Here is a 56,240-nt window from a genome sequence, read left to right as displayed (position 1 = left end):
CTATAAATACACGCTTTTCAGTTCAATGGACTCATTGAACCTTATGTTTAATTTTTAGTTTCGGAGGAAAAAATGAAAAAATGCTTTAATTTTTTTATACTGAGTTTTGCGGTGCCACTGCTTGTTGTTTCTTGCGCAAAAAAGCCGCTTACCCTTGATGATACCACTTCAATGAAAACTTTGCTCAAGGCAAGCGACAAAGAAATAACAGAACTTGTCATAAAAGAAGCAGCAGAAAAAGGAAATATAGACGCGGAAGATCTAAATATTGAGTATATTTTGCGTAATAAAGAAAGTCAGACTATTGTTGTAAAGAGCAAGATAAATGAAAAGTAAATAGTGTCTCTCCCTTTGGGCAAAAATCAGGCCGACAAGCTGTTACGCTAGTTCCCAGCCCCCATACAGTCCGGCAGCAAGTGCAATCGCTTTCCCTGCCGCCGAACCGTCGTTTATACTACCGCACTCTTACTTTGCCGCGTTCTTTCCCGCGATGCGTCCGAATACGATGATGTCGGCGATCGCGTCGCTGCCCAAGCGGTTTTTGCCGTGTACGCCTCCGGTCACTTCTCCTGCAGCATACAAACCGGGGATCACGCTCCCGTCGGTCTTTATGACTTGCGCTTGGCTGTTGATTTTGACGCCGCCCATCGTGTGGTGTACGGCGGGCACGGCTTTCAAAATATAAAACGGCGCTTTTTCGATCGGGAAGGTCAAGCTGCGTTTATTGAATTCGGGATCTTTGCCCGCTGCGACGTAGCTGTTGTAGCGGTCGACGGTCGCGATCATCTCGTTCGCATCGATGCCGAAAAATGCTGCCGCTTTTTCAAGCGTATCGGCTTTTACCAACAATTTGTTTTTGTACAGATAGGCGATTTCGGCCGCGTGGTTTTGTTCCAGATGGCTTTCGTCGTATCCTTTTTGATCGATGATTTCATAGCAGCAGTGTCCCGTCTGCGCTTTGATCGCCATGGACATAACGTCGCGACGTCCGAGTTCTTCGACAAAGCGCTTGCCTTCTTTGTTTACGATAACGCTGTGTCCGTAGAGGCGCGCGTCGTCGAAATACAAAAGCGTGCCCGTAAGCGGATCGCATATCGGGTAGGTTTGGATATACTGCATATCGACGAGAGCCGCTCCGATTTTTTCGGACATGACGATGCCGTCGCCCGTGCTGCCGACCGTATTCGTCGAAAGGATGTTTTCATCGACGGCGGGATTGTATTTTTTGCGCATGTCGAGGTTCGAACCGAAGCCGCCGGTTGCGAGTACAACGCCTTTTTTTGCATAAAACGTGTAGTTCATCGTCTTGCTTTCAGCCGAAACTCCGGTAACGCGTCCCTTCGCATCCTGCACGAACGCGACTGCGGGTGTGCTGTATACGATGGGAATGCCGAGCTTTTCCGCTTTGGCGAGCATCTTGGTGATGAGTTCTTTGCCGCTTGCACCGGCCGGAATCAAACTGCGCTTTACCGAATGTCCGCCGAAAAACATCAACGAGTTTTCCCATACGACGCCGCATTTGTCCCTGAGCCATTCCGCGCCGGCAAGCGCGTTGGATGCAACCACGTGTACGAGTTCGGGGTTATTGATATTGTCGCCGCCTTTCATCATATCCTGTTCGAAGCGAGAGACGCTGTCTTCGATGCCGTCTCTTTTTTGAAGCCAGTTGCCCGGAGCCGCCATTTCAGCTCCCGAGATAAGCGTATTGCCTCCGGCCATCGGCATCTTTTCCAAAACGATAACGTCCGCGCCCGCTTCTTTCGCTTCGATTGCAGCCGCAAGCCCAGCGCCGCCCGCACCGATGATGACGACGTCGTGCGTTTCGGTTTTACTCTGCTTTGCCTGAGGAGCTGCGGCAGCTTTTTTATTCGCTTTCAGTTCTCCGCCCGCCTGTGCGACCGCTGCGTTCACGGCTGCAAGAAAGCCTTTCGACGTGAGCGTGCAGCCCGAAACCGTATCGACTGCCGTGCTGTTCGATTTTATTACCGCCGCTTTTAGCGTATCCATCGCTTTATCGAAGCCCGGCGTTTCTTTATGCGAAAGCACTTTGATGTCGGCGATCGCGTTCTTTTTAACGGTTACCTGTACCGTTATCTTTCCGCCTTTGCCGTCTCCCGTTCCGGTATATGTTCCGTTTTTCATAGAATCGCTTTGCGCCGCGGCCGTAAACAAAACCGTCGAAGCGAAAAACGCCGCGAACAGTCCCTTTAAAATCTTCTTCATATTTTTTCCTCCATCGTATGTATACATTCGGAAATCGAACGTATGTTATGCAGTATAAGCGTATCATAATATTCCGCCGTTTTATTGTCAAACGGACGGATATACAACCGGTATTTTTTTATTAATTAATAATATCCGTTCCTCGATATATCGGATACTGCCGCGCCTTACAGGAGCGATTTCGCTTTTGAGACGATGTTGTCGGCGGTGATGCCGTATTCGGCAAGGAGTTCAGCCGTTTGCCCCGACTGTCCGAATCGATCGTCGACCGCAACGTGCGCCATCTTTACGCCGCCCTTACCGAGGAGCGCATAAGCTGCCGCTTCGCCGATGCCGCCGAAACGGTTCGCTTCTTCACACACGAGGATCCGTCCGCCGCAGCCGAGCGTTTCACTTACAATCGCATCGGTGTCGAGCGGTTTAATCGTGTGAATGTTCAGCACGGAAGCTTCGATACCGTCGGACGCAAGCTGCTCGGCCGCTTCGAGGGCGAGCGGCGTCATAATACCGGTTGCGACGATGCAGAGGTCTTTGCCGGAACGCAGGCTCTGCGCTTTTCCGATTTCGAGCGGCGTGTCGCAAGAAGTGACGATCGGCATGGGTTCGCGCGACGTGCGGATATACACGGGGCCTTTAAAATGATAGGCCGCTTCGACGATCAGCTTTGCCTGATTGTAATCGCAGGGGCTCAGCACCGTCATATTCGGAACTGCGCGAAGCGCGGCGATGTCCTCTATGCACTGGTGCGTGCCTCCGTCGCCCGCAGGCGTGATGCCCGAATGACTTCCGGCGATTTTTACGTTCGCTTTGCTGTATGCCGCCGCATTTCGGATAATTTCAAACGCTCTTCCGGCAGTAAACATTGCAAACGAAGATGCGAAGGGCACGTAGCCGACTTTCGACAAGCCGACGGCCATACCGATCAAATTCTGTTCGGCGATACCGGTTTCGATGTAGCGGTCGGGAAACTCTTTTTGAAAAGCCAAAGAACCGGTCGCATGTCCCAAATCCGCGTCGAGGACAATCACATCGGAATATTTTTTGCCGAGCTCGACGAGGCCGTCGCCGTAGCCCTGCCGTGTTGCTTTTTTTTCACTCATATCAGTTGTCCTCCAATTCTTTAAGCGCCTTTTCAAGCTCGTCGCCCGAAGGAGCTTTTCCGTGCCAGCCGAGTCCGTTTTCCATAAACGAAACGCCCTTGCCTTTGACCGTATCGCAGATAACGGCGAGCGGCTTTCCGTCTTCACGGTGATCAAGCGCGGAAAGCAGTGCCTCATAATCGTGTCCGTTCGCCTCGCACACGGCAAAACCGAATGCGCGGAATTTTGCCGCAAGATCGCCGAGCGACATAACCGTATCGACCGGGCCGTCAAGCTGCAGGTGATTGTTGTCTACGAGCACGGTGAGATTGTCGAGGTGATAATGAGAAGCGGCCATAAACGCTTCCCACGCAAGACCTTCCTGCAATTCTCCGTCGCCGGTGAGCACGTATACGCGGTTCGGCTTTTTTGCCAAACGGAAACCGAGCGCCATACCCGCTGCAACCGATATGCCTTGTCCGAGGGAACCGGTACTGCAGTCTACGCCGGGGCATTTATTGCAATCGGGATGTCCCTGCAGCATACTGTGCAGTCGGCGGATATTTTTGAGTTCCGCTTTCGGAAAATAACCCTTATCCGCAAGTATCGCATAGTACGGCGGATTCGCGTGCCCCTTGCTCAGCACAAAACGATCGCGCGCTTCGTCGTTCGGATCGTCCGACAGTTTCATCTTAGAATAATAGAGGGCAACCATGATATCCGTCGCCGAAAGGGAACCGCCGGGATGACCGGAACCCGCTTCTCCTATCATCCAAACAGTATCGCGTCGGATCTGCTTGGCTTTCTTTTTCAACTCTTCTATCGTCATACTAACCTCTCGATCGTATTCCATTATAGCATATCGATTTACGCTTTTCCGATACTTCCGAACAGCGTCATCTTTTCAATACATACGCGTTTGGTCGCTTCAAGACCGGGCGCAAGCACGGCGCGCGGCGTAAAGCCTTTGCTCTCTTCGTCTTTGCCGTCGGCAAAATACTTTTTCGTCGCTTCGGTAAATGCGATTTGACATTCGGTATTGACGTTGACTTTCGATACGCCGAGCGTGATCGCTTTTTTTACCATGTCGGCGGGAATGCCCGATCCTCCGTGCAGCACGAGCGGCAGATCGTCCGTCTTCGCCTGAATGGCTGCAAGTACGTCGAAATCCAAGCCTTTCCATCCGGCCGGATATTTTCCGTGAATGTTGCCGATACCCGCAGCGAGAAAATCGACGCCTAAAGATGCGATACGAGCGCATTCGGCAGGGTCGGCGCATTCGCCGGAATTGATAACGCCGTCTTCTTCGCCGCCGATCGCGCCGACTTCGGCTTCGACGGAAATGCCCTTCGCGTGCGCCTTTTCGACGACTTCGCGCGTTTTTGCGATGTTTTCATCGATCGAATATTTCGAACCGTCGAACATGACGGACGAAAAACCGTTGTCTATCGCATCGAGCGCTTCTTCATAGGTTCCGTGATCGACGTGCAGCGCTACGGGAACGGAGATTTTCAAAAAATTAATAAAACCGCTCACCATGTCGGCGATCGTCCGATAGCCGCCCATGTATTTCGCCGTTCCGCCGGAAACGCCGAGTATGATCGGCGACTTACCTTCCTCCGCCGCGAGCAAAAAAGCGCGGACGCTTTCCATGTTGTTAAGATTGAAGTGCCCGACCGCATAACGGCCTTTTTTCGCATCGACGAGCATTTCTTTTGCAGATACCAAAACCATACCAACTCCTATAAAAATAATTTTAATAATTTTTTGATTCGATTATATCGAAATATCTCCGTCTTTCGAAACTTTCGTAAACAGCAAAAGTGAAATAACCGTAAAGACCATCAAAATGGTCGATACGGCGCAGGCTTTGCCGTCCGTTCCCCGCGAGACCATCACGTACACTCCGAGGTTCAACGTTATCGTCTTCGACGAATATAAAATGATCGAAGACGAAAGCTCGGTAATAAGCGTAACCCAACTCATAATTGCACCGGAAACGATACCGCTGAACATCATCGGAACGGTAATGCGCACGAGCGTTTTCGTTTTGCCGGCTCCGAGACTGATCGCCGCTTCTTCGACGGAAATCGGAATCTGTCCGAGAACGGCGACGGAGCTTCGAATCGTATACGGAATACGGCGGATACACATTGCGATCACCATGATCATCGCGGTTCCCGTGAGTACCAGCGGCCCCTTGTTGAACGCCATAACCATCGCAATGCCGACGACCGAACCGGGTATGATATACGGCACCATCGACAGCGTATCGATAATATTGTTGATAATATTATAGCGCCGCACGACGAGGTATGAAATCAAAATCGCGAGCACGACGACGATGACGAGCGCGCCGCCGCATATCTTTACGGTATTCCATATCGCGCCTCCCATCGTACCGAACACTTGGCGATAGCTCATGAGCGAATAGCCTGAGCGGAACATATTGCCTGTCTTCGTCGTATTTCTAAACGACAGGAAGACGAGATAGACCTGCGGTAAAAGCGAAACGATGACGAGTCCGTAGGCATAGACATGGATCGCGATGCTTGCTAAAAGGCGCGGCTTTTTGCGCTCGATGCGGTGCATCGCGTTCATCGAAAAGCTCATACGGTTCGACAGATATTTTTGAAATAAAAATACGATGAGCGTAATTAAAATGGCGATGACGCTTATGGCGGCGGCAAAGCTGTGGTTGATGCTCGTTTCGCCGACGTATTGGTTGTATATTTCAACCGGAAAGGTGCGGTAGCCTTCTCCGATCAAAAGCGGGGTACCGAAATCGGCAAGCGAGCGCATAAACACCATGAGGGCGGCGGCGAGTATGGACGGCATACACAGCGGCAATACGATCGTCAAAAATCTCCGCCAGCCGGTGCGTCCCATATTTGCGGACGCTTCGAGCAGCGAATTGTCGACGTTTTTCAGCGCGCCTGAAACATAGAGGAACACGAGGGAAAAGAGCTTTGTCGACAATACGAGCAGGATCCCCTTAAATCCGTAGATGTTCGGCATCGCAATATTAAAAGCTGACTTCAAAAATTTCGTGATAAGCCCCGAACGGCCGAGCAGCAAAATCCACGAATACGCGCCGATAAAAGGCGCGGACATGGAAGTGAGCACGATCAAAATCTGCAGCAGCTGCCGGCCTTTGATTTCGTAGATATTGTACAAGTATGCAAGCGGCACGCCGATGACGAGACAAATGACCGTAACGCATATCGAAATTTTAAAACTGTTGAACAGTGTAATAAAATAATACGGATCGCTGAAAAACTGTTTAAAATATCCGAGCGTGAACGAGCCGGTCGCATTGTCGCGTACGGACTGCGTTATAACTTTTAAAATCGGATAGAGCATAAACAGCACGTACAGCGCGAGGATACCCAAACTGACGAGTATCCAAAGATCCGTTTTCTTTGTCTTCAGCATATCGATCTCCGCTAACGTACGACGGAACGCATACCGTCATCGCATTTTTTCAGCGCGTGTGGAATTTTGATTCCGCCATTCATACGAAGTTCTCCACAGCTGCGCGGAGCCGTATGTCGAAAATCGGCCCCGCAGCAAATCTTAATAAAGTTTATCAATCAGTGCTTGATCCGCAAGGCGTTCCAACGCGCAAAAATCGCGCTTTGATTTTCCGCCAAAGCGTTCGTATCGGCTTCGCGATAATTGATCGATGCGAGATCGACGATATATTTATTCGTCGCCGAAAGTTTGGAAGCCGTCGAGGGGCGTGCACCGCTTTCAAGATAGATCGCCTGACATTCATCGCTTTCAAGGAAATCCATAAAGAGCTTTGCGTTGTCGAGATTCGCGCAGCCTTTGATGATCGCCGAACCGAACGCGATCGACGTAACGCCTTCGGCAGGATATACGATGTGAACGCCTTCCGCCCCTTCCGAGAGCATCTGTACGCACGCCGGTTCATAAGTGAGACCGACGGCATATTCGCCGTTGTAAACGCCGCGGTATACGGCAGACGATCCGCTCGTGATGACGACATTGTTCATCAGCTTATCGATATAATCCCATGCCGCATCGTTGTCCCATCCGCCGAAATCGGTGAGTATGCACTGCAGCGAATTCCATGCGCTGGAACTTCCCGTAGGATCTGCGGAAACGACGATTCCCTTCAAACGAGGATCGAGGAGATCGGCAAAGCCTTTGATCGAAACGCCTTTTTCTTTTTCAAGCGCATCGTTTACCCAAAGGCACGGTATCTGGGCGTCGTGATACGTCAAAACGCCTGTCGTATTTTTAAATTCGGGCGGCATAAGCTTGTCGTTTGCGCACACGTAATTTTCAAAATACTGACCGTACGTCAGCGTATCGGCATAGACAAGTCCGCCGAACATAACGTCCGCCTGCGGATTGCCGGCCTCCGCTTGAATACGGGTTTTGCACTCGCCCGCACCGGCCTGCGTGTAGTTGATTTTGATATCGGGGTACTTTGCCTGAAACGCGTCCATGATCGCGTTGTACTGCAGATCGCTCACCGTCGTGTATACGTTCAATACGCCGGAAGCTTTACCGCCCTTTGCAGCACCATCCTGTTTTTTACAGGAACTCAACGACAGCGCCCAAGCTGCAGTTGTCAGCATCACCATAACCTTTTTCATCATTTCCTCCTATAAAATGACATAAGCGATATATGATCGCTGCGATTCCGCAGAAATCAACAGTATTCAAAGCACTTGTATTTTATTAATTGTCCGGCTGTTCATAAACGAGAGCGTATCTTCATACGACGGGATCCCGTCTCTGCCGCCGACTTTCGTACACTTGAGTGCCGAAACCGCGCTTGCAAATTTGATATTCGCTTCCAAATCCATGCCTTTAAAATAGCCTGCGAGAAAAGCGCCGTGAAACACGTCACCCGCTCCCGTCGTATCGACTGCCGCAACCGTGTATGCGGGAAATCGAAACACGACACCGTCGATGACCGCCATACAGCCGGATGCCCCTTGCGTACCGATGACGATCTTCGGCCCCCAGTGCGACATTTCAAGGAGCGCACGGGCATAATCTCCCATACCCGACACAATGAAGGGGTACCGCGCGTTCATGATGAGGATGTCGGCGAGGGATGCGAGCGCTTTATTTTTTTCATTGTCGCGCTGCATCGAACAACCGTCAAGGGACACCGTAACCCCCGCCTCTTTTGCGATTCGGACAGCGGAAAGCGCGTTGTCGTATTTCGTTCCGTCGATGTGGAGCGCATCCGCTCGGCCGACAAGCTTTGCGAGGCGCTCATCCCAGTCGATGGGCGCGAGTTCATCGGGATACGGAAACTTCGTGCGGGAGGCATTGGCAGGGTTGACCATGAGATACGATACGGAACTGCGGCCGCCGGGCACGATATCGATATATGAAGTATCGACGTTGTCTTTTTGCAAGAGAGCAAGTATTTTCTTGCCTGTGTCATCGTCTCCGAGCCTTCCGATAAAAACCGAACGGCAGCCGAGCCGGGAAGCCGCAACGACGGCTGTAGCTGCAGCTCCTCCGCCCTGCTCTGCGATCGAAGTGATATGCGTGGAACCGTCTTCGGGAGGATAGGCTTCGACGGTACACAGATAATCGAGGCAATTATGACCGACGCCGACGATTTGCGGAAAATCACTCATCTGCTGAATGCTCCTTTTGCGTACCTTTGCGTATCGCTACCCCCGCATACAGCGCGTGGATGACGGCGATTCCCGCCATCCGTTCATATATCGAATCGCCGGAAAACATACGGGCGCGGCTCGTTGCAACGAGGCGGCAATCGGCAAGCTTCGACAGCGAAGATTCTCCGATATCGCTTATAGCGATGACGACGGCACCCTTTTGTTTGGCGATTTTAACGGATTCTACGACATCCCGTGTTTCACCGGAACGAGAGATGGCTATGACCGCATCTCCCGCATCGAAATGCGCCGGCTGCATATATTCAAAGTTAAAAGAAGCCGTGTAATTGACGCGGATGCCGATTTTGCGAAAATTGTGCAGGGCGTTCCGCGCAGCCGCAGCCGCTCCTCCGATACCGAAAATTTCTATGTATGACGCACGCGCGAGCACGTCGACTGCTTTTTCAAACTCGGCGTCATCGAGCAGAGCGAGCGTATCGCCGAGTGCTTCCATGCAGCCGGAAAAAACTTTGCACTTAATATCGTGCATCGTATCGTTCGGACGCAGTGCAAAATCGTCCGGAATTCGTCCCCTATCCAAAACCCTTTCTTCGGAAATCGCGATTTTGAAATCTTTTAAGCCCGCATAGCCGATATGATGAAGGAAACGGACAACCGTCGCTTCGCTGACGCCGTTATTCTGCGCAAGCTCGCGGACGCTGCCGCTTAAAACGGATTCGGGAGCATTTAAAACATAATCCGCTATACGGTTTTCCGACGCGCTGAGTTTATTCAAAGATCTGCGGACTTGTACTTCCCAAAGCGGAATCGCTGCGATATTGACCTTTTCCACGTGCTGCGGCATCGGCATAAATCGTAACACGACTTTCAAAAGCTGTCAACAAAAATGTAACAAAAATATCATTTTACTATCGGTATGACCCGCACGAGCGTCAATTCGGGGTTATTAAAGATCCGAACGACTTTCGGCTGCTGATACGAAAGCCCGCGGCTCACGACCATTACCGTGCCGTTTTTCAAAGTGTACTTGCCGCCCGCATATTTCGGAAACATACCCTGCCCCGGTGCATAAAGACCGTTTATAAAGGGAGGAAAACGCCACTGCCCGCCGTGCGCGTGTCCCGCCAAAATCACATCGAAATCATACTGCACGTAATCTTTTACGTATTCGGGGCGGTGAGCGAGGAGCAGCGTAAACAAAACCGTCCGCTCGCCCGAAACGGAACGGACGAGCGCATCCGTTTTTTGTGCGACTGCGGCAAGGCGCCTACGGTAAGAAGCCCTGTCGTCTCCGACTCTGAGCGCCGCCCGATCCCCCAAACCGAAATACGGATCTTCGACCCCTGCGATAACGACGGTACCCTGCGAAAAATCGAGGGCGACCGCTTCATCGTGCAGCACTTTAAAACCGTACAGCTCGACCATAGCGTATTTTTTTTCGATATGCAGATCGGAAAAATCGTGATTTCCCGTCACGAAAAATCCGGGACAAAGATCGCGAATGCCTGAAAGGAGCGCTTCGACGTTTTTGAACGGCTTATCGCCTTTCATCTTTTCGTCGAAAAGATCTCCCGTGATCGCGATGATGTCGGGACGCGCTTTTTTTATCTTTTCAATGATTTTATTTTCGTCTTTGCCGAAATCGTTCGAATGAAAATCGGAAATCTGCACGATCCTGATTTCACTCGAAACGCGCGCCTCTTCGATGTCGTAAGCGGCCGTTCGAATCGTGCGGCACGAAACGAAGACGAGTACCGAAAACAAAATAAATAATTTATTAATTTTCCGTTTCATACCTGATTGCTCCGACATATCACATACAATCTATATTTTTATCAATTCGTAATCGCGCACTCCCATGCCGACTTTTTCCGCGTGTTCGAGCTGCACTTTCCAATTCGTCGCCGGATGCACGTCGCAAAACCAATCGTTATGAGTGTGCTTCCGTTCGTCCATAATGGTGCCGTGCAGATAGGGCTGGCGGTTCGTCATGTCGGCGCACGCGGCGTCGAGAGCTACGGCATCGAACGATGCGAACATTCCGACGTCGGGAATGATCGGCGCATCGTTTTCGGCGTGGCAATCGCAAAACGGAGAAACGTCGACGATGAGCGATATGTGAAACTGTGGCCGCCCTTTGACGACGGCGGCGGCGTATTCGGCCATCTTTTTACACAGCACTTCATTCGTATTTTTTCCGACAGGATGCGTCGCATCTTTCGGACAGGCACCGATGCATCTCCCGCAGCCGACGCAGATTTCTTCATCGATGCGCGCTTTCCGTTTGCCGTCTTCGGTTTTAATAAATTCGATCGCGTCCTGTCCGCATTCGCGCGCACACGCGCCGCAGCCTATGCACAGATCTTCGTCAACTTCGGGTTTTCCGTCGTTGTGCTGTTCCATTTTCCCCGCCCTGCTCGCGCACCCCATACCGATATTTTTGATCGCTCCTCCGAAGCCCGTGCTTTCGTGCAGTTTAAAATGCGTCAGGGAAATGAACACGTCGGCGTCCATCACCGCATGCCCGATCTTTGCCCGCGTTACGTATTCGCCTTCGGGAAAATCGACATAGGTTTCGTCCGTCCCTTTTAATCCGTCGCCGATGATCACGTGACAGCCGCACGCAAGCGGATCGAAGCCGTCCATAAACGCCGCATCGAGGTGGTCGAGCGCGTTTTTACGCAAGCCGGGATAGAGCGTATTACAGTCGGTCAAAAAAGGTCTGCCGCCGATACTTTTAATAAATTCCGAAAGCGCTCTTGCATAATTCGGCCGCAAGTACGCAAGGTTACCCGGTTCTCCGAAGTGCAGTTTTATCGCCGTAAATTTGCCGTCGAAATCGAGCGTCTCGATTCCCGCTCTTTTAACAAGGCGGACGAGCTTTTGCATAAGGCTTTCGGTTTTTGTCGTTCGAAAATCCGCCCAATACACGTTCGCTTTTTCCATAACCGCTCCTTTCGAAGTATCTATATTACAGATCAGTCCCTGACAAGCATCAAAGAATGCGATTGATATTCGGGCATAAAGCGTTTTTTTGCACCGTTTTCGAACTGTACTGCGATAACGAATTCTCCGTCGTCGCTCGTATCCGACGAAACGATTTGCCCGTATCCCCAGTCGTCGTGATAAACTCGGCTGCCTCGCTTCCATTTTTCCGAAAGCTCGCTTGCAGCTTCAGAGCGACCGCTTTGCAAGGCGGATTTTTGCGGTCTTTCCCCGAGCACGCAAAAGGCGCTTTCAGCCTCTTCGATAAAAACGCTCTGCTGCATATACTCCGTTCGCCCGTACAGGCGGCGGCGAGCGCAGGATGTGACATAGAGTTCGTTTTGCGCCCGCGTTATGCCGACATAAAAAAGGCGGCGCTCTTCTTCGAGTTCGCTTCCCGTTTTGTCGCCCCGCGGAAAGATGCCGTTTTCCAATCCCGTGATGACCACTCGCGGAAACTCGAGCCCCTTCGTGTTGTGCAGCGTGATGAGCGTTACCGCATCTCCTTCTCCATCATCGCCCGTTTCGAGCGAACGGTCAAGGGTGATCGAATCGAGAAACTGCAAGAGTCCGTCTTTCGTACACGCGTACAGCGACGCGCTGTTCATAAGTTCCTGCATATTCGCCGCGCGCTGCGTACCCGATATTTCGTCCTGAGTACGGTGGTATTCGAGCAGGCCCGACGCGTCGAGTATTTTTCCGACAAAGTGCGAAAGCCGCTCGTCTTCCGAAAACGATTTAATAATGCCGTCGTACGCACCGCAAAATTCGCGGATGCCCTCTTTTGCTTTTTTCCCCGCATCATCCGCGCACGCTTTTGCCGCTTCTATAAAACCGATCGATTTTTCACGGGCGTATGAAACGATCGCCTCCTGCGTTTTTTCTCCCACTCCGCGCGAAGGTTTATTGACGATTCTGCGAAATGCGATTTCGTCGCGCTCGTTCGCAGCAAGCGATAAAAATGCAAGCGCGTCTTTAATTTCTTCCCGTTCGTAGAATTTCAAAGAGCCGACGACGGCGTAGGGTATCCGCCGGTGCAAAAATTCGTTTTCAAATCCGAGCGACTGCGCGTTCGTGCGGTATAAAATCGCCCAATCGCCGTAAGCCGTCTTTTTTTCCGCGTGCGCTTTTTCGATGAGCTCTGCACAAAATCTCGCTTCCGCATCCTGATCGGGTAAATACACGAGCACGGGTGCTTTTCCCGCCCCTCGCTCGGCTTTGAGCGTTTTTCCGATGCGGTCTTCGTTGTTTTTTACGACGGCGTCCGCGGCGGCAAGAATTTTTCCCGTCGAGCGGTAATTGCGCACGAGTTTAATAATTTTCGTGCCGGGGAATTTTTTGCGGAACGTCAATATGTTTTGTACTTCGGCGCCGCGGAATCGGTAAATCGACTGGTCGTCGTCTCCTACGACGCACACGTACGTACCGCTTCCTTCTGCCGTACCCGAAAGCGTCTGCAAAAGCTTAAACTGTGCGACGTTCGAATCCTGATATTCGTCGACCATGATGACGCGGAAACGGAAACGCATCCGCTCGCGCACGGCGAGGTTTTCTTCCATCACTTGCACCGGCTTCATTATTAAATCACCGAAATCGGCGTTTCCCGTTTCGGAAAGCCTTTGTTCATACGCGCGGTAGATAGCCGACAGATCTCCTGTCGAATCGACGACAGACAGATCGTCGTCCGGCGTAAGACAGTAATCCTTTGCAAGCGAAATTTTATGCGCGGCGAGTTCTGCCTGCTGGCGCCTGAGCGACGGAACGGCTTTCATCACGAGAGTGGCCGCATCATCGTCGTCGTACACGGTAAACGACGGGACAAGATTCGCTTCGGCGGCATAGCGGCGCAAAAACCACGCGCCGAATGAGTGAAACGTGCGTATTTCCGCAAAGCACGCTCTATCGTCGAGGGCGATCGCGCGCGAGCGCATTTCGTTCGCGGCTTTTTTCGTAAAGGTTACCGCGAGTATGGATTCGGGCGGGATTTTTTTTTCGGCGATGAGATAGGCGATCTTTGTCGTGATAACGCGAGTCTTTCCGCTTCCGGCTCCTGCAAGAATCAAAAGCGGACCGGCCGAATGTTCGACCGCATCTCTCTGTTCGGGGTTGAGCGTTTCCATATACGGGAGATTTATCCGCGCATCGGTCATCGAGCATCTCCCGCATCGTAAAAATCGCTCGCATATAAAAGCGGCGGAGAGACTGCCGTTCCGCCTGATATGCGAGACCGCTTTTTGTTGATTATTAAATTCGAGGCGAGATGAGAATCGATATCGACGCCGCTCACGCTGTCGGCAAAAACGCGCACGACGTTTCCGCATTGCACGGCGCTCCGTTCGGCCTCATCGTCCCTGTCGTAGCGGACGACGAACGAACCGTCGACGTCGGGCGCCTGAAACCACGCGCGCCCTATCGCAAGACCTTCTTCGCCTGCAACGACTTCTTCTATGAGCACGTCGTATTCTTTTCCGCACCGCAATTTCAGGCGGCTTTCGGTGATTTCGCTTTGGAGCGCTTCAAGCGCCCGCTTTCGCTCAAGCGCCGTCTTTTGAGGCACCCTGCCCTTCATCCCGTAGGAGGCCGTATCTTCTTCGCGGCTGTACGTAAAGCAGCCCGACCAATCGCTTTGTATATCGGAAAGAAAGCGCTGCGTGGAGCGAAAAGCTTCCTCCGTCTCTCCCGGAAAGCCCGTCAAAAAAGTCGTTCTGATCGCCGCCTCGGGAAACGAAGATCGAATATCGCGCACGAGGCGCACGTATTCTTTTGCCGTACACTTCCGATTCATCTCTTTAATAATTTCGTCGTCGCCGGATTGAAACGGGATATCGAAATACGGAACGATGCGCAGATCTTTTTGCATGACGGGAAAGATATCGCGGTTGAAGTGATCGGGATGAATGTAGAGAAGGCGTACGATAAAGCGGCCTTTAAGGGCGGAGATTTTTTTCAACAAACGGGCGAGCGCCGAAAGTTTTTCAGAGCCTTCATTGACGCCGTCCTCCCCTATGCACGGGAGCGGAAAGCGCCCTGTACCGAAAACATCGTCGCTTTCTCCCGTACCGTAGGCCGCCAAATCCTGTCCGATAAGATTGATTTCATATACGCCGAACAAGAGCAGCGTTTTAATTTCATCGACGATATCGTCCGCGCTTCGGCTCCGCACCGAGCCGCGGATAATCGGAATCGCGCAAAAAGTACAGCGGTTGCTGCAGCCTTCCGTAATCTTTACGTAGACGGAATTGCGATATGAAAGCAGCATCGTCCGTTTTCCGCACGATATGCCGCGCTGCTCCGCCGTGACGACGGGACGCTTTCCCGCAAGAAGAGGACGCACGACGGAATCGATTTTCGAAAGATCGCCGTTTCCGAAAATGCCGTCCGCTTCGGGAAGAGAATCTTTCAGCACATCCGCATAACGTTCGGCAAGGCATCCTGCAAGCAGCACTTTTGCATCGGGATAATTTTTTTTCGCGCGGAGAAGCGCATCGATCGATTCTTTTTTTGCAGAATTGATAAAACCGCATGAATTGACGATGATGATGTTCGCTTTCGAAGCGTCGAACGTTTGGCGAAGACCGAAAGAGGTTAAACGCGAAATGATGATTTCGCCGTCGACTTGGTTTTTCGCGCAGCCGTACTCGTCGATAAAAAATTCAGTCAAGCTCAACGACCACCAATCTGTATTTGCCTTCGGAATCTCGCACCCACTTGATGTCTTCGACGAGCACTTGTCCCGCTTTGCCGATTTCAAGATCGTAGTTTTTCGTATCGGCAACGACGGTAAATTTTACGGTGTTTCCGTTCGACATCCACACGCGCACGCCGTTGTTTGCCGTCACCATGACGACTTCTCCGTTCGTAAAATAATTTTCGCTCGAACGCTTTCGGTCGACCCTATAGCGGAATTCGCAAGGCCCGCGAAAACTCGCGTTGACCGTAAAGGGATAAGCGCGGTTGTCTTCGAGAATGACGGTCTGCGGATGCCTTTGCGGATCGAGCGGATTTTGCGAAGCGTCTTCTATCGCGATTTCGTCGATCGGCAGCATATCGCTGTCTTGACGGCGCACGAGCATGCGCACTTCCGCACCCCGGCTCGCTTCGGTAGAAGATATGTCTGAAACGTAGACGATGATATCGCTCTTTGCGTCTCCGTCGACGTCAAGCTCCGCTTCTTCTGCCAAATCCGTACGGAGCGTACCGACCGGCGTATCCAAACCGAACGATGTGAGCGTATCGCTTACGGTGAGAATGATCTTGCCTTTTTCCGACGGATAGACGATTTTATCGCCGCGGAACAGCCGCTTTTCAAGCGGTTTATCGGTGAGCTCGTAGGTTTTCGCCCCCATATCCTGGGCGACGACGACGCTGCCGTTTTTATTCGCGCGAGAAAATTTAGAAATTATTAAAATCGCGGCGGCTCCCGCGACGACGAAGATGCCGGCACCGACGATGATCGGTATAAAAAAAGACGATTTGTGTTTGACGAACAATCCGTCGGGAACGGGAGACTCTTGAATCGCTTTGCTGCGGTACAACGACATAACCGTATCGGGATTGACGCCGAGGTATTCCGCATAATTGCGCAAAAAACCCACCATATAGGGTTCGCCGGGAAATGCCGACGTATCTTCTTCTTCCAAGCCCCTGATGCACTCGACCGTTATCGACGTTTCGCGGGCAGCCGTATCCCTGTCGATATTTTTTTCTTCGCGCGAACGTTTTAGAATCGTGCCGTAACTTTCCATACCGGGCCCGCCTTATTCGGAGAGAAGAAAATTATTATACACGTTTGCCGATGAAGGCGGATCGTAGATAAAACGCTGGTCGGGAATATCCTGATTCAATTTGTAATCGGAAAACGTAAACACGTATTCCGTACCCTGCGGAGTCGTCGCGGAAATCCGTCTGATAAGTTTCGTCTCCGCGTTGACCGCGATCCTGATCGAACGGAACGCTTCGGACGTATTGCGTCGGTCGAGCACGAGCTTTATAACTTTTTCGTCGGACGCATCGTCGAGCGCAACCGGTTCCTGCCCGATTTCGTATTTGATCGTGTAGTAGCGGCTCATAAGCGAAAGCCCCTGCGAAGTCGCAAGCGATGCGCCTCCCGCACTTGAAGACTGCACCGACTGCTGGAGTACGGCGGAAGAGCCGGGAAGGTAGATCGTGAGCAGATCTCCGTTAAACAATACGACCTGTTCGGCAGGCTTTGAAAAATCGATGCGGAGTAAGTCGGGGCGTTTAAACGACACGTGCGCTTTCATCTGTCGGTTCCCCATCGACACATCCATATCCGCTTCATAGTCGCGGATCAACGCGTAAAAATCGGAAACGGTTTTAAAATAATCGCCGGCCGTCGTAATCGTCTGTGCAAAAACCGGTACATAAAGGCATATCGAAAAAAACGCTGCCGAACAAAGAGAAGCGTATTTCTTACTTAACATAGATGTATTTTAATCGAGATAATTCATAAGGTCAAGCTCACAGCACAAGTACCGGAGGTACTCATTCAGCTGCATACCGTAAATTCGACGCCCCTATCTTTACAAATTGTCTGTGCCGCTCGGCGGCCTGCCCACCCTGCGATCGCAAGACCTCCGGGCATCATCGAACGCTCGCTTGCAAAGTACAGTCCCTGCACTGTTTTCGATTTTGCAGGCAGTATAAACATCGGATCTCCGGGCTTCCACACACTCATCCAACTGCCTTCAAAACTTGCGGTATAGCGCTCGTACGTCAAAGGCGTCGCCATATCGGTCACTTCGATTGCGCCCTTAGTTTCGGGAAAACGGCTTTCGATTATGTTAATAAATTTATTAATAATTTCTTTTTTACATTGTCCGTATGTGCCGTCGGCCATCTTCGCCTTCCACCAATCATAACTTGCACCGAGTAAAAGACATGTCAGCGAAGTACATCCTGGAGGCGCATATTTTGCATACCAAGCGTAATTGTTCAGACGAATTTCCGAAAAGCGCAGGCCCGCCGCTTCAAACGGCTCATCGAGTAAAAACACGGGGTTGGACGGGTAATTCGACAGGTCGGCTTTTATACCGAGCGCGATAAACATATTCTGTTCCGTCGTCACAATTTTGCGCATTCTTTGTGCCCATTGCTCTTCAATGGGTTTTACAAAAAGCGAATCGACTGCACGACGCGTATCAAAAGCTGCAACGACACAATCGGATGGAATAATTTGCATTTCGGAACTATCCACAGTATATGCCGCATCTCCTGCCGTACCGGATGATAAGGCAGTTTTCGCCCGTGCAACTTCAACGCCCGCTGCCCGCCGTCCGTCCGTTACGACGCGCAATACTTTTGTGCGGTATGCGATTTTTCCCCCAAGTGAAATAAAAGTGTCGGCTATGTTTTGCGCAAGGCGCAGCGAACCGCCTTCAGGATAGCCGCAGTCTCCTGAAGCAAAAGATGCAAGCGTGTATACAAGCGACAGTGCATTGAATCTCGTACCGATAACAGAATGGAGCAAAGCATGCAGCCGTTTGTTTTTAAAACGGGAAAGGTAATCGTCGTACGATACGTTTTTGAGATAAAGCGCGGGAATAGCTGCGGGCGCCATGGGAAGCAGCTCGTGCAGCGTCGGAATCGCAGGCGATTTCGTTTTTACCCATGGTATATCGTGCAACACGAAGTGTACCGGCAAAAACGTTTTGATGTCACGGCAGAGGGCTTCGATTGCAGTGCGATCTTCGGGTGCGACATCGATGCATTCTTTCCGCAGCTTATCGATATCGCGGTAAAGACGAATGCATACGTTCCCGTCAATAAGCGTGTACAGCGGATCTCGATAATAAACCGGATTGTTTTTTTTGAGCGCGCCGGTTTCTTTCCATACGCGGTTCAGCGCGAGCTTTTCGGACGATCCGGTAAGCCAGTGCATGCCCCCTTCGAAAAAATACCCTTTGCGCGACCAGCCCGTCGAAAGGCCGCCGGGAATCCTATGCTGCTCACAGATCGTTACATCGAATCCTGACCGCTGCAGATAAACAGCCGCCGAAAGTCCTGCGATACCCGCACCGATGACAACAACGGAATGTTTTTCCATAAATTGAATATATCGATACGGTTTCGAAAAAACAAGTCGCTTGACAAAAAAAGCGCTTCGATACATAATAACAACCGTTATCGGAGCATGCCGTCAAAAAACGCGGCTACTTTTTTGTGCGGCATCTCCTTGCGTTTTATGCAAATTCATTTCCTTTAATTGCATAAAAACAATAGGGCGCCTCTAAAAATTCGATTAGATTTTTAAAGTGTCCTGCCGGAATCGGTACAACTCAACATCGGTAAAAAGAGGTTTAAAGTATGGCGGTAAAACAGCCTAAGGGTAAAATAGTCAGAAGGCTCGGCACCAATATTTTCGGCAATCCGAAATACAGCAAACTGCTGACAAAACGGCCGAACGCGCCGGGAAAAGAGCGCGGCGCAAAGCAGCGCGGCAAAACGTCCGTGTACGGGGAGCAGCTAAAAGAAAAACAAAAATTCCGCCTCGCATACGGTATGTCCGAAAAGCAGTTTAGAAATCTGTTCGCACGCGCACAGCGGATGGAAGGCATTACGAGTGACAATATGCTTTCGCTGATGGAACAGCGCTTCGACAACACCGTTTTCAGAATGGGTTTTGCGGTAAGCAGGGCGCAGGCGCGTCAAATGGTTTCGCATTGCTATTTTTACGTCAACGGGAAACCGGCGAACATCCCCTCCATGCGGATCAAAGCAAAAGACGTCATCACATCAAAAGAAAAGAAGGGAATCCAAAACCTGATCCGTCACAACTTGGTCAGCGTTCAGGGAAATCGCGGAAGCTGGCTTACGGTCGATGAAGAAAAACTTTCGGCAACCGTCACTTCCCTTCCGTCGGCGAACGATATTCAGCCGGTCGGCAATATTCAGTACGTTATAGAATTCTACTCGCGCTGATAATTTTTCGTTTGCTGTACGCCCGCCGGATAAAGAGGCGGATTTCATATTCCCGAACATATTCCGTATTTTTTTATTAAAAGAGTACGGAATATTTTTTTATGCCATCGGCGTTTTTTATATGCACGCGGCAAAAAAACATGTGCACGGCACAAATAAAAAAACCGCTCCCACGAAGAGGAGCGGTCATAGTTTGTTTTTACACGCACCGGAGAGAAGCGAGCGAAACGAGCGAATCGATGCGCGCACTTCGCAAGTGCAATCGCATCGGCGACGAAGATGAACGCACGCCGATACGTATATGCGCGTCTTCGGTCAATTTTCCGCAGGCGTTTCGGCGGGAGCTTCGTTCGCTTCCGCTGCAGGAGCGGCTGCAACCGGCTCTTTTGCCGGAGCTTCTTTTCGCGCTTTGTTTTTCATCGCCGCATTGCAGAATTTACACACTTTCACTTTTTGTCCGTCGATTTCAACTTCGTACAGGACTTTGATATTCGTTTTATGACAGACGGGGCACTCGTCTCTTCCGCGCGACGGCAAAGAGCGTAAACCCGTTCCTCGATGATTTTTAGACATACTTACTCCCATAACGTTTACGGAAAACGTCGGTTTTCATAAACGCTTTAAGGCACTGTCCGAAAAGTAAGCGGCTTTTAAGACAGTCCCCGTTTTTATCGATATTATTTTTTCGAATCGGCTTTATCGGCTTTTACCGATTTTTTGTCGTCGTCCGATTTCTTTTCCGCCTTCTTTTTTTCGCCCGCGTTCTTTTTTCCCGCCGCCTTCGCCGCTTTTTTTTCAGCCTTTTCTTCGTCGCTCGACGTGTCGAGTTTATAGTCGACGAGTTCAAGGATGACGACATCGGCGGCATCGCCGCAGCGGAAACCGAGTTTCAAAATACGCGTATAGCCGCCCGCTCTCTCTTTCATACGCGGCCCGATTTCCGTAAAAAGCTTATTTAAGATTTTTTCATCGGAAATAAACTTTGCCGCTTCTCTGCGGTTGTGTACGGAATCCTCTTTTGCGCGCGTAATCAATTTTTCGGCGGACTTGCGCACTTCTTTCGCTTTCGACTGCGTCGTCGTAATGCGTTCGAATCGAAAAAGAGACGTTACCATATTCCGCGACATAGCTCTGCGATGTGCCGGTGTGCGTGAAAGCGGATTAAATCCCATCTTATGATTCATCTGTTTCTTCCTTCTTTGTGATATTCAAATTCTTCAGATGACTGTAATCGGTCATGCCGAGCGTCAAGCCCCATTCTTGAAGTTTTTCTTTAATTTCCGTAAGGCTCTTTTTGCCGAAGTTGCGCGTCTTCGTGATATCGTCTTCCGTCTTTTTCGTCAACTCGCCGATCGTGCGGATATTCGCATTTTTCAAGCAGTTCGACGAACGCACGGAAAGTTCAAGCTCGTCGACGGGGGTATTGAGGATTTCACGAATCCGCTTGTCGCCTTCATCGCCGTCGTCCCCTCCGGAAATCGCATTATCGTCGAAGTTGATGAAAATTCTAAAATGCTCTTCGGCGATTTTAGCCGCTTCGGCGAGCGCGTCTTCGGGAGAAATCGTCCCATCCGTCCAGATTTCGAGCACGAGCTTGTCGTAATCGTTTCGCTGTCCGACGCGGCACGGTTCGATCGCATACTTTACTTTGACGATCGGCGTAAAGATCGTATCCATCGGAATCGTACCGACGATTTCGATATAGTGCTCGTTGACTTCGGCGGGAACGTAGCCCCTGCCCAAGTCGACTTGAATTTCGATATCGACTCTCGCGTCGTCCGTCATCGTAAAGATGAGCGCATCCTTCGTCATGATTTCAAGTTCGCCCTCTTTGGCAAAGTCGTCGCTTTTGACCGTGCCGGGCCCCTTGAACTCGTACAAAATCGTGTCTTGCTCCGTATCGCCGGGCAATCGCAAACGCATCTGTTTTAAACTATTGATAACTTCCAGCGTGTCTTCCGCAATATTCGGAATCGCTTCGAATTCGCTTGAAATAACATGCGGAACACCCTCGGCATCGTACGACGTAATCCTGACGGAAGTAACCGCATAGCCCTGAATCGAAGAGAGCAGGACACGGCGAAGCGTATTGCCGATCGTCGTCCCGAATCCCGTTTCAAAGGGATACGCCGTAAACTTTCCGTAATTCGGATTCGTTTCGAGCGGAGTGTAAGTAATGCCTTTCGGTTTTTTAAAACCTTTGAGCAGATTTTTGCGAGCCATCTGAACTCCTTACATACTGCGTGTTTTGCGCGGGCGGCATCCGTTATGGGGAATCGGTGTAACGTCGGAAATCGATTTTACTTTGAGTCCCATGTTGCCGATTGAGCGGATCGCGTTTTCGCGTCCCATTCCCGGTCCCTTGACGTACACGTGGACTTCTCGCAAACCGTAGCTCGCCGCTTTTTGGACGGCGGATTCCGCAACCGACTGAGCGGCAAACGGAGTCGATTTTTTCGCACCGCGGAAGCCGAGCCCGCCGGAAGACGCCCATGCAATCGTATTGCCCTGCAAGTCGGTAATCGTAACGATCGTATTATTGAATGTAGCTTGAATGTATACGTTGCCTTCGTATACGCTCTTTTTTTCTTTTCGCTTTTTAACCGTAGCCATTGTATCTCCCATAAAAAAACGGATGCGCCGTTTCGGCACCGCTTTTTACCGTTCTCTTAAAAACGCCGCATCGCGCCGCCCTTGCCGCAAGCAAACAGCGCGACGGTTTATACCGCAACGCGACTTCGAAGCCGCGCGTTTCGCTTACGCCTTCTTTTTGTTGGCGACCGTCTTCTTTTTACCTTTGCGCGTGCGTGCGTTCGTGCGCGTGCGCTGCCCGCGTACCGGAAGCCCGCGCCTGTGGCGCAGCCCGCGGTAGCAGCCGATATCCATAAGACGCTTTAAGTTCAGACCGATTTCCGTGCGAAGCCGACCTTCGACTTTGTAATTTTTGTCGATCGCGTCGCGAACACGGGCAAGCTCTTCTTCCGTAAGATCGTTTGCCAATTTTTGCGGATCGACTTTAGCTTTTTCGCAGATATCGCGCGCCGCAGGGCGGCCGATACCGTAAATATACGTCAATGCAATGCTTATGTGCTTATTCGGGATATCCACACCCTCAATTCGAGCCATACAGTTTCTCCTTAGCCCTGTCTCTGCTTATGCTTCGGGTTCGTGCAAATGATGCGGATAATGCCGCCCCGTTTGATAACCTTGCAATTTGCACAGATCGGTTTTACGCTGGTTCGTACTTTCATACTGTTCTCCCATGCAATGTTTCCGCTATCCGCAAAGCCTAGAGGCTTCGCGACCTGATTCTGCCCTTCGTCGTCAATCCGTCATGATGGTGCATTTTGAGCAGGGCTTCAACCTGGCTCATCGTATCCAAATCGACACCGACCATAATGATCAACGATGTTCCGCCCATCAACATTGCGATGGATTGCGGAAACCTGAAAATCGTTTGAATAAAGGTCGGCAATATCGCGATAACGCACAAAAAGATTGCGCCGGGCAATATGAGCCGATTCAATATCCGCTGCAGGTATTCTTCCGTTTTATCCGTACGCACGCCGGGAATGGAGCCTCCGTTTTCCCTGATGTTTTTTGCAATTTCCGTGGGGTTCAGCGTTACCTGAGTGTAGAAGTATGCAAAAAAGACGATGAGGATGACGAGCAGAATATTATACCATACTCCGTTCGGCGTGAGGAACGACGCGAGGCGCGCCACCCACCGTGCGGAATTCCGATTGCTTCCGAACATTTGAATAAGCTGGATCGGGAACGTCAAAAGCGAAGATGCGAAGATGAGCGGGATGACGTTCGACGGATTGATCTTAAACGGGATATACGTGTTTTGTCCGCCGTACATTTTCCGTCCGACGACGCGCTTGGCGTAGTGGACGGGTATCTTCCGTTCGCCCGATTCTTCGTATACGACGAGCGCGATGATGCCGACAAACATGATGAGCACGATAATTGCAAACACAAACTGTACGTCGCCTGCAACGATTTTCCGTCCAAGTTCCACGACCGCACTCGGAAGACGCGCGACGATACCGGCAAAGATCATCATCGAAATGCCGTTGCCGATGCCGCGAGCCGTAATCTGGTCTCCGAGCCAAATCGTCACCATAGAGCCTGTCGTAACGGTTACCATGGCGAGCATGCGGAACGCGATTTTATTTTCGATGACGATCGAATTCGGAATGCTCGACGCGTAAACCGTCACCGCATAGGACTGGAGCAGACACACGAAAATCGTACCGACCCGCGTCCACATTGCGATTTTGCGCTGACCGCCGTCTTCTTCGGCAACGCGCTTTAAGGACGGAAAGATAATCACCGCAAGCTGCATGATAATCTGCGTCGAAATGTACGGCATAACGCCGAGCATGAAAATGGAAAAGTTCGAAAAAGCACCGCCGACGAAAAAGTCCATATAGCTCGCAAACGCATTTTTGTTTTGACGCGCAAGCTCGTCGAAGTAAGACAAAAGCACGTTTGCGTCGATGCCCGGTATAGTCAGGACGCTTCCCATGCGGAAAACGGCCAAAATCAACAGGGTAAAGAGCAAACGGCTGCGGAGCTCTTTGATTTTAAACATATTCACGATAGAATTGCCTGCCATGATTCAACTCCGCGTTATTTTTTCTTATCGCCGGCCGGTTTTGCCGCCGCTTCTTTTTTCGCGTCTCGCGCTTTCGCGTACGCCGCATTCCGCGCTTTTCTGTTTTGTCCGACGGCAGCTTGGACGGTTCCCCCCGCCTTTTCGATTTTTTCTTTTGCAGAGGCGGAAATTTTATCGACCGTTACCGAAAATTTTTTCGTCACTTCTCCGTCGCCGAGAATTTTGATCTTCGCATTGCGCTTCGACGGAACGAGTCCCTTTGCAACGAGGGAAGCGCGATCGACGGATTCTCCGTCCGCGAATTTCGCTTCGAGATCGGAAATATTAAAATAGAGGACGTCTTCTTTAAAACGCGCGTTCGAAAAACCACGCTGCGCGACACGGCGGTACAGCGGCATTTGACCGCCTTCAAATCCGACATAGGGATTACCGCCGCCCGAGCGCGACTGCTGACCTTTATTGCCTTTTCCCGCCGTCGTTCCGAGTCCCGATGAGGAACCGCGTCCGACGCGCTTGGGTTTTTTATTCGCGCCTTCGGGCGCGTGAAGTACGGGATTGTAATCCGACATTATTTCACCTCCTCGACTGTAAGAAGGTGAGAACACCTTGCAATCATTCCGCGTATCGAAGAATTATCATCGTGCACGACCGACGAATTGAGTTTCCCCAAACCGAGCGAGCGCACGGTCGCTTTTACATCCGCCTTTTGCCTGATCGTGCTTTTTTTAAGCGTAATCTTGAATTTACCTGCCATAGATTAACCCCACAACTCGTCGAGCGTTTTGCCTCTGCCGGCAGCAATGGCTTTTGCATTGAATAAGCGTTCGATCGCATCGAACGTCGCGCGCACGACATTGACGGACGCGCTCGCGCCGAGCGATTTTGAAATGATATCAGTCGCTCCCGCCGCGTCCATAATCGCACGGACGGCACCTCCGGCAATGATACCGGTACCCGGACACGCCGGTTTGATAAGCACTTCGGAGCTCTTGTATTTGCCGATCATCTCGTGCGGAATCGTTCCGTTTTTTACCGGCACGACGATGAGATTTCTCTTCGCGCGGTCGATGCTCTTTTTGATGGCTTCGGTTACGTCGTTCGCCTTTCCGAACCCGTAGCCGACGCGTCCCTTTTTATCGCCGACAACCGTGAGCGCCGCAAACGAAAAGCGGCGGCCGCCCTTTACGACTTTTGCCGTACGGTTGAGCATGACGAGCTTTTCGACGAATTCTTTGTCTTCTTCGCTTCTGCGCTCGCCGCGGTCTCTGCCCCTGCCCCGCTTCTCGCGTCCGCCTTCGCGGGCGTTTTCTCTGGAAGCTTCCGCGCGGGGCGTGTCCTTCGGATCGGCTGCAGCTTTGACTTCTTTTACTTCTTTGTTTTCCTGCTCTGCCATACGTGCTCCTTAGAATACGATTCCCGCTTTGCGGGCTCCGTCGGCAAGTGCTTTGACGACGCCGTGATAGAGATAACCGTTGCGGTCAAACACGACGGTCGTAATCTGTTTATCTTTCAAACGCGCGCCGAGCGCTTCGCCGAGCTTTGCGGCATCGGCAACGGTCGGCTTCAAATTCGCAAATTCCTTTTCGAGCGTCGAAATGCAGGCGAGCGTTTTACCTTCATCGTCGTCGACGATCTGCACCGACAAATTTTTATTGCTCCGCGTCACCGTCATGCGGGGACGGGAAGCCGTGCCCGACACCGTTTTGCGGATGTGGAATTTTCTGTGCAGACGGCGTCTGTTTTTATCGTCCATCTTTTTAATCATAACACTTCACCTTATTTTACGCCGGTTTTACCGACTTTGCGTCTGATGACTTCGGTTTCATAGCGGATGCCTTTGCCCTTATAGGGTTCGGGCTTGCGCAAACTGCGGATCTCCGCACAAAACTGACCGACTTGCTGCTTGCTGATACCCGACACCGTAACTTTGCCGTTCGCATCGGCTGCAACCGTAAGTCCGTCGGGGATCAGCGCGATAAAATCGTTCGAAAAACCGAGGTTCATCACCAGCTCTTTGCCTTTGACTTCGGCACGGAAACCGACGCCCGTGATGATAAGCGATTTCGAAAAACCGGCCGTTACGCCGATCACCATATCTTTGATAAGGCTGCGGTACAAACCGTGATCCGCATTCGCCTGCTTTGAAGCGTTATTCGGAGTAACGTGAATGTTTCCGTCTTCAAACGAAACTTTGACGTTTTTTCCGTAGTGCTGATGCAGTTCGCCTTTCGGCCCCTTTACGGAAATCGAATCGGGGTTTACCGTTACCGTGACGCCCGCCGGAACAGCGACGGGAAGTTTACCGAGTTTTGACATAGCTTTCTCCCCTTACCATACCGTACAGATCAATTCGCCGCCGACCATCTTTTCGGTCGCCTTTTTTCCGGTCGTCACGCCCGCCGACGTCGAAACGATGAGCGTTCCGTAGCCGTTGTACACGCGCGGCAAATCTTTAAAACCCGAATACACGCGGCGTCCGGGCGTCGAAATCTTTTTCATCCCGTGAATGACCGAATTGTTTTGACCGTCGTATTTCAAAAAGATGCGGATGATGTTTTTTCCGTCTTCCTGAACCTTTTTAAAGTTTTTGATATACCCTTCGGTTTTCAAAATCTTAACGATTTCCAGCTTCAGCTTCGAAGTCGGAACGTCGACTTTTTCATGGCGGACAGCAACCGCATTCCGAACCTTGGTGAGCATATCTGCAACCGGATCTGATGCACTCATTTTACACTCCTGCCGCTACCAACTCGATTTCGTGACGCCCGGAAGCAGGCCTTCACTTGCCAATTTACGGAAGCACAAACGGCACATTTTAAATTTCCGTAAATATCCACGCGGACGCCCGCAGATTTGACAGCGGTTGTATTCCCGTGTCGGATATTTTTGCTTGCGGGCAGCTTTAATAACCATCGATTTTTTAGCCATAGGTCCTCACTTATTTCCGGAACGGCATATTGAACTTGGCAAGCAAAGCGCGGGCTTCGTTGTCCGTCTTTGCGCTCGTTACGATCGCGATATTCATGCCGGATATCCGCGCGATTTTATCGAAGTCGATTTCCGGGAAAATAATCTGTTCCGTAACGCCGAGAGAAAAATTTCCGTGTCCGTCAAATCCCGTCGATTTGATGCCGCGGAAATCCTTAACGCGCGGAAGGGCGACATTGACGAGGCGGTCCAAAAATTCATACATCATTGTTCCGCGCAGCGTTACCCGTGCGCCCACTTCATTACCCTCACGAAGTTTGAAATTGGCTATGCTTTTGCGAGCCTTTGTCTTGACTGCGTGCTGTCCCGTAATCTGAGCCAGATCTTCGACAGCGGCATCAAGGAGTTTCTTATTGGTGAGAGCTTCGCCCACGCCCATGCTCACGACAATCTTTTTGATTGCGGGAACCTGCATCGGCGTCGTATAGCCGAACTCTTTTATGAGAGCGGGAGCGATAGTTTCCTTGTAGACTTTCTTAAGCCGAGGTACGTAATTGTCCATTACAGTGTTTCTCCACATTTACGGCAGACACGAACTTTTTTATCGCCGTCAATTTTATAACCGATCTTTACCGGGCGTCCGCATTTTTTACACACGACGCCGACATTCGAAATATGCAGCGGCGCTTCGATTTCGACGATGCCGCCCTGATCCTGCTGGCTCCTGCGCTTCATCGCCTTTTTGACGATATTGACTCCGGAAACGATCACTTTGTCTTTTTTCGGAATGATGCGTACGACCGAGCCGCGTTTTCCCTTATCTTTGCCGGCAAGCACTTCTACGTTGTCGTTCTTTTTAATTTTGAATTTCTTCTGCATACGAAATGCTCCTTACAATACTTCCGGCGCAAGCGAAACGATTTTCATAAAATCCATATCGCGCAATTCGCGGGCAACCGGTCCGAACACGCGTTTGCCTTTCGGATTTTTATTGTCGTCGACGATGACGCACGCATTGTCGTCAAAGCGGATATAGGTTCCGTCCGGACGGCGGTATTCTTTGGACTGGCGCACGATAACGGCTTTTTCGACCGCACCCTTTTTGATCGTCGACGTCGGGATCGCGTCTTTGACGGCTACGACGATGATGTCGCCGATGCCGGCATAGCGACGATGCGTGCCGCCGAGCACTTTAATACACTGAACCGTTTTTGCGCCGGAGTTATCCGCAACGGTAAGCATGGACTGCATTTGAATCATACTGTTGCTCCTGCGTTATTTTGCACGTTCGATAATTTCGACAAGCCGCCAGCGCTTATGCCGGCTGAGCGGTCTGCACTCCACGATGCGCACGGTGTCTCCGATATGAGCGTCGTTTTTTTCATCGTGAGCCATATACTTCTTTGTCCGTTTGACGTATTTTTTATAAAGCCTGTCCATCTTCCTTGTCGTAACGGAAACGACGATCGATTTTTCCATTTTATCGCTCGTCACGAGACCGACAAACGAATGGTGATTCGGCTTTTTTACCTGAACAGTCTGCTCTTCCACGGTTCAGCTCCTATTTATTTGCTTCGGCAGTTTTTTGCGCCGCAGGGCACTTTTGCCGAATGAACGTATTTAAGCGGGCGATTTCGCGGCGCATCGTACGTTTTTGCAACGGATTATCTACATGGGAGATTACCATCTTAAAACGTAAATCCATGTATTCTTTTTTCATCTTGTCGCGCTTTGCAACGAGCTCTTCATAAGACAGGTCTTTATCTTTGATATTTTTATCGGCCATCTTATCCTCCCGTTACGCCGTAACCGGCTTGTACGCAATCTTCGTCAAAATAGGCAGTTTGCTCTGCGCAAGTTCAAGCGCGCGGTGCGCCTGTTTTACGTCGACGCCGCCGATTTCAAATAAAATCATACCCGGCTTGATAACGGCCGCCCAAAATTCGGGCGCGCCTTTTCCCTTACCCATGCGGACTTCGGCCGGCTTTTTTGAAACGGGCTTGTCGGGGAATACGCGGATCCACACTTTACCTTTGCGGCTGTGTTCGCGGTTGATCGCGACACGGCACGCTTCGATAACCGTCGCTTTGAGCCACGTCGGCTCCGTTGCGACAAGCGCTATGTCGCCGAAATCTATATGATTGTTGCGCGTTGCGTTTCCTTTTTCTCTACCGCGCTGCACTTTACGGTGCAATACTCTTTTCGGACTGAGCGGCATACCTTAACTCCTTGCCTGTTTTTCGGACTGCGCCGGAGCGCGTTCGCGGCGGCTTTTTCGCACGAGCTGGCCGGCATCTTCGTTTTGTTCGACGCCGTAATTCATACCGTTGTACACCCAAACTTTTACGCCGATTTTACCGTACGTCGTCTGAGCTTCATACGTACCGTAGTCGATATCGGCTCTCAGCGTATGGAGCGGAACGCGGCCCTCTTTGTGCTCTTCGGTACGTTTCATGTCCGCGCCCCCGAGACGGCCTGCGAGGCGGATTTTGATGCCCTGAGCGCCGGCGCGCACTGCGTTGTTGATCGCCTGTTTTAAAGCGCGGCGGTACGAACCGTGACCTGCGAGCTGACGGCCGACGTTTTCGGCGATGAGCGTCGCGTTCAAATCGGCACGCTTGATCTCTTTGATTTTAATCTGTACCTTTTTCGGTTCAAGCTGCTTTTGAATCTGCGCGCTGATCGTTTCGATCGTCGCGCCTTTGACGCCGATAATGACGCCCGGACGCGCCGTATGGATTACGATCGTCACGCGCTGCGGATGGCGGATGATTTCGACTTCCGCGATGTCGGCGTTTTTGCATTCGGGAAGATTTGCAATCATTTTGCGGATTTTCAAATCTTCGAGAACGAGACCCGCATATTCGCGGGGATCCGCATACCAGCGGGACTGCCACGTTTTGTTTACACCGAGACGTAAACCGATAGGATTAACTTTCTGACCCATTTATTTTCCCGCCTTTTCGTCAACGACGACAGTAATATGACACATGCGCTTTAAAAGCTGATCCGCGCGTCCGCGTGCGCGGAACCAAATCCGTTTGAGCCGCGGGCCTTCGTCGATTTTGATCTCTTTGACGTACAGCATATCTTCATCGAGCTTGCTGTTCGCGTTGAGCGCGTTCGACACGGCCGACTTAAGCGTTTTGCCGATGAGGCGCGCGCCTTTTTGCGGCATATTTTCGAGAATAACCGCAGCTTCGGAACAGCGCTTTTGATGTATCACACGGGCAACGGGGCGAACCTTCGTCGGCGATGCGAACAGAAATTTCGATACAGCTCTATATCCTTTGTTTTCAGCCATAGTTTCCACCTTTATTTAGCGGCCGGAGCGGCTGCGGGAGCCGCTTTCGGTGCGGCCGCCTTTGCAGCGGACTTATCGGATCCGCCGTGCGCACGAAATATGCGGGTCGGCGAAAATTCTCCGAGCTTATGCCCGACGAGGTTTTCCGTAATATACACGGGAATCCACGACTTGCCGTTATATACGGAAATCGTATTCCCAACCATTTCCGGGATGATCGTCGAACAGCGGGAATAGGTTTTTATCATCTTCCGGTCCGATTCTTTGTTCATCGCCTGCACTTTCTTATAGAGGCTCTTTTCGACAAAAGGGCCTTTTTTAACCGATCTTGACACTGTCAGCTCCTCCGCACTTACTTCTTACGGCGCGAAATAATAAATTTACTCGACGTTTTCCGCTTGTTGCGGGTTTTATAGCCTTTGCACGGCTGTCCCCACGGAGTAACGGGATTACGTCCCTTTCCGGCGCCCTCACCGCCGCCGAGCGGGTGATCGACAGGGTTCATCGCCATACCGCGGACCGTCGGGCGAACGCCCATCCAGCGTCTGCGGCCTGCTTTTCCGAGCCGCACGTTCATGTGATCTTCGTTTCCGACGACGCCGATCGTCGCATAGCATTTACCGTTGATTCTGCGCAATTCGCTCGACGGCAAACGGATGATGACGTATTCGCCTTCGTTGCCGGCGATCATCGCACTCGTACCGGCCGAACGCGCGAGCTGTCCGCCGCGTCCGAGCTGCAATTCGATATTGTGCACCGTAAAACCGACGGGAATGAGACCGAGCGGCAGTGCATTGCCGACCGTCGGAGCCGCCGTTTCGCCGGCCATAATCTTTTGTCCGACCTGCAAACCCTTCGGTGCAATGATATAGCGCTTGTCGCCGTCGGCATAATACACGAGCGCGATATTTGCGCTGCGGTTCGGATCGTATTCGATCGTTTTTACCGTACCGGGAATACCGTGTTTATTGCGTTTAAAATCGATGTCTCGATACTTCCGTTTGTGTCCGCCGCCCTGATGGCGCACGGAAATCCGTCCGCCGCCTCCGCGGCCCGCGTGAGACACCATACCTGACGTAAGTGTTTTTTCGGGTTTCTTTGCCGTCAAGTGATCTCGCACCAAGTCCACGCGTCCGCGCGTACCCGGCGTTATCGGCTTAAATATCTTAAGAGCCATTGTAAATCCCCTTAATCTTTAAAAAGCTCACACGCCTTCAAACGCCTGGATCTTTTCACCAGGGGCGACGCGCACAATCGCTTTTTTATACGAAGCGGTCATACCGGGAATGCCCCGCGTGCGCCGCATCTTTCCGCCAATATTCATCGTCGTGCAGCCGATAACCTTTACGTTAAAGAGCTTTCGAACGGCATCTTTAATCTGTATTTTGCTCGCATCTTTGTGAACGATGAAAACGTATTTATCCTGCTCGCGCAGCATATTCGCCTTTTCCGAAATAACCGGCCTGATAAGAATATCCGTGATATCCATTATTCAGCCTCCTTTTCTTTCGCCGCGTAAAACGAAGAAAGATTTTTTACCGCACTTTCGAGAGCGATAATCTTCCGTCCGTAAAACAGCGCATGCGCGCTCAATCGGTTGTACGACAAAAACTGCAGCGACGGGATATTGCGCGCAGCTTGTTTGATCTTGGGATCGTCATCCTTTAAGATGAGCACCGTACGCTCGCCCTTGGTAAAATTGTCGAGAATCTTTACCAGATCTTTCGTTTTGCCGCTGTCGATCGTAAAATCTTCGACGACGGTAAAGCGGTCGCTCTGCGCCTGCATACTCAAAATCGATTTCATCGCCAGGCGTTTTTCTTTTTTCGGTATCGCATAGCTGAAGTCGCGCGGTTTCGGTCCGAAAATCGTACCGCCGCCTGCGAGAAGCGGAGATTTTTTATCGCCGCGGCGCGCGTGTCCCGTACCCTTTTGTTTATACGGCTTCGCATTGCTGCCGTGCACTTCGGAACGACCTTTTGTGCAAGCGGTTCCGACGCGCCTGTTTGCCAATTCATTCGTGACGGCATAGTAAATGACATCTTCATTTACCGGAAGACCGAATACGGCGTCGTCAAGCGAAATCGTACGCAGCTCTTTACCGTCGACCGAAAAGACTTTCTTTTCCATAATGAGTCACCTTCCGTCGTTATTTTTTCACCGCGGACTTGACGATCAGCGTGCAGTCTTTATTCCCGGGAACGGCCCCGCGAACCATAATCACTTTCAGATCCGCATCGGTTTTGACGACCTGCAGATTTTGAATCGTGACCTTTTTCGAACCCATGCGGCCGGGCATTTTAATATTTTTGAACGTATGACCCGGAGTCGTAGACTGTCCGGTACCGCCGGCTTCGCGGTGAAACTTCGAACCGTGCGAAGCGCGTCCGCCGTGAAAGCCCCAGCGTTTCATAACGCCCTGAAAGCCCTTACCCTTTGACGTCGACGTAACGTCGAGAAAGCGGACACCGTCGAACAATTCCATGCCGATTTGATCGCCGACTTTTACTTCTTTTTCGAAATCGCGGAATTCTTTCAATGTCCGCTTCGGCGCGATATTTTCCGCAAATTGATTTTTATACGCTTTCGTCACTCTCGATTCTTTTGCATCGTCGATTCCGAGGACGACGGCATCATAGCCGTTGCGCTCTTTTGTTCTCGTAGCGATGACGGTATTGGGATCGATGCGGATCACGGTTACCGGAATAAGGTTTCCGCTTTCATCGAATACCTGCGTCATCCCCACTTTTTTTGCAATCAGACCTTTCATTCTGATACTCCTGTAAAATTTGCAAAACCTGCGCGGCATTCCGTACAAGCTTTGCCGTAAAAACGTTCGCCTGAAAGCGCGGACGCTTCGGCTCGGCCGTCATCCCGGATCCTCGGGAGCGTACCGTATACAGCGGATTTCCGAACGGAAATCACTGCTTTACTTTTACTTCAACACCGGCAGGCAGTTCCAACTTCATAAGGGAATCCATCACATCCGAAGTCGGATTCAATATATCGATAAGACGTTTGTGCGTGCGCATCTCAAACTGCTCGCGCGACTTTTTGTTTACATGCGGCGAACGGAGCACCGTTATCTTATTGATCTTTGTCGGAAGCGGAATCGGCCCCGAAACTTGAGCACCCGCTTTCTGAACAGTCTGCACGATGGCTTTTGCACTTTGATCGATCACTTCCACATCGTACGCATGGAGCGTGACGCGAATCTTACCACTTGCCATTATTCCTCCAATCGATGCGAACGGCGCTGCAAAGAGCGCCGCCCGTTTCGAAAACTACTCGATAATCTTCGTAACCTGTCCCGATGCGATCGTGTGACCGCCTTCGCGGATAGCAAGCTTCAGACCTTCATCCATAGCGATCGGGTGAATGAGTTCGCCGATGATCTTGACGTTGTCGCCCGGTTTTACCATCTGAACGTTCGCTTCGAGTTCGATCGTTCCGGTGATATCCGTCGTGCGGAAATAGAACTGCGGGCGATAGCCGGAGAAGAACGGTTTTTTGCGGCCGCCTTCGGCTTCCGTAAGAACGTAGATTTGCGCTTCGAATTTCGTGTGCGGGTGGATGGAACCCGGCTTTGCGAGAACCTGACCGCGCTCGACGTCTTTCTTTTCGATACCGCGCAAAAGGATACCGACGTTGTCGCCGGCCATACCCTGATCGAGGGTCTTCTGGAACATTTCGATACCCGTAACCGTCGATTTTTGTGTCGGGCGGATGCCGACGATTTCAACTTCGTCGTTCATATTGACGACGCCGCGTTCGATACGACCCGTTACAACCGTACCGCGTCCGGTGATCGTAAAGATATCTTCGAGCGGCATAAGGAAGGGCTTATCTTCGTCACGGACGGGATCGTCGAACCACGTATCCATAGCCGTAAGCAACTCTTCAATGCACTTCGTGTTTTCGGGATCTTCGGGCTGGTTCAGCGCTTTAAATGCCGAACCTTTGATAATCGGCGTATCGGCGGAAAAGCCGTATTTTGCAATCGTGTCTTTGACGTCTTCGACCGCCATTTCGGTCATATCGGCAGCTTCAGCGGAATCGAACTGATCGCATTTATTGAGGAAAACGATGATCTTCGGAACGCCGACCTGACGGGCAAGCAGCAAGTGCTCTTTCGTCTGGGGCATACAGCCGTCCGGAGCGGAAACGACGAGGATGGAACCGTCCATCTGCGCCGCGCCGGTGATCATGTTTTTGATATAGTCGGCGTGTCCCGGGCAGTCGATGTGCGCATAGTGGCGCTTATCGGACTGGTACTCAAGGTGACGGGTATTGATTGTGATACCGCGTGCCTTTTCTTCAGGAGCATTGTCGATTTCGTCATACTTGAGCGCGTGGTCACCGAATTTTCTTGCACAATATTGGGTGATAGCAGCCGACAGCGTAGTCTTACCATGGTCTACGTGACCGATGGTTCCAACGTTCATGTGGGGTTTAGTTCTGACGAACTTTTCCTTTGCCATGATTTTCTCCTTGCCGGATTTCCTTGTCCGACATTGCATAATGGTATGTGTTGCACTTTAAGCCAGAACGGGACAATTTCCAACAGAAAACGCCACATTCGCATACACACTGTTATTTGTGAGAATGATATGATGAACGTAATTTGACGGACAAGAATTTGTATTCATACGAAATGTTCCATACTTTCGGAACATTCTTGGCCGACACCACCGATCATCATCAAACTCGCTTTGACAACTGGTTTGGCATCTTCGAGCCTCAGTCCGTTAGGACCGGTCAAAAACCCGAAATGCTTCTATAATAAACTTCCGCTGCCGACGGCAGCAGAATCCGCACTCAGGGCCGTATCCGCCTGAAAACCGAAACCGGTTGACTTTACGGGGATACCGGAGCTCGCTCCGATTGACTCTCAAAGAACCCTTTTACGCGCAAAAACGACGCGTTCTGTAGTTATACAGTATTTGCAAAAAAGATGCAAGAGGGAAACGAAAAATTTTACGATTTTTTTCGGCAAACACGGCCGAATTTGTATGGAGATTTTACACCACCCCGTCCCATACAAAGAGCGCCGCCCACAGACGTGAACGGCGCTCTTTGACCGATTTCCCTGTCCGCCGAAAACTTCCGGCAGCTCTCCATCAGCTTCGGCTTTTAAATTATCGATCACCGTGTCGTACCTTTGCAAAACAGCTGCGCATTTTTGCAAAGCAAAAATACGATAGTGAGCGGTACACGGATGTACCGCGAACGAACACTGCTCGGAATCTGTAAATAAGTCGGAAGGCGAAAAACGGCCGAGCCGTTTTTCTTTTATTAGAGGCGCACATAAATCCTCCGCACTGCTCGGATTTATGTGCTCTTATGTCGTCTGTCGAGCTCTGCATAAACGTCGCGCCACGTAACGCCTTCGCGGTACATGAGCACGTTCATAAAATAAAACAGATCCGCGGCTTCCCACACGACATCCTGCTTCGTCTCCGCTTCGTTGCACAACTCGTCGGCTTCTTCCAAAATCTTTTCACGGACGCGCTTTCCGTCGAGCGTCGCAGTATAAGAGCCGGGCTTCGGGTGCGTAAACCTGTCCGCGATGATATCGTATAATCTTCCGGCGGACGACGCTTCACCGGCTTCGCCCGTAAAGCAGGTAAAGCTTCCCGTATGGCACACGCCCCCGTGGGGGACGACCGTCGCAAGCACGGTATCCCGATCGCAGTCGGCGCGAAGTTTTTTCACCGAAAGATAATGACCGCTGTGTTCACCCTTCGTCCACAGCACTCCCCGCGTACGGCTGAAAAAGGTCAGCTTGTTCGTTTCAAAGGTTTTTTCAAACGCCGCGCGGTTCGCATAGCCGAGCATAAGCACGTCTCCGTTTACGCTCTGCGCGATCACCGGAATGAGAGCGACTTTATCCCAATTCAAACAGCCGATAAACGCATCGGCAAGCGAAACCTTTCCGGTATAGAGCGCCATGCCGAGCTGCACGTCGCATCCGAGCTTTTCAAGCTGCACGATTTCTTCCGTCGACGAAACGCCGCCCGCTACAACGATGCGGCACTGTACCGCTTCGCGCAGTTTTTTGACCGCATCCGTATCGGCGCCCTGCATACAGCCTTCTTTTTCGACGCAGGTAAATAAAATTTCGCTGCAGTATTTTTCCGCCAGCACGGCTCCTTCTATAAACGGTACGTCCGTCGTTTCAGTCCAGCCGTGCACTGCAACTTTTCCGCCTTTCGCATCGACGGCGACGATAACGCGCTGCCGGCCGATCGCCTGTACGAGAGAATCGAGGAATTCGACATCGAGCGGGCACTCCCCCGCTTTCGGATTTTTTTTCCACGCCGCCGAACCGATGATCACTTTTTCTGCGCCGAGTGACACGAGCTCTTTTGCGCGCTCGACGCTGCGTATACCGCCGCCCGTGCGTACGTTACCCTTGCACAAAAGCCGTTTTAAGAGCGGCGTATTTTTCGTGTCGCCGTGAGAGTCGACGTTTCCGAGCGCCGCATCCAAATCGATGACGGCGACTTCGCCGTACCTGTCGAATTCTTCGATGAGCGATTCCGCATCATCCCGCGCAAGCACCGGCTGCGCACCGTTTTTCAGCTGCACGACGTGTCCGTCTTTTAAATCGATGGAAGATATGACCATAGGCGCAGTGTAGCAGAAAGAGAAAGGACTGACAACATAAAAAATTATTAAGAAACCGTCGGTGTCGTTTCCCCGCCTGCCTTATCGATATGACGTGATACCGAGCACGTCGAAAACTATCGCTTGTTAAATTGCTTTGCAAGCGTACGCTTGCAGCGGATAAACGCGGGTATCAAAAAGCAGTCTGCCAAAAGCCATGCGAACGGAGAAGCGAAACCCGCGCTCACAAAACCGAAATGCGGTACCATAAAGACGCCCATGAGCATACGCGCGATCATTTCGAACACGCCGGAAAAAATCGCAAAGCGCGAAAATCCCATGCCTTGAATCATAAATCGGAAAATATTTACGACCGACAAAAGAACGTATGCGGAACCGTTTTGCAGCAAAAACAGTTTTGCATTTTTAATAATTTCCGTCTGCTCTCCGTTCATAAAGAGCATGACAAGATAATCGCCGAAGATAAAATATATGATGAGTGCAATCATCGAATACGCAGAAGCGATGATCATGCTGTCGCGCACGCCCGCACCGAGCCGGTCGATTTTGCCGGCTCCCGTATTTTGTCCGCCGTAGGTTGCCATCGTCGTGCCGAGCGCATCGAATACCGTACAAAAAAATTGACCGACACGGGTCGCTGCCGTAACGGCGGCGACGGCGGCGGAACCGAGTCCGTTCACCGATGCCTGCAGGATAACGCTTCCGATCGCCGTTATGGAATACTGCAGCCCCATCGGCACGCCGACGCCGCACAGCACGCTGCAATAATTTTTATTAAATTTTCGCTCGACGCCTTTCGGTTTGATGATGTCGAACTTTTTAATCATATACAAAAGACATGCGATACCCGCGACCCCCTGCGAGATAACCGTCGCGAGCGCCGCCCCCTGCACGTCCCAGTGAAACACGAGAATAAAGATCAAATCGAGTGCGATATTGAGCAGCGACGAAAGCACGAGAAAAAATACCGGCGTTTTACTGTCGCCGAGTGCACGGATCAAACCGGATGTTATATTGTATAAAAACGTAAGCGGAATGCCTGCAAAGATTATCCTGATATAGTCGCCCGCACGAGAAAGGATGTCTTCCGGCGTTTCCATAGCAAGCATGAGCGGATCGCAAAAGATAACCGTGCCGACAGCCATGACGGCGGAAAACGCGACGCACAGGTATACGATATTCGCGACGTACTTCCGCATGAGCGAAAAATCTTTTGCGCCGAAACGCTGCGATACGGGAATCGTAAAACCGTTGCATACGCCCATGACGAATCCGATTATTAAAAAATTCACGGCGCCGGTCGAGCCGACGGCCGCAAGCGCTTGAACGCCGAGCGATTTTCCGACTATAACCGTATCGGTGAGATTGTAAAACTGCTGGAAGAGATAGCCGAGCAGCACCGGAATCGAAAATTCGAGGATGAGCGGAAACGGTTTTCCCTGTGTCAAATCTTTTGTCATAGCACCACCCGTAAAGATATGCAAAAAGTCGGCCGCGTTGTGAAAAACCGACGAATTCGCGATTATCACTGTAGCGAATTTTATTTGCTTTTACAATAAGAAAAGACTATATTTAAATAAATACAATTTTATAATAAATAATATACCGGAGGTAATTATGGAACTCACGCTTACTGCGGAGAATTTTAACAGCGAAGTGCTCGAATCGGATCTTCCCGTACTCGTCGATTTTTGGGCGTCGTGGTGCGGTCCGTGCCGCATGATGGGGCCGGTTGTTTCGGAAATCGCCGAAGAAAAAAAAGGCGTACTGAAAGTCGGCAAAGTCAACGTGGACGAACAGGAAAGCCTTGCCGCGCAATTCCGCGTCATGAGCATTCCGACGTTTATTTTGTTTAAGAACGGTAAAGCCGCCGCTCAGCAAACGGGTGCGATGAGCAAAGCCGATTTATTAAAATCGCTCGGCGTATGAGCGATCGCTGCTGGCGTTGCTTTCGGCCCGTGCGCTACTGTCTCTGCAAATACGCGGAGCCGGTAGACGCGGGTGTCAAATTCGTGCTGCTCATGCATCCCAAAGAAGCCAAGCGCGAGCGTACGGGAACAGGCCGCATCGCGCACGTGTCGCTCGTCGATTCGGAGATTCTCGTCGGACTCGATTTTTCAAAAAACGAGCGCCTGCACGAACTGCTTTCCGATGAGCGCTACTTTCCCGTGCTGCTCTACCCGGGAAAAGATGCGAACATGGTACGCACCGAAGGATTCGCCGATCTCGTCGGGGACAAAACGCTTCTCGTTCTCGTCATCGACGCGACGTGGTTTTGTTCGCGCAAAGTGATCGAGCACAGCGCTTTTTTGCTTGACCTTCCGCGCCTCTCGTTTGCAGGCAGCTACCGCTCCGAGTTTACGTTTAAGAGGGAGCCTTCTCCCGATTACATCTCCACGATCGAATCCTGTTATTATCTCATAAAAGAGCTCCAGTCCGTACACCTTGCCGGTGAAAACGCAGACCCCGAACCGCTTATGACGGTCTTCAGAAAGCTCATACGCGATCAGCTGCAGGCGCAAAACGACCGCATCGACGGCAAGCTGCCCGATACGCACAGCTACAACTGGAAGTACACGAAAAAAGTTGCGATCCCCGAAACTTGATAATTTTTAGAAGTTCAATATGCAACTCATCGTTTTATCGACGATTTTTACCGCATAATTCTTGCCCCTTAATGCTGCAAAACCGACAATTCCGCTTTTAAAATTTTTTACCCATGATCGCGCGGACGGCTGCGATAAAGATGCACGCGCCCGCAACGCCGATGATAATCGAAGAAGCGAATCCGCCGCCGCCGATATTCAGCGCATTCGCGATGGCGGAACCCACAATCGAACCGATGATGCCGATCAGGCAGTTTGTCCAAAAACCGTGTTTGCTTTTCATAAAAATTCCGGCAAGCCATCCGATGAGCGCGCCGATTACAATTGTAAAAATAATTATCATTACCATAACAATACCTCGCGTTCAGTATAGCATATTATCGGATTTTCGACTATTTCGCGCAGCTCAATGAAGACGGATACTGTGCAATTCGAGCGTACAGAACGATCTGCACAACGCATAACACGCATAAAAAATTTCTTGACAGGTTTTGACAGCAGGTTTATAATCAAACAAGTTCGAACACAATCAAACACCAAGGAACATATAAAACCGATGAAAAAGAACGCAATAAAAACGTTGGAAATAGAACGAGAACGCTATATCTTGGATAAAATAAAAACGGCGGGCTCCGTCCAAGTGGATTCTCTCGCAAAAGAACTCGACGTAAGCGCGATGACGATCCGCAGAGATTTGACGAGTTTAAAAACGCGCGGGCTCATCAACCGTTGTCACGGAGGGGCGATCATCAAACAGGAAACGCCGTATTACAATAAAAAGGTTTCCAATGCTGCCGAAAAATGCAGAATCGCAAATGCGGCGGTAAAGTTCATCAAGGCGAACGATACCGTCTTCCTCGATGCGGGGACGACGACGTATCAAATCGCGCAGCTCATCGCCGACAGAAAAGACGTAACGGTCATCACCGATGACTTGCAAATCGCAATGATGCTGTCGCAGAGCCGGACAAACGTATATATCTGCGGCGGCTATATTCAAAAGACGACCGGCTGCGTGATGGGTATGTTTGCCGAACAAATAATCGAAAACTTTCTCATCGACGCGGCATTTATCGGAACGGCTGCGATCGACGAAGATTTTACCGTACGTACGCCGACGCTCGAAAAAGTCGCGCTGAAGCGAAAGATTGTCGAAAACAGCGACCGCTCGTATCTCGTCGCGGACAAAGAAAAATTCGATAAGCGGGCGACGATCAAAATCAATACGCTTACCGACTATACCGGTGTCATCACCGATAGAAAATTCACGGAAAAGGAGCTGACCGCGCTGCGCAAAAAACGCATCAGCGTGATCGCAGTATAAACAAATGGCACAGCATATCAGGAGTGAGGAATTATGCCGCAGTGTTTAATCATAGCAGACGATTTGACGGGAGCAAACGCGACCGGCGTGCTGTTGCATAAAGCGGGATACAGTGCATACACCGTATTGGAACTCGACGGAGCACAAGGCATACAAAGTGAATGCGACTGCATCCTGTTTCCGACAAACAGCCGAAGCCGCACGAGCGAAGAAGCGTACCGGCGCGTATTCGAAGCGACAAAAAAATTAAAAAGCGCCGATACGAAAGTATATGCCAAACGCATCGACAGTACGCTCAGGGGAAATCTCGGACGGGAAACGGATGCAATGCTCGACGCGCTCGGCGAAAACTGTACCGCCCTCGTCGTTCCGAGCTTTCCCTCGTCCGGACGAATCGTCTGCGGCGGATATATGCTCGTCAATTCGGTACCGCTCCATAAAACGAGCGCAGCCGTCGATCCGAAAACTCCGATCGACACATCCCGTGTCGAAGACATATTCCGCAAACAGTCGAAGTATCCCGTCGCGTCCGTCGATTTGGGTGAGTTACGTAAAGGAAAAACATACGTGGCCGGACGCATAACGGCGCTTGCAAAAGAAGGCATACGTACGATCCTGTTCGACTGCATCACCGACGACGATTTGGAGCTGATCGCCGAAGCAGGAATCGCATCGGACATTTCGTTTATAAGCGTCGGCCCGGGACCGTTTACGGCGGCGCTTGTCAAAAGTACCGTCGTCCCCAGGACAAAAAACGAAGACGGATCCGTACTGCTCGTAATCGGAAGCGTAAATGCCGTCGCAAAAACGCAGATCGACGAAGTGCTTCCGTCGCGCGATATCTTCGTATCGCTCGTAAAGATCGAAGAACTTGTAAAAAGCGACGAATCGCGGCAAGCGGAAATACGGCGCAACATCGAAGCGATTGCGGCAGCTGCACGAGAGTTCCGCATCTACGCACTTATCGGAGAAGGTATAGACCCCGACAAGCGGGTCGATTTTAAAAAATACGAAAAGCGGACGAATCGTACGAGCGGCGAACTGTCGGATATCGTCAACTCGTCGTTCGCAGCTATGACTGCAGAAATTTTACGGCGCCAAAACGACATCAAAGCGCTGTACACGAGCGGAGGCGATATAACGCTCGCCGTCTACGATGCGCTTCGCGTATCGAGCATCAAGCTGCACACGGAAGTGCTGCCGCTTACCGCCTACGGAGAATTGTGCGGGGGAGAATTCGACGGCTTGAAAGTGATCACAAAAGGAGGCATGGCGGGTGACAAATATGCGCTCAAAGACTGCATCGCATATTTGAATACGCATATTTAAATGCCGTAAAAAAATTATTAATTTGAAAAAATAAATTTATTGGGAGAAAACAGTATGGACAGACCTTTTATTGCGATTCCGATCGGAGATCCCGCAGGCATCGGGCCGGAAATCGTTGCAAAAGCCGTCGCGGACAAAGACACGTGCGCTGCGGCAAAATGCGTCGTGATCGGCGACAAAAAAATCATGGAAGGCGCGATACGGATTACAAATGTGCCGCTTTCGATACGCTGCATCGAAAATCCCGAAGACGGCGACTACCGCGAAAACGTACTCAACCTCATCGACTTCGACAATATCGACATCGAAAAGTTTAAAATCGGTAAAATCGACGGTATGTGCGGAAAAGCCGCATACGATTATATCGAAAAAAGCATTTCGCTCGCGGTGGAGCATAAAGTCGCCGCCGTCGCTACGACTCCGATCAACAAAGAAGCGCTCAAAGCGGGGGGCGTTCCCTTTATCGGCCACACGGAAATTTTCGGAGCGCTGACGCACACGAGCGATCCGCTTACGATGTTCGAAGTGCGCGGTCTGCGCGTTTTCTTTTTGACTCGGCACGTATCTCTCATCGAAGCGTGTAAAATGGTAAAAAAAGAGCGCATCGTCGATTACGTAAAGCGCTGCCTCGACGCGCTCAAAAAACTCGGCGTGACGGAAGGTACGATGGCCGTCGCTGGATTGAATCCGCATTCAGGCGAACACGGACTGTTCGGAACCGAAGAAGTGACGGATGTAACGCCGGCGGTTGAAGCTCTCCAAAAAGAGGGCTACCCCGTCGCAGGTCCCATCGGAGCGGATTCCGTCTTCCACCTTGCGCTCACCGGCAAATTCAACAGCGTCCTTTCGCTCTACCACGATCAGGGACACATCGCGACGAAGACGCTCGACTTCGAGCGTACGATTTCGGTTACCGGCGGCATGCCGATTCTCCGCACTTCCGTCGATCACGGTACTGCGATGGACATTGCCGGTACGGGAAAGGCGAGCGCGGTGAGCATGATAGAAGCGATCCGCCTTGCGGTAAAGTATTCGCCGAATTTTATTAACGGATGATTATGCGGATTGGAGCCGTATAAAATAAACAACGCTTTATAGGAGGAAAGTATGAAAAAAATTATCGGTACGTTATTTATTAGCGTAGTATTAGCAACAATGTTATCGGCAATGGGACAGGATGAAAACAAAAATAATACAACACCTGTCATCTTTAAATTGGCATCAACACAAAGCCTAGAAATGCGCTCGCTAAAAGCATTACAGAGAATGGCTGATGACGTCGCAGTAAAAACGAATGGAAAGGTCGTCGTACAGATTTATCCTTCAAGCCAACTTGGCGATCAACGCGACTATATGGAAGGTATTCAAATGGGAACGGTTGAAATGTGCCTTATTGCTACCGGCGCCATAGAATCTTTCGATCCTCATTTTGCTATTTATGGTGTACCCGGCTTATTCCATACTTCTGAACAAATTCACGCATTTTATAATACGCCGATAAGTCAAAAAGTCTGTGATACATTCCTAAAAGAACACGGTGTTCGGACGCTCGGTTTATACGATGAGGGAATAAGGAATGTTTGGCTTGTTAATAAACAAGTTCATAAATTGGAAGACTTTAAAGGCATTAAACTTCGAGTACCGGAAGTCCCCGTATATGTTAAAATGTTTGAAGCGCTTAACTGCAATCCAACGCCGCTCACATGGGGAGAATTATACAGCGGACTTCAAACCGGTATCGTAGAAGGGTTGGAAAATAATGTCGAAATGGTTGTAACAAGTAATCTAACCGATATGATAAAATATGAAATAAAAACGGAACACGTCTATTCAACGCTATTACTCATGATCAACGAAAATGCATTGAATAGACTCGACACGGAAACAAAAAAAATATTTCTCGAATGCATTGCAGCCGGGAATGACGATGCGTGGAAGCAATTTACAGAAGGTCAAAAACAAGCATATCAAACGGCGGCCGCACGAGGAGTTAAGACAATTACCCTTTCTATTGAAGAAAGAAAACGCGTTGATGACAAACTTATGCGTGTGACGAGAGATACATTAAAGAACCTTTTCCCTGACTCCATATATGCTGAAATCGCAAATTTAAAGAAGTAATTGTTAATACAATTTTCCAAGCTACTATAATATTAATGTAGCTTGGAAATAAATATCAACAAAGGAGTTCCTATGTTTAAGAAGATCATTGACAGTTTTTTAAAAGGATTAGACTCGCTAAACAAAATATTATTATTTATTTCAACCGCGAGTTTTTTTAGTCTTTGCCTTACTCAGGTCATATGTCGATATGTATTCAACCATTCATTAAGCTGGTCAGATCAAGCATGTCGATATTTGTTCTGCATTACTACATTTCTGGGAACTGCGCTATGTGTAAAAGATGAATTACATACGACAATCGATATCCTAAGTGAAATAATATCGCCGAAAACAAAGTTATATCAAAAGATATATGTATACCTTATTATATTTTTCGTCGGTATCGTATTGATTTTTACCGGAAAAATTCTTAGTGTCGGTACAATGACACAAAAAACAACAACATTGCCAATTACTATGGGGGCCGTATATTCTATGATTCCTATTTCAGCGGCCATAATCTGTATCAATGCAATACGCGTTATCGTTAAATATATAAAATTAATAAAAAATTACAATACTCATGATGGAGGAAAAACACAATGACTATCGTGATTTTACTTATGCTATTCTTAATAATAATGCTCTCCGGTGTCCCCGTATCTTTTGCAACAGGTGCTGCTTCAATTTTATATATCTTAACACATGCGGAACTTCCAAATGTCATTATTGCACAAAGAATTTTTGTCGCTTCAGATTCATTTTCACTTATGGCGATTCCGTTATTCATTCTTGCCGGCGAATTAATGAATCAAGGTGGATTAACAAAAAAAATTGTTCGTTTATCTTCAACACTGGTAGGACATATCAGCGGCGGCCTGTCGTTAATAACTGTTCTTGCATGTATGATTTTCGCCGGTATGAGCGGTTCCTCAGCGGCGGCGGCAGCTTCAGTCGGATCAATGATGATACCCGCAATGAAGGAAAACGGGTACGATGATGCCTTTACAGCGGATGTTACGGCGGTGGGCGCCGTTCTCGGGCCTATAATTCCTCCAAGTATTGCAATGGTCATGTATGGAGCAATCACCGGTTTTTCAACAGGAAAACTATTTATCGGCGGTGTTTTTCCAGGCATTTTAACCGGTTGTATGCTGATGTTAACCGCATATACTATGGCTAAGCGACGCGGATATAAGGCTCAAAAAAAGATATCCTTCAAAGAAGTGATTTCCGCATTTAAGAATTCCATACTTGCACTTCTCATGCCGATCATTATTGTTGGGGGTATTCTTGCAGGTATCTTTACGGCGACTGAAGCGGGTGCCATCGGTACAATCTATGGAATTATTCTTGGACTTGTTACCAAAGAAATTAAAATAAAAGATCTACCGAGAATCTTTATTAACGCAGCAAAAACAACGGCAATAATTATGTTCATCGTCGGGACAGCCATGCTTTTCGGGTGGATTCTGACACAAGCGCAAGTTCCGCAGATGCTTGTCAAATCTATAAGTTCGGTATCCAAAAATCCGACAATTATTTTTTTTGTCATGTTAGGATTATTACTTATACTGGGTTGCTTTATGATCGATGCGGCAGTTATTCCTCTTTGTACCCCACTTTTTCTTCCCATTATTAAACAGTTCGGTATCGATCCTATTCATTTCGGTGTAGTCATGTGTATGATGACAACGACAGGAGGTATTACGCCACCGGTGGGAAATCTACTTTTCATTGCTTGCCAAATTGCCGGCGTACCTGTAACAAAGGCAGTAAAAACACTCATTCCCTTTTTCTTTACATTAATAGCGGCAATTATAATTTGCACACTTATTCCACAGACTATAACCTTCTTGCCCAGTTTTTTGAAATGAACACACGAGGATAACTTTATGTATAAAACAATTCTTATTAAAGACGGTGAAATATATAATATCTATAATGGTATACGTAGAACCAGAGATGTTTATATTGAAAATGGGATAATAAAAGATATCGATATATCTCTTAATATAAAAGCTGATATTGTTCTAAACGCAAAGAAAAAAATTCTTGTTCCTGGATTAGTCGATGCACACGCTCATCTTTTTCATAGTCCAAAGCAACTTGGACTCGATCCCGATATCGTACATTTAAAGAAGGGAGTTACCTTTGTCATCGACCAAGGCTCCTCGGGCGCAAATAATTATGAAGCATACCGCGATTTAGTATATTTAAAAGCAAAAACAAAGACATTAGCTTTTTTAAATTGTTCAAGGATCGGTATACCGGCTGGTGCATGGTCACAAAAAGGCGAACTTGATGACGCTGCCGATTTAGATGAAAATACATTTATTAAAACGTATACAAAATATAAAAATGAATTACTCGGCATTAAAATCAGATTATCGCCATATGTATGCCCGCATGATCCTCAAGGCGCATTAGAAAAAGTAGTACATATTTCAAAACAACTTGGTATTCGTATGGAAGTTCATCCGAACGACGCTGCTATCGAAGATGGAATATTATTCAATATGCTTAGAAAAAATGATATTTATACTCATACATATCATCCTTCAAGAGTTGGTATCCTAGACGAAAACGGAAATATAAAAAGATGCGTATTGGATGCACGAAAACGAGGTGTCATTTTCGATACTGCACATGGGGTAAGTAGTCTTTCGGTAACTATTTTAAAGCAAGCACTAGAACAAGGTTTCGAACCCGATATGATTTCAACGGATTTGCACAACGGAAACATCAACGGTCCTGTATTTGATTTACCGACAACTATATCAAAATTCATCAATCTCGGAATGCCCTTGCAACGAGCATTATATAAAGTAACCATCGCTCCAACTGAAATTTTTAATCTAAAAAAACAAACCGAAATTATGATCGATAAAGAAGCGGATATTGCCGCGTTCACCTTACAAAAAGGCAAATTCGATTTTTCTGATGGGGATGGACATAAATTTACCGGAAACCAATTTTTATCCCCAGAATTTACTATACTACATTCTGAAGTGTTTTTCCCAAATTAACAATTATCATGTTTTTATACGTCCCCCTTTTTCATATTCGCACGGCGCAAAAAACTGAAGTTTTTACACGTCCTATCGAACTTAATAATTTTAAACGCAAAACAGCGATACCTTGTTCAATTAGCGATGCGAGAAATGCACTTAAAAAGCGCCGCCGAATTTACGGTTTAAACGGCAGCGTACCACGGGCAGCGTATTCGCCTGCAAGGGCGCCGAACATCGCATCGAGCGTATACGACGACCAGCTGTATCCCATGACGACGGAATCCGCCCAGCCGAAATCGAGTGAGTGTTCGGGCGACATAATCGAAAAGATTACAACTCTCTTTCCGCTTCCTTTAAGCGTACGGGCGATGCGCGCAGACTGCGCATTCGAAACGCAGCAGACGATCGTGTCGTAAGAAGCGGCGCTTTCCAAGATATGGTCGCACATATACTGCGTTTCGTTCGGCCCCGGTTCCAGAGAAAAACGGTAATCGCCGGAAGACGCATAGCGCCGTTTTCCTTCGCTGAAAAAACGCGAAAGAGAGCCGACGAAAAGCACACGGCCGGCATCTTTTGCCGAAAGCGGCACCGTACCTTTTTTATACAGCGTAATCGAACGGCACGCCTGTTCGAGAAAAAATTTTTCGCCTTCTCTATCGGGGATATGCCGGCCGATCGCAGCGGCGTCGGGATAGAGAGGGGCTGCGTTTCCGCTTTTAAAATAGTCGAGCTTCGCTTTGAGGACGCGGTACGCCGCATCGTGAACGCGATCGCGAAATGCGCCGTCGGTTTTCATACGCTCTAGGTTTACCGACCACAACGGTTCGTTTAAGCGCGCCGTCGTAGAAGAGATAAGGATATCGTTGCCTGCCGCTATCGCGAGGTAAAACGCGTTCGTCAAAGAGCCCGCATAGAGCGTATCGCCGTTCATCATCATGTCGTCGGTAATTATCAATCCGTCAAAGCCGAGCTTTTCGCGCAGCAAATCGGTGAGAAAATATTTAGAAAGGGATGCGGGCGCACCGCTTGCGTCGATTTTCGGAAAACTCAAATGTCCCGACATGATCGCGGAGATTTTCCGCTTGACGAGGTATTCGAACGGGACAAGTTCGCGATGCGTAAAGGTTTTTTCGTCTATATCGATTTCGGGAAGCTTTACGTGCGAATCGCCGTCAGTATCTCCGTGTCCCGGAAAATGTTTTGCCGTGGGGATGACGCCCGCCGCAACGCTGCCGGCGCAAAAAGCCGCTCCGAGGATGCCAGCATATTCGGGATTGTCGCCGAAGGAGCGCGGTCCGATGATCGAAGAAGCGCGGTCGGTAAAGAGGTCGACCGACGGCGCAAAATTCATATTGATGCCGAGCGCTTTGATTTCGCGCGAAATATAATACGCGCTGTACCACGCGTCGACGGGATAGCCCGCCGCTCCGATCGCCATATTGCCCGGTGTAACGGACGTTTCGCCTTTGACGTGGCGGATCCAGCCGCCTTCCTGATCGGTCGCGACGAACAGCGGTATTTTAAATCTCGTCTGCGACGCGCTCCGCTGCAGCGAAAAAATAGAGTCTGCGACAAGGCGGATATCGTCGGTGTTCCATCCGAACACTTTTACGCTGCCGAGCCCGCGCGAAACCCAATCGTACAAAAGTTGTTCCGGTTCAGCGCCCGCCCAGCCGAACATAAAAATTTGCGACAGGCATTCCGCGTCGCTCATGCGCTCGACAATCGTACGCGCAAGTATATCGGCAGGATAATCGCTCCAAAACGTAACATTTGCCGGAAGCGGGCCGTTGGACTTTCCGCTCTGCGCAAAAAGCGGCGGCAAAGAAGCGATCATAATATTAATAATTAACAATAGTGATTTTGCAAAGCGTTTCATGTTCCGTCTCCGGGCGACGAAATGCGCTTTACGTATTCGGCGGCTTCATGCGCGGCAATCGCACCGTCGGACACGGCCGTGATAATTTGCCGGAACGGCTTTGCGCGCACATCACCCGCACAGTACAAGCCCGGTATAATCGTTTCCGTCTTTTCGTTCGTCACGATATAGCCCGACTTATCTTTCGGCAGCGTATCGAAGAGAGCCGTGCGCGCTTTCATGCCGACAAAGATGAAGACGGCGGCGGCGGGCAGTTCCGTCTCCGTTTTTGTTTCCGTATCTTCGAGCAATACGGATTGTACCCGTCCGTTTCCGCGGATTTCTTTTACGAGCGTATTGTATTTGATGCTTATGTTTTTTTCGTTTTTCACTCTTTCGACGACGGCGTATTCCGCGCGAAACTGCGCTTTGCGATGGACGAGCGTAACGTTCGGAGAAAGCGTTGCAAGGTAGAGCGCTTCCGTACATGCCGAATTCCCGCCCCCGACGACGACGATCGCTTTATTGCGAAAAAAAGGCCCGTCGCAGGTCGCACAGTATGAAACGCCCCTGCCGGTCAATTCTTTTTCGCCGGGAACGCCGAGCATGCGGTGTTCGGCGCCCGTCGCAATAAGGAGCGCGGAAGCGGTATAGACGCCGCCTTCCGCACGAACGTAAAACGTATTTTTGATTTTATCGATCGAAGCGATTTTTTCCTGTACGATCCGCGCGCCGAAAAATTCCGCCTGCTTTTTCATCGTGTCGATAAAATCGATTCCTGTAACGGCCGGAAAGACGCCGGGATAATTTTCAAGCTCGACGATCTGCAGCACCTGTCCGCCCGGACCGAACGGATCGAAGACAACCGTGCGCAAACCCGCACGCGCGGCATATTGTGCCGACGCGAGCCCCGCGCTGCCTGCTCCGACAATGATGTAATCACACGAAATGGTTTCCATACGCCGCCCCGATGAAAAAAAAGCCGGAACATCATACGACATTCCGGCCCAAGGCGTCGAGCGGAATTGAACCGCTGCATAAGGGTTTTGCAGACCCGTCCCTTACCACTTGGGTACGACGCCGTCTTTACTATAACAAAAAAAACGACAGTATGTCTAGAGGGTAAAAAGCGGCTCTGTAAAACAGAACCGCCTCATTACTTTTTTAAATGCATTTCATCACACTTTAAACTTGTCGACTTCAGCCGCCAGTCTTTGAATGCTCGTTTTGTTTTCCTGCGTGATCCGGTTCACTTCCTGCACCGCGTTGTTGATCTGCACCGCCCCCGACGCCATTTCATTCATGCTGTCGGTAATGATGCGCGTCAGATCGTCGAGCTTTCGCATCTCTGCGGCGACGCTCTCTCCGCCCTTCAGCATCTCTTCCGACCCCGCCTGTACTTCCATCGTCACCGTGTTGATGTTCTTTATCGCCGCGAGCACTTCTTTGCTCCCGTTTTCCTGCTCACGCATCGCTTCGGTCAATCGGTCGCTCATCGACTTTACCCGTTCCGATAAATTAAATATCGCATTGAACTTTTCTTCCGCCGTTTTCGCGGAATCGGACAACACTTCGATCTCTCCGCTCAGCGTTTTCAGCGTCGATGTGATTGTCTTCCCCTGCACTGCGGAATCTTCGGCGAGCTTTCGAATTTCATCGGCAACGACGGCAAAGCCCTTTCCCGCTTCTCCCGCGTGCGCCGCTTCGATCGCCGCATTCATCGCGAGCAAGTTCGTTTGACTTGCAATGTGTTGAATAACGCTCGACGCTTCCAACAAGCTCCCCGATTCTTCGGCGATTTGCTGCGTTACCGTATTCGCGTTGACGACCGTGCCTTTACCGTCGGCAGTCGCATTCGCAAGCGTTCTGATAACGTCATCGGTCTGTTCGAGCGTCTGCGAAACCGCGCCGATATTCGCGACCATCTCTTCAACCGATGCGGATGACTGCGCGACGCTCGCAGCCTGCGTTTCGATACTGCCGTTCAGCTGTTTGATCGTACGCACGATTTCTTCAATGGTGGCGGCGGTTTCGCTCACGCTTGCCGCCTGAGTCAGCGCCTGCTGTTTTACACCGTCGATATTGCTGCTTATTTCATGAACAGCACTTGCCGTTTCAGTCATATTCGATGCGAGCGTTGAGCCGACGTTTTCCATCGTGTCGCTGCTTTCTCCGACCGCTTTTATGGAAAGGCCGATTTTCGCAATCGTTTCGTTGAAGTATTCGGCCATATCGGTGATTTCATCGTTACCGTGTACGGGAAGGCGGACAGTGAGGTCTCCTTCTCCTTGCGCGATATTTTTCAGGGCGCCGACGGCATTTTGAATCGGTTTGATAACAGCGCGCGCGACGAAATAAGTGACGACAAGCGCGACAAGCAAAATAGCTATACCGGTGATAACCATTTTAAACATCAGCTCGGTTACCGTGCCCAGAAATTCTTCTACCGGTGCGCTTATGATAATCGTCCAGCCGGTTGTTTTCATCGTAGCATACGAAGCGATTTTACGTATGCCGTTATATTCGTAAAACCCTATTGACGGTTCGTCGATTTCAAGCGCCATTTTTTCAAATGCTGCAAAAGATGCGAGCGTTTTATCGGTTTCCGCCATTTTCAATATGTTTTCCATGTTTTTTACTTTACTAAAATCTTGCATCGCAACGGTCGTTCCCGTTAAACCGAGTACGTAACAATAACCGGTTTTACCGACAACGATATCGGAAATATCGTGCGAAAGCATTGAAGCTTCCACCGTCGCCAACAAAACGTCGGTCACCGTATGGTTGTCATCGTAAATAGGCACGGCAAAGACGACGATCAACACTCCGTCCAATCGCGACACAAGCGGCTCCGAAAGAAATCTTTTCCCTCGCGACGCAGCGATAAAAAAATCTCCTTTGGAAACGTCCAGCTGTCGGCCGTCGGCGGTGTGCCGTATACCGCGCATATCGGCTAAATCCATCCGATGAATTCTGTCGTTAAACGCCGCTTCCTTTTTTAAATACGCCGTTTTCTCCCGATATGAAACGGAGGGATCGTGCAGTATCGGAGCACGGGCGACACCTTCAAAAAACTGAAAAAAAGCATTTGCTTTTCCATCGACAATTTCAGCGACATCGGTCGCCTTGTCGATAAGATGCGTTTCAACTTTTTCGATAACAGCTTTGCGGGCTGAGCGTACGGCAAGCAGCGATTCGATAACGCCGGCTGCCAAAATTAATAATCCGAAAATAAGGATAAGCTTATAACGGATCGAAAAACGTTTTTTCAAGGTAAAGCCTCCAATAATATTTTTTTATTTATTATGCACGGCAATCATATAAGTTTGCCGATGCGTATTTCAGTATGATCGTCAAAACGATATAAAGCGGATGTCTTATTTGTCGTACCGGAAGAATGTACAAAAAGAGAGCGATAATAATCGACGGTATTTTTATTTTTTAATAATACGCTTTGGCAATGCGTAAGTAAATCATAATAATCGTGCAGCAAGTGTCGATAATTTTTTAATAAGCAATCGCAAGCGGAGAATAAACGTTTATAATTATTAACGGATTCTATTTTTCGGGGGGGGGGGGGGGGGGTAACAGAGTATTATTCAATTCAAAAGGATTCAATCTTATCTCCTTGTATTGGGATACAGTATAACACGAAATGCGTAATTTGAAAAGCGGAACGGAAAAATTTGTATGTGTATTTTAACGAATAAAAAAGCCGTACCGGAAATCGTTTGTTATCGTACGCTTCCGATACGGCCGTTTTATGTATTTCACAAAACTCTTTTTACTCTACAACGCGTTATACATCAATCGCTGAACGAAACACTCACTTTAATCGTACCGACATTTCCCGGTATCGATTCGCCGGCAGCAGCAGTCCGTGCGCTCGGGGTACCGGTACTGACGCGTTCGGTTTCAGCAGGAGTATTGACCGTAGCTGCCACTTGGGAAGCGGCGGCAGCGGCCGACTGCGCGGGGGTTACGCTCATGCCGTCGGAAGAAAACGCTACGGCTTGTCCCTGCAGTACGACGACGGCACCGGTAGGAGCTGCAGGCGCTATATCGGTCGCGCGCGTTGCAGCGTTCGACTCGCCTTCCGCAGGAGCTTCACTCGCGGCGGATGCGTTATATAGACGGCCGCTGTAGACGGCAACCGCTCCTTCCGTACAGGCAATCGAACCGTCCCCGCTGAAATCGAATTCGGTACCGCGCACGGAAGCGACGGCAACGGGATTTCGCACCGTGTAGTTTACACGCCTGTTTTCAGTCCGCTGTACCGTAGATTTGACCGCTCCCGTATTCAAATAGACGGCAACCGTATCGTTTTGTTCGCTCGCAGCAAGCTTTTCGAGCGTAACACGCGTCAACGCGCCGAGATGCAAAACCGAACCTTGATACCGGAGCATCGCTTTGGATTTAAATCCGGTCGAAATGATTTCCCCTTCAGAAACCGTATCGTTTGCGGAAAGCGGAACCCACGTACCGCCCCGCTCTACTTCCACTTTGCCTGCCGCCGAGACGACCGTCGCCGACGCCGCGCACAGCGGAAGCGCAACACAGAACGCCGCAAGCGCAGCGCAAACCGATTTTTTGATTGCCGCAGCAAAATTCATAAACAACCTCCAGTTGTCAATACTTATCGTTATCGCATCCGAAAATATAGGTTGCGATTAAAATACAAACGTTCCTCCGAAAAAACAGCAAATCTTATCGTTTTCGTTGTCTTTGCCTATATATTGATACATACCCGCGGAAAGCTGCAAATCGTGGAAAATATTCCACATCGCATCGAGCCGCCATTGAAAGCCGTTGTACGAAACCGTTTCAGGACACGCGAATACGAGGGCGAGTGACGATGCAACGTAAACCTTCGACAAAAACGTATACGAGCCGGACAGCATCGCTTTGATTTTGCTGTCATATTCGGTACTGAAGCCTGCCGTTTCCGACGCCAAAACCGCAGTCTGCGATGAAAATCCGCGGAACGGATCGAGCGCGCCGTTACTGCCCGAAGCGTATACGCCGGAAAATGCGACGGACGCTTTTTTGACAGGATAGAACGACAGCGACAATTTCGTCAAATTGGAAATCGTACTCACGTTTTCCGTACCGAGCGTCGTCGATGCGGCGTAAAACAGATTGCTCAAAATCGGGCCGGAAAACATCAGCGTACCGTAGAGCCGATGATAGGCGTCGCCGGAAAAATCGATACATGTCCACTCTTCGAGCGTGATATCCTGATTTAAAAACAGGGACGGAAAGTTCACCGAAAAACCGAGCGGAATGTACGAAGGGCCGAATACATAGACAGCGGACGCGTCTTCGGGTTTGACCGTCGTATCGGAAAAGCGCCGAAGGATCACGACATCGTGGCTGTTGAGCAGCCGCGTTATGCCGCCGTACATACTTACCGAAGCGATCGGCAGCGAATACTTCGCATAGATGCCGTCATTTATCTGGCTGAAGACAATACCCGTCGCATCGCTGAGCGAAAAGCGGCCGGCACCGAATTCGAACATACCGGTTTTACCGACATGAAAGGTTCCCGTCAATTTTAACAGGTTTATATCGACGATATTCTTTACGATATCGCCGTCCTGATCGTAGCGGAATTCGTACGAAGCGTCGGCGGCAAAGCGCAGCTGTTCGCCTATCGGCGTCGTAAGCCACGCGTGCGCTCCGGCGCTTTCGTACCAAAAAAGCGAACCGATTTTTTTCCCTTGATACTTCGTTGTAGTGTTGAATTTACCGCCCCAATCGAACGCACACAGGGGCACAAGCATAAGCGCGGCAAGCGCCGTACACAAAATCTTTTTCATTCGGCGCCTCCGTATGTCCGCAAGCACGCTGTATACATATTCAATACGTCGCTGCCCGATGCCTTTTTGGACGGATCGGCAGTTGCAGGAAGAATGCCGTCGACTTTAAACTGGCGGAACGTATAGCGCGCTGACCGCTTTGTCGCGCGGTACATGAGTCCGCCTTTGATATCCCACAATTTCGCCATCAGCCAAGAAAGCTCTTGCAGCGTTACCGCTCCGTTTACATCGGCACGGGAATTCGCCTGCCCCTTTTGTACAAGGGCATGGAGCGCATCCTCATACGAAGCGTTTTCGCCGACGAAGCCCTGATACACGGCCGAAAGATAGCACACTTCCCCGTACGTCGCTTTATCCGCGGCGATGAGGCGGGTAACAAAATCCGCACGCTGTGCATACGCCGTAACGCACAGCACAAAGACGGCCGGCAAGATACACATTTTTTTCATTCACATCTCCTCTCTTTATTACAATAACTTTACGATATACATACACCGCGTTTGCAGCAAAACCGCACACCCTTGTGCGGCGGTACGCTCAATCATCGGCGTAAAGCGCCCACGAATTTCCGCCGAGTCGTTTCCATGAGGCAGTAAAAGACAGCGATGGTGTGCATACAATCTCCACTTCGTCGTCGAAAAAGTCCGGTACCTGAGTATTCGCACCCGTATCGTCTCGCAAGATCGGATACGTTTGCATATCGGCTTTCGCGTGTTCTTTTATCTCCGCTTCGGTAGGACTGGAATCTCGATACTCCACTATCACCTTTCCGACATCATCGACAAGCGGTCTTACGATGACGATCTTTCCGTTTTGTCCCGGAGAAGACCGCTCAGC

Annotated in this window: 66 protein-coding genes and 1 tRNA gene (1 of these 67 running past the window's edge); 12 read left to right on the top strand and 55 right to left on the bottom strand. The window is 50.1% G+C overall.

Features of this window, described 5'->3' with window-relative positions:
* On the top strand, positions 1-58 hold the 3' portion of the coding sequence (locus IZU26_RS12015; protein WP_433279288.1) for a hypothetical protein. The gene continues 314 nt to the left of window position 1, outside the view; only the last 58 of its 372 coding nucleotides appear in the window; the start codon falls outside the window, past its left edge; its stop codon occupies positions 56-58.
* Between the two features lie 14 nt (positions 59-72).
* Positions 73-336 carry a hypothetical protein gene (locus IZU26_RS12010; RefSeq protein WP_433279286.1) on the top strand — a complete coding sequence of 88 codons (264 nt, stop codon included), beginning with the start codon at positions 73-75 and terminating at the stop codon, positions 334-336.
* Positions 337-465: 129 nt separating this feature from the next.
* Here IZU26_RS12010 and IZU26_RS12005 read toward each other — a convergent pair whose 3' ends face one another.
* The 15 genes from IZU26_RS12005 to IZU26_RS11935 all read right to left on the bottom strand — a co-directional run bounded on the left by IZU26_RS12005 (position 466) and on the right by IZU26_RS11935 (position 18,989).
* Positions 466-2,223, bottom strand: coding sequence for a flavocytochrome c (locus IZU26_RS12005; protein ID WP_433279284.1), 1,758 nt, complete (start codon positions 2,221-2,223; stop codon positions 466-468).
* A 167-nt stretch (positions 2,224-2,390) separates the two neighbouring features.
* The gene (locus IZU26_RS12000; RefSeq protein WP_433279282.1) at positions 2,391-3,323 is read right to left on the bottom strand and encodes a transketolase family protein; all 933 of its coding nucleotides are present in this window, start codon (positions 3,321-3,323) and stop codon (positions 2,391-2,393) included.
* A 1-nt stretch (position 3,324) separates the two neighbouring features.
* On the bottom strand, positions 3,325-4,131 hold the full coding sequence (locus tag IZU26_RS11995; RefSeq protein ID WP_433279280.1) for a transketolase: 807 nt from the start codon (positions 4,129-4,131) through the stop codon (positions 3,325-3,327).
* Positions 4,132-4,169: 38 nt separating this feature from the next.
* Positions 4,170-5,036, bottom strand: a complete 867-nt coding sequence (fba, locus tag IZU26_RS11990; protein ID WP_433279278.1) for a class II fructose-1,6-bisphosphate aldolase — start codon at positions 5,034-5,036, stop codon at positions 4,170-4,172.
* A gap of 42 nt (positions 5,037-5,078) precedes the next feature.
* Complete coding sequence (locus IZU26_RS11985) at positions 5,079-6,737, bottom strand: ABC transporter permease (RefSeq protein ID WP_433279276.1); 1,659 nt, start codon at positions 6,735-6,737, stop codon at positions 5,079-5,081.
* Between the two features lie 158 nt (positions 6,738-6,895).
* Complete coding sequence (locus tag IZU26_RS11980; RefSeq protein WP_433279274.1) at positions 6,896-7,930, bottom strand: extracellular solute-binding protein; 1,035 nt, start codon at positions 7,928-7,930, stop codon at positions 6,896-6,898.
* Positions 7,931-7,996: 66 nt separating this feature from the next.
* Positions 7,997-8,935, bottom strand: a complete 939-nt coding sequence (locus tag IZU26_RS11975) for a carbohydrate kinase family protein (RefSeq protein ID WP_433279272.1) — start codon at positions 8,933-8,935, stop codon at positions 7,997-7,999.
* Positions 8,928-9,770 (bottom strand): MurR/RpiR family transcriptional regulator, encoded by an 843-nt coding sequence (locus IZU26_RS11970; RefSeq protein WP_433279270.1) that lies wholly within the window; start codon positions 9,768-9,770, stop codon positions 8,928-8,930. The genes IZU26_RS11975 and IZU26_RS11970 overlap by 8 nt, the downstream gene beginning before the upstream one ends.
* A 68-nt stretch (positions 9,771-9,838) precedes the next feature.
* Positions 9,839-10,732: a metallophosphoesterase gene (locus tag IZU26_RS11965; RefSeq protein ID WP_433279268.1), complete on the bottom strand. Its 894-nt coding sequence runs from the start codon at positions 10,730-10,732 to the stop codon at positions 9,839-9,841.
* Between the two features lie 30 nt (positions 10,733-10,762).
* Positions 10,763-11,884, bottom strand: a complete 1,122-nt coding sequence (locus IZU26_RS11960; RefSeq protein WP_433279266.1) for a DUF362 domain-containing protein — start codon at positions 11,882-11,884, stop codon at positions 10,763-10,765.
* 32 nt (positions 11,885-11,916) lie between these two features.
* On the bottom strand, positions 11,917-14,073 hold the full coding sequence (locus IZU26_RS11955) for an ATP-dependent helicase (protein ID WP_433279264.1): 2,157 nt from the start codon (positions 14,071-14,073) through the stop codon (positions 11,917-11,919).
* Positions 14,070-15,590: a 30S ribosomal protein S12 methylthiotransferase RimO gene (rimO, locus tag IZU26_RS11950; protein ID WP_433279263.1), complete on the bottom strand. Its 1,521-nt coding sequence runs from the start codon at positions 15,588-15,590 to the stop codon at positions 14,070-14,072. Before rimO ends, IZU26_RS11955 begins: the two co-directional genes overlap by 4 nt.
* Positions 15,577-16,668 (bottom strand): helix-turn-helix domain-containing protein, encoded by a 1,092-nt coding sequence (locus IZU26_RS11945; protein WP_021331244.1) that lies wholly within the window; start codon positions 16,666-16,668, stop codon positions 15,577-15,579. Before IZU26_RS11945 ends, rimO begins: the two co-directional genes overlap by 14 nt.
* Positions 16,669-16,680: 12 nt before the next feature.
* The gene (locus IZU26_RS11940; RefSeq protein WP_021331275.1) at positions 16,681-17,367 is read right to left on the bottom strand and encodes a LolA family protein; all 687 of its coding nucleotides are present in this window, start codon (positions 17,365-17,367) and stop codon (positions 16,681-16,683) included.
* Positions 17,368-17,432: 65 nt separating this feature from the next.
* Positions 17,433-18,989, bottom strand: coding sequence for a phytoene desaturase family protein (locus IZU26_RS11935; RefSeq protein ID WP_433279260.1), 1,557 nt, complete (start codon positions 18,987-18,989; stop codon positions 17,433-17,435).
* Positions 18,990-19,249: 260 nt separating this feature from the next.
* Between IZU26_RS11935 and rpsD the strand changes: the two genes are divergently transcribed.
* Positions 19,250-19,864 (top strand): 30S ribosomal protein S4, encoded by a 615-nt coding sequence (rpsD, locus tag IZU26_RS11930; RefSeq protein ID WP_021331282.1) that lies wholly within the window; start codon positions 19,250-19,252, stop codon positions 19,862-19,864.
* Positions 19,865-20,179: 315 nt separating this feature from the next.
* Here the strand turns inward: rpsD and IZU26_RS11925 are convergent, their stop codons facing one another.
* The 31 genes from IZU26_RS11925 to IZU26_RS11775 form a co-directional block, all read right to left on the bottom strand.
* Positions 20,180-20,437 (bottom strand): hypothetical protein, encoded by a 258-nt coding sequence (locus IZU26_RS11925; RefSeq protein ID WP_021331256.1) that lies wholly within the window; start codon positions 20,435-20,437, stop codon positions 20,180-20,182.
* A gap of 104 nt (positions 20,438-20,541) precedes the next feature.
* Complete coding sequence (gene rplQ, locus IZU26_RS11920) at positions 20,542-21,048, bottom strand: 50S ribosomal protein L17 (RefSeq protein ID WP_021331271.1); 507 nt, start codon at positions 21,046-21,048, stop codon at positions 20,542-20,544.
* Positions 21,038-22,087 carry a DNA-directed RNA polymerase subunit alpha gene (locus IZU26_RS11915; protein WP_433279257.1) on the bottom strand — a complete coding sequence of 350 codons (1,050 nt, stop codon included), beginning with the start codon at positions 22,085-22,087 and terminating at the stop codon, positions 21,038-21,040. The genes rplQ and IZU26_RS11915 overlap by 11 nt, the downstream gene beginning before the upstream one ends.
* A 9-nt stretch (positions 22,088-22,096) precedes the next feature.
* Entirely contained in the window at positions 22,097-22,477 is a 381-nt protein-coding gene (gene rpsK, locus IZU26_RS11910) for a 30S ribosomal protein S11 (protein WP_021331284.1), read from the bottom strand.
* 144 nt (positions 22,478-22,621) lie between these two features.
* The gene (gene rpsM / locus IZU26_RS11905) at positions 22,622-22,990 is read right to left on the bottom strand and encodes a 30S ribosomal protein S13 (protein ID WP_021331261.1); all 369 of its coding nucleotides are present in this window, start codon (positions 22,988-22,990) and stop codon (positions 22,622-22,624) included.
* 11 nt (positions 22,991-23,001) lie between these two features.
* Positions 23,002-23,115, bottom strand: coding sequence for a 50S ribosomal protein L36 (gene rpmJ / locus IZU26_RS11900; RefSeq protein WP_021331253.1), 114 nt, complete (start codon positions 23,113-23,115; stop codon positions 23,002-23,004).
* A gap of 38 nt (positions 23,116-23,153) precedes the next feature.
* The gene (gene secY / locus IZU26_RS11895; protein ID WP_021331278.1) at positions 23,154-24,488 is read right to left on the bottom strand and encodes a preprotein translocase subunit SecY; all 1,335 of its coding nucleotides are present in this window, start codon (positions 24,486-24,488) and stop codon (positions 23,154-23,156) included.
* Positions 24,489-24,502: 14 nt separating this feature from the next.
* Positions 24,503-25,057: a 50S ribosomal protein L15 gene (gene rplO, locus IZU26_RS11890; RefSeq protein ID WP_433279254.1), complete on the bottom strand. Its 555-nt coding sequence runs from the start codon at positions 25,055-25,057 to the stop codon at positions 24,503-24,505.
* The gene (gene rpmD, locus IZU26_RS11885) at positions 25,057-25,242 is read right to left on the bottom strand and encodes a 50S ribosomal protein L30 (protein WP_021331248.1); all 186 of its coding nucleotides are present in this window, start codon (positions 25,240-25,242) and stop codon (positions 25,057-25,059) included. The genes rplO and rpmD overlap by 1 nt, the downstream gene beginning before the upstream one ends.
* Positions 25,243-25,245: 3 nt before the next feature.
* On the bottom strand, positions 25,246-25,881 hold the full coding sequence (gene rpsE / locus IZU26_RS11880) for a 30S ribosomal protein S5 (RefSeq protein ID WP_433279252.1): 636 nt from the start codon (positions 25,879-25,881) through the stop codon (positions 25,246-25,248).
* Between the two features lie 9 nt (positions 25,882-25,890).
* Complete coding sequence (gene rplR / locus IZU26_RS11875; RefSeq protein ID WP_021331230.1) at positions 25,891-26,253, bottom strand: 50S ribosomal protein L18; 363 nt, start codon at positions 26,251-26,253, stop codon at positions 25,891-25,893.
* 11 nt (positions 26,254-26,264) lie between these two features.
* Entirely contained in the window at positions 26,265-26,804 is a 540-nt protein-coding gene (gene rplF / locus IZU26_RS11870) for a 50S ribosomal protein L6 (protein WP_021331227.1), read from the bottom strand.
* Between the two features lie 12 nt (positions 26,805-26,816).
* A complete protein-coding gene (rpsH, locus tag IZU26_RS11865; protein WP_021331241.1) occupies positions 26,817-27,215 on the bottom strand; it encodes a 30S ribosomal protein S8 in 399 nt (132 codons plus the stop codon).
* A gap of 15 nt (positions 27,216-27,230) precedes the next feature.
* Positions 27,231-27,416: a type Z 30S ribosomal protein S14 gene (locus IZU26_RS11860; protein WP_021331277.1), complete on the bottom strand. Its 186-nt coding sequence runs from the start codon at positions 27,414-27,416 to the stop codon at positions 27,231-27,233.
* Between the two features lie 10 nt (positions 27,417-27,426).
* Complete coding sequence (gene rplE / locus IZU26_RS11855) at positions 27,427-27,978, bottom strand: 50S ribosomal protein L5 (protein ID WP_021331270.1); 552 nt, start codon at positions 27,976-27,978, stop codon at positions 27,427-27,429.
* Positions 27,978-28,295, bottom strand: coding sequence for a 50S ribosomal protein L24 (gene rplX / locus IZU26_RS11850; RefSeq protein ID WP_021331265.1), 318 nt, complete (start codon positions 28,293-28,295; stop codon positions 27,978-27,980). Before rplX ends, rplE begins: the two co-directional genes overlap by 1 nt.
* 12 nt (positions 28,296-28,307) lie before the next feature.
* Complete coding sequence (rplN, locus tag IZU26_RS11845) at positions 28,308-28,676, bottom strand: 50S ribosomal protein L14 (protein ID WP_021331274.1); 369 nt, start codon at positions 28,674-28,676, stop codon at positions 28,308-28,310.
* Between the two features lie 15 nt (positions 28,677-28,691).
* Positions 28,692-28,967, bottom strand: coding sequence for a 30S ribosomal protein S17 (rpsQ, locus tag IZU26_RS11840; protein ID WP_021331239.1), 276 nt, complete (start codon positions 28,965-28,967; stop codon positions 28,692-28,694).
* Between the two features lie 10 nt (positions 28,968-28,977).
* On the bottom strand, positions 28,978-29,202 hold the full coding sequence (gene rpmC, locus IZU26_RS11835; RefSeq protein ID WP_016520680.1) for a 50S ribosomal protein L29: 225 nt from the start codon (positions 29,200-29,202) through the stop codon (positions 28,978-28,980).
* A gap of 12 nt (positions 29,203-29,214) precedes the next feature.
* The gene (rplP, locus tag IZU26_RS11830) at positions 29,215-29,634 is read right to left on the bottom strand and encodes a 50S ribosomal protein L16 (protein WP_433279249.1); all 420 of its coding nucleotides are present in this window, start codon (positions 29,632-29,634) and stop codon (positions 29,215-29,217) included.
* 3 nt (positions 29,635-29,637) lie between these two features.
* The gene (gene rpsC / locus IZU26_RS11825; RefSeq protein WP_021331229.1) at positions 29,638-30,363 is read right to left on the bottom strand and encodes a 30S ribosomal protein S3; all 726 of its coding nucleotides are present in this window, start codon (positions 30,361-30,363) and stop codon (positions 29,638-29,640) included.
* A complete protein-coding gene (rplV, locus tag IZU26_RS11820) occupies positions 30,364-30,720 on the bottom strand; it encodes a 50S ribosomal protein L22 (RefSeq protein WP_021331280.1) in 357 nt (118 codons plus the stop codon).
* Positions 30,721-30,731: 11 nt separating this feature from the next.
* Entirely contained in the window at positions 30,732-31,055 is a 324-nt protein-coding gene (gene rpsS, locus IZU26_RS11815) for a 30S ribosomal protein S19 (protein WP_021331268.1), read from the bottom strand.
* Positions 31,056-31,072: 17 nt separating this feature from the next.
* A complete protein-coding gene (rplB, locus tag IZU26_RS11810) occupies positions 31,073-31,897 on the bottom strand; it encodes a 50S ribosomal protein L2 (protein WP_021331285.1) in 825 nt (274 codons plus the stop codon).
* Between the two features lie 27 nt (positions 31,898-31,924).
* The gene (locus IZU26_RS11805) at positions 31,925-32,209 is read right to left on the bottom strand and encodes a 50S ribosomal protein L23 (protein ID WP_021331276.1); all 285 of its coding nucleotides are present in this window, start codon (positions 32,207-32,209) and stop codon (positions 31,925-31,927) included.
* The gene (rplD, locus tag IZU26_RS11800; RefSeq protein ID WP_385972302.1) at positions 32,209-32,850 is read right to left on the bottom strand and encodes a 50S ribosomal protein L4; all 642 of its coding nucleotides are present in this window, start codon (positions 32,848-32,850) and stop codon (positions 32,209-32,211) included. Before rplD ends, IZU26_RS11805 begins: the two co-directional genes overlap by 1 nt.
* A gap of 19 nt (positions 32,851-32,869) precedes the next feature.
* Entirely contained in the window at positions 32,870-33,490 is a 621-nt protein-coding gene (gene rplC / locus IZU26_RS11795; protein WP_021331255.1) for a 50S ribosomal protein L3, read from the bottom strand.
* Positions 33,491-33,641: 151 nt separating this feature from the next.
* Positions 33,642-33,950 (bottom strand): 30S ribosomal protein S10, encoded by a 309-nt coding sequence (rpsJ, locus tag IZU26_RS11790; protein WP_021331258.1) that lies wholly within the window; start codon positions 33,948-33,950, stop codon positions 33,642-33,644.
* Positions 33,951-34,004: 54 nt separating this feature from the next.
* Entirely contained in the window at positions 34,005-35,201 is a 1,197-nt protein-coding gene (gene tuf / locus IZU26_RS11785) for an elongation factor Tu (protein WP_433279245.1), read from the bottom strand.
* A gap of 850 nt (positions 35,202-36,051) precedes the next feature.
* Positions 36,052-37,350 carry a bifunctional phosphoribosyl-AMP cyclohydrolase/phosphoribosyl-ATP diphosphatase HisIE gene (hisIE, locus tag IZU26_RS11780; RefSeq protein ID WP_433279243.1) on the bottom strand — a complete coding sequence of 433 codons (1,299 nt, stop codon included), beginning with the start codon at positions 37,348-37,350 and terminating at the stop codon, positions 36,052-36,054.
* Positions 37,351-37,466: 116 nt separating this feature from the next.
* Positions 37,467-38,879, bottom strand: a complete 1,413-nt coding sequence (locus IZU26_RS11775; RefSeq protein WP_433279241.1) for an MATE family efflux transporter — start codon at positions 38,877-38,879, stop codon at positions 37,467-37,469.
* An 88-nt stretch (positions 38,880-38,967) separates the two neighbouring features.
* Here IZU26_RS11775 and trxA point away from each other — a divergent pair, with 88 nt between their 5' ends.
* Positions 38,968-39,279 (top strand): thioredoxin, encoded by a 312-nt coding sequence (gene trxA, locus IZU26_RS11770; protein ID WP_021331264.1) that lies wholly within the window; start codon positions 38,968-38,970, stop codon positions 39,277-39,279.
* Positions 39,276-39,956 (top strand): tRNA-uridine aminocarboxypropyltransferase, encoded by a 681-nt coding sequence (locus tag IZU26_RS11765; RefSeq protein ID WP_433279239.1) that lies wholly within the window; start codon positions 39,276-39,278, stop codon positions 39,954-39,956. The genes trxA and IZU26_RS11765 overlap by 4 nt, the downstream gene beginning before the upstream one ends.
* 97 nt (positions 39,957-40,053) lie before the next feature.
* On the opposite strand, the gene IZU26_RS11760 is transcribed toward IZU26_RS11765, so the two are convergent.
* Positions 40,054-40,305, bottom strand: coding sequence for a GlsB/YeaQ/YmgE family stress response membrane protein (locus tag IZU26_RS11760; protein ID WP_021331260.1), 252 nt, complete (start codon positions 40,303-40,305; stop codon positions 40,054-40,056).
* Between the two features lie 207 nt (positions 40,306-40,512).
* Here IZU26_RS11760 and IZU26_RS11755 point away from each other — a divergent pair, with 207 nt between their 5' ends.
* The 7 genes from IZU26_RS11755 (at position 40,513) to IZU26_RS11725 (ending at position 47,741) form a co-directional block, all read left to right on the top strand.
* The gene (locus tag IZU26_RS11755) at positions 40,513-41,280 is read left to right on the top strand and encodes a DeoR/GlpR family DNA-binding transcription regulator (protein WP_433279237.1); all 768 of its coding nucleotides are present in this window, start codon (positions 40,513-40,515) and stop codon (positions 41,278-41,280) included.
* A gap of 33 nt (positions 41,281-41,313) precedes the next feature.
* On the top strand, positions 41,314-42,609 hold the full coding sequence (locus IZU26_RS11750) for a four-carbon acid sugar kinase family protein (RefSeq protein ID WP_433279235.1): 1,296 nt from the start codon (positions 41,314-41,316) through the stop codon (positions 42,607-42,609).
* 54 nt (positions 42,610-42,663) lie between these two features.
* Entirely contained in the window at positions 42,664-43,665 is a 1,002-nt protein-coding gene (gene pdxA / locus IZU26_RS11745; RefSeq protein ID WP_433279233.1) for a 4-hydroxythreonine-4-phosphate dehydrogenase PdxA, read from the top strand.
* Between the two features lie 51 nt (positions 43,666-43,716).
* On the top strand, positions 43,717-44,730 hold the full coding sequence (locus tag IZU26_RS11740; RefSeq protein WP_433279231.1) for a TRAP transporter substrate-binding protein: 1,014 nt from the start codon (positions 43,717-43,719) through the stop codon (positions 44,728-44,730).
* A 72-nt stretch (positions 44,731-44,802) separates the two neighbouring features.
* Positions 44,803-45,318 (top strand): TRAP transporter small permease, encoded by a 516-nt coding sequence (locus tag IZU26_RS11735; protein ID WP_433279229.1) that lies wholly within the window; start codon positions 44,803-44,805, stop codon positions 45,316-45,318.
* On the top strand, positions 45,315-46,589 hold the full coding sequence (locus tag IZU26_RS11730; protein WP_433279227.1) for a TRAP transporter large permease: 1,275 nt from the start codon (positions 45,315-45,317) through the stop codon (positions 46,587-46,589). The genes IZU26_RS11735 and IZU26_RS11730 overlap by 4 nt, the downstream gene beginning before the upstream one ends.
* An 18-nt stretch (positions 46,590-46,607) precedes the next feature.
* Positions 46,608-47,741, top strand: a complete 1,134-nt coding sequence (locus IZU26_RS11725; protein ID WP_433279225.1) for an amidohydrolase family protein — start codon at positions 46,608-46,610, stop codon at positions 47,739-47,741.
* A gap of 160 nt (positions 47,742-47,901) precedes the next feature.
* Here the strand turns inward: IZU26_RS11725 and IZU26_RS11720 are convergent, their stop codons facing one another.
* The 8 genes from IZU26_RS11720 to IZU26_RS11685 all read right to left on the bottom strand — a co-directional run.
* Positions 47,902-49,605 (bottom strand): glycoside hydrolase family 3 protein, encoded by a 1,704-nt coding sequence (locus IZU26_RS11720; RefSeq protein WP_433279223.1) that lies wholly within the window; start codon positions 49,603-49,605, stop codon positions 47,902-47,904.
* Positions 49,602-50,543, bottom strand: a complete 942-nt coding sequence (trxB, locus tag IZU26_RS11715; RefSeq protein ID WP_433279221.1) for a thioredoxin-disulfide reductase — start codon at positions 50,541-50,543, stop codon at positions 49,602-49,604. Before trxB ends, IZU26_RS11720 begins: the two co-directional genes overlap by 4 nt.
* A gap of 51 nt (positions 50,544-50,594) precedes the next feature.
* Positions 50,595-50,666: transfer RNA gene (locus IZU26_RS11710), tRNA-Cys, on the bottom strand.
* Positions 50,667-50,762: 96 nt separating this feature from the next.
* The gene (locus IZU26_RS11705) at positions 50,763-52,856 is read right to left on the bottom strand and encodes a methyl-accepting chemotaxis protein (RefSeq protein WP_433279219.1); all 2,094 of its coding nucleotides are present in this window, start codon (positions 52,854-52,856) and stop codon (positions 50,763-50,765) included.
* 534 nt (positions 52,857-53,390) lie between these two features.
* A complete protein-coding gene (locus IZU26_RS11700; RefSeq protein ID WP_433279217.1) occupies positions 53,391-54,197 on the bottom strand; it encodes a FecR family protein in 807 nt (268 codons plus the stop codon).
* Between the two features lie 57 nt (positions 54,198-54,254).
* Complete coding sequence (locus IZU26_RS11695; RefSeq protein ID WP_433279215.1) at positions 54,255-55,403, bottom strand: hypothetical protein; 1,149 nt, start codon at positions 55,401-55,403, stop codon at positions 54,255-54,257.
* Entirely contained in the window at positions 55,400-55,852 is a 453-nt protein-coding gene (locus IZU26_RS11690; RefSeq protein ID WP_433279213.1) for a hypothetical protein, read from the bottom strand. Before IZU26_RS11690 ends, IZU26_RS11695 begins: the two co-directional genes overlap by 4 nt.
* Before the next feature lie 88 nt (positions 55,853-55,940).
* The coding region (locus tag IZU26_RS11685; RefSeq protein WP_433279211.1) for a hypothetical protein at positions 55,941-56,240 on the bottom strand (300 nt) is incomplete at its 5' end.

Origin of the sequence: Treponema sp. SP13 (assembly GCF_050938355.1) — a bacterium.
Lineage (GTDB): Bacteria > Spirochaetota > Spirochaetia > Treponematales > Treponemataceae > Treponema_D > Treponema_D socranskii.
Note: the sequence above shows the minus strand (reverse complement) of the source record. Positions and strands in the feature narration are given on the sequence as shown.

Bases quoted from the DNA above. Each gene is read 5' to 3' on its own strand.
- IZU26_RS12010 (WP_433279286.1), top strand. From the start codon at position 73: ATGAAAAAATGCTTTAATTTTTTTATACTGAGTTTTGCGGTGCCACTG.
- IZU26_RS12005 (WP_433279284.1), bottom strand. From the start codon at position 2,223: ATGAAGAAGATTTTAAAGGGACTGTTCGCGGCGTTTTTCGCTTCGACG.
- IZU26_RS12000 (WP_433279282.1), bottom strand. From the start codon at position 3,323: ATGAGTGAAAAAAAAGCAACACGGCAGGGCTACGGCGACGGCCTCGTC.
- IZU26_RS11995 (WP_433279280.1), bottom strand. From the start codon at position 4,131: ATGACGATAGAAGAGTTGAAAAAGAAAGCCAAGCAGATCCGACGCGAT.
- fba (WP_433279278.1), bottom strand. From the start codon at position 5,036: ATGGTTTTGGTATCTGCAAAAGAAATGCTCGTCGATGCGAAAAAAGGC.
- IZU26_RS11985 (WP_433279276.1), bottom strand. From the start codon at position 6,737: ATGCTGAAGACAAAGAAAACGGATCTTTGGATACTCGTCAGTTTGGGT.
- IZU26_RS11980 (WP_433279274.1), bottom strand. From the start codon at position 7,930: ATGAAAAAGGTTATGGTGATGCTGACAACTGCAGCTTGGGCGCTGTCG.
- IZU26_RS11975 (WP_433279272.1), bottom strand. From the start codon at position 8,935: ATGAGTGATTTTCCGCAAATCGTCGGCGTCGGTCATAATTGCCTCGAT.
- IZU26_RS11965 (WP_433279268.1), bottom strand. From the start codon at position 10,732: ATGAAACGGAAAATTAATAAATTATTTATTTTGTTTTCGGTACTCGTC.
- IZU26_RS11960 (WP_433279266.1), bottom strand. From the start codon at position 11,884: ATGGAAAAAGCGAACGTGTATTGGGCGGATTTTCGAACGACAAAAACC.
- IZU26_RS11955 (WP_433279264.1), bottom strand. From the start codon at position 14,073: ATGACCGATGCGCGGATAAATCTCCCGTATATGGAAACGCTCAACCCC.
- IZU26_RS11945 (WP_021331244.1), bottom strand. From the start codon at position 16,668: ATGGAAAGTTACGGCACGATTCTAAAACGTTCGCGCGAAGAAAAAAAT.
- IZU26_RS11940 (WP_021331275.1), bottom strand. From the start codon at position 17,367: ATGTTAAGTAAGAAATACGCTTCTCTTTGTTCGGCAGCGTTTTTTTCG.
- IZU26_RS11935 (WP_433279260.1), bottom strand. From the start codon at position 18,989: ATGGAAAAACATTCCGTTGTTGTCATCGGTGCGGGTATCGCAGGACTT.
- rpsD (WP_021331282.1), top strand. From the start codon at position 19,250: ATGGCGGTAAAACAGCCTAAGGGTAAAATAGTCAGAAGGCTCGGCACC.
- IZU26_RS11925 (WP_021331256.1), bottom strand. From the start codon at position 20,437: ATGTCTAAAAATCATCGAGGAACGGGTTTACGCTCTTTGCCGTCGCGC.
- rplQ (WP_021331271.1), bottom strand. From the start codon at position 21,048: ATGAATCATAAGATGGGATTTAATCCGCTTTCACGCACACCGGCACAT.
- IZU26_RS11915 (WP_433279257.1), bottom strand. From the start codon at position 22,087: ATGGCTCGCAAAAATCTGCTCAAAGGTTTTAAAAAACCGAAAGGCATT.
- rpsK (WP_021331284.1), bottom strand. From the start codon at position 22,477: ATGGCTACGGTTAAAAAGCGAAAAGAAAAAAAGAGCGTATACGAAGGC.
- rpsM (WP_021331261.1), bottom strand. From the start codon at position 22,990: ATGGCTCGAATTGAGGGTGTGGATATCCCGAATAAGCACATAAGCATT.
- rpmJ (WP_021331253.1), bottom strand. From the start codon at position 23,115: ATGAAAGTACGAACCAGCGTAAAACCGATCTGTGCAAATTGCAAGGTT.
- secY (WP_021331278.1), bottom strand. From the start codon at position 24,488: ATGGCAGGCAATTCTATCGTGAATATGTTTAAAATCAAAGAGCTCCGC.
- rplO (WP_433279254.1), bottom strand. From the start codon at position 25,057: ATGTCGGATTACAATCCCGTACTTCACGCGCCCGAAGGCGCGAATAAA.
- rpmD (WP_021331248.1), bottom strand. From the start codon at position 25,242: ATGGCAGGTAAATTCAAGATTACGCTTAAAAAAAGCACGATCAGGCAA.
- rpsE (WP_433279252.1), bottom strand. From the start codon at position 25,881: ATGGCAGAGCAGGAAAACAAAGAAGTAAAAGAAGTCAAAGCTGCAGCC.
- rplR (WP_021331230.1), bottom strand. From the start codon at position 26,253: ATGATTAAAAAGATGGACGATAAAAACAGACGCCGTCTGCACAGAAAA.
- rplF (WP_021331227.1), bottom strand. From the start codon at position 26,804: ATGTCAAAACTCGGTAAACTTCCCGTCGCTGTTCCGGCGGGCGTCACG.
- rpsH (WP_021331241.1), bottom strand. From the start codon at position 27,215: ATGAGTGCATCAGATCCGGTTGCAGATATGCTCACCAAGGTTCGGAAT.
- IZU26_RS11860 (WP_021331277.1), bottom strand. From the start codon at position 27,416: ATGGCTAAAAAATCGATGGTTATTAAAGCTGCCCGCAAGCAAAAATAT.
- rplE (WP_021331270.1), bottom strand. From the start codon at position 27,978: ATGGACAATTACGTACCTCGGCTTAAGAAAGTCTACAAGGAAACTATC.
- rplX (WP_021331265.1), bottom strand. From the start codon at position 28,295: ATGCAGAAGAAATTCAAAATTAAAAAGAACGACAACGTAGAAGTGCTT.
- rplN (WP_021331274.1), bottom strand. From the start codon at position 28,676: ATGATTCAAATGCAGTCCATGCTTACCGTTGCGGATAACTCCGGCGCA.
- rpmC (WP_016520680.1), bottom strand. From the start codon at position 29,202: ATGGCCGATAAAAATATCAAAGATAAAGACCTGTCTTATGAAGAGCTC.
- rplP (WP_433279249.1), bottom strand. From the start codon at position 29,634: ATGCCGCTCAGTCCGAAAAGAGTATTGCACCGTAAAGTGCAGCGCGGT.
- rpsC (WP_021331229.1), bottom strand. From the start codon at position 30,363: ATGGGTCAGAAAGTTAATCCTATCGGTTTACGTCTCGGTGTAAACAAA.
- rplV (WP_021331280.1), bottom strand. From the start codon at position 30,720: ATGGCTGAAAACAAAGGATATAGAGCTGTATCGAAATTTCTGTTCGCA.
- rplB (WP_021331285.1), bottom strand. From the start codon at position 31,897: ATGGCTCTTAAGATATTTAAGCCGATAACGCCGGGTACGCGCGGACGC.
- IZU26_RS11805 (WP_021331276.1), bottom strand. From the start codon at position 32,209: ATGGATATCACGGATATTCTTATCAGGCCGGTTATTTCGGAAAAGGCG.
- rplD (WP_385972302.1), bottom strand. From the start codon at position 32,850: ATGGAAAAGAAAGTCTTTTCGGTCGACGGTAAAGAGCTGCGTACGATT.
- rplC (WP_021331255.1), bottom strand. From the start codon at position 33,490: ATGAAAGGTCTGATTGCAAAAAAAGTGGGGATGACGCAGGTATTCGAT.
- rpsJ (WP_021331258.1), bottom strand. From the start codon at position 33,950: ATGGCAAGTGGTAAGATTCGCGTCACGCTCCATGCGTACGATGTGGAA.
- tuf (WP_433279245.1), bottom strand. From the start codon at position 35,201: ATGGCAAAGGAAAAGTTCGTCAGAACTAAACCCCACATGAACGTTGGA.
- hisIE (WP_433279243.1), bottom strand. From the start codon at position 37,350: ATGGTCATATCTTCCATCGATTTAAAAGACGGACACGTCGTGCAGCTG.
- trxA (WP_021331264.1), top strand. From the start codon at position 38,968: ATGGAACTCACGCTTACTGCGGAGAATTTTAACAGCGAAGTGCTCGAA.
- IZU26_RS11765 (WP_433279239.1), top strand. From the start codon at position 39,276: ATGAGCGATCGCTGCTGGCGTTGCTTTCGGCCCGTGCGCTACTGTCTC.
- IZU26_RS11760 (WP_021331260.1), bottom strand. From the start codon at position 40,305: ATGGTAATGATAATTATTTTTACAATTGTAATCGGCGCGCTCATCGGA.
- IZU26_RS11755 (WP_433279237.1), top strand. From the start codon at position 40,513: ATGAAAAAGAACGCAATAAAAACGTTGGAAATAGAACGAGAACGCTAT.
- IZU26_RS11750 (WP_433279235.1), top strand. From the start codon at position 41,314: ATGCCGCAGTGTTTAATCATAGCAGACGATTTGACGGGAGCAAACGCG.
- pdxA (WP_433279233.1), top strand. From the start codon at position 42,664: ATGGACAGACCTTTTATTGCGATTCCGATCGGAGATCCCGCAGGCATC.
- IZU26_RS11740 (WP_433279231.1), top strand. From the start codon at position 43,717: ATGAAAAAAATTATCGGTACGTTATTTATTAGCGTAGTATTAGCAACA.
- IZU26_RS11735 (WP_433279229.1), top strand. From the start codon at position 44,803: ATGTTTAAGAAGATCATTGACAGTTTTTTAAAAGGATTAGACTCGCTA.
- IZU26_RS11730 (WP_433279227.1), top strand. From the start codon at position 45,315: ATGACTATCGTGATTTTACTTATGCTATTCTTAATAATAATGCTCTCC.
- IZU26_RS11725 (WP_433279225.1), top strand. From the start codon at position 46,608: ATGTATAAAACAATTCTTATTAAAGACGGTGAAATATATAATATCTAT.
- IZU26_RS11720 (WP_433279223.1), bottom strand. From the start codon at position 49,605: ATGAAACGCTTTGCAAAATCACTATTGTTAATTATTAATATTATGATC.
- trxB (WP_433279221.1), bottom strand. From the start codon at position 50,543: ATGGAAACCATTTCGTGTGATTACATCATTGTCGGAGCAGGCAGCGCG.
- IZU26_RS11700 (WP_433279217.1), bottom strand. From the start codon at position 54,197: ATGAATTTTGCTGCGGCAATCAAAAAATCGGTTTGCGCTGCGCTTGCG.
- IZU26_RS11695 (WP_433279215.1), bottom strand. From the start codon at position 55,403: ATGAAAAAGATTTTGTGTACGGCGCTTGCCGCGCTTATGCTTGTGCCC.
- IZU26_RS11690 (WP_433279213.1), bottom strand. From the start codon at position 55,852: ATGAAAAAAATGTGTATCTTGCCGGCCGTCTTTGTGCTGTGCGTTACG.